We start from the raw sequence: 55,406 nt of genomic DNA on the forward strand, positions 1-55,406 counted from the left end.
CGCGCCGGCGGCGCGGCCGATGCTGCCGCCCGAGCAGGTCGTGACCGTTCTGCGCTCAAGCGGCTACTTGCCGCTTGGCCGGGTTACTCAGCGCGGCTGGATCTACACCGTTGCCGCGTTCGACCGGTATGGTGACGACGGCCGCCTGATCATCGACGCCCGCACCGGGCAGATCATACGCTTCATTCCGGCTCAGGCCGTCGATGAGCGGATCATGGGAGCCTACGGCCCGCCCGGCCCGCCGCCGACCGTTTATGCCGGCTATGAAAACCGGCGCGGATCGCTGCTGGATCTGCGAAACGCGCCGCGCCCGCCGAACGCTGTGCCGAAGACGGCGCGGCGTTCTGCGCCAAAGGCTGCCACCCAGACCGCACAACCGTCACCGGGTGGAACCGCCCCGCCACAGGCGGTAGCTCCCGCGCAGCAGGCGGCCGCGCCACCCACCGAGTCCGCAGCGCCGAAGCCTGCAGCGACGACGGTTGGGGCGGCAGGGCCGTCCACGCTGAAACTGTGGCCGACACAGGCGATGCCGGACGTTCAGCCGCTGGAGTAAGGGCTGCGCTCCGCACAAAAAAACGCCCCGGGGCACCGGGGCGTTGGTAGTTTCAGGAGGTTCGATAAGCCAATGGCTTAGGCCGCGACCTGCTCGGTCACCTGCGGTGCCGAGGTGGTGATCGGAATCTGGCGCGGCTTTTTCGCTTCGGGAATCTCGCGGACGAGATCGACGTGGAGCAGGCCGTTCTCGAGCGAGGCGTTCTTCACCTGCACGAAGTCGGCAAGCTGGAACTGGCGCTCGAAGGCGCGCGACGCGATGCCGCGATAAAGCACTTCACCGGATTGGCTGTTCTCGTTGGCGGCTTTCTCGCCCTTGATCGTCAGGGTGTTTTCCTTGGCGACGATCGAGATTTCATTCTGCGAAAAGCCGGAGACGGCGACTGAAATCCGGAAATTGTTCTCGCCGGTGCGCTCGATGTTGTAGGGCGGATAGCCCGACGAGCCGTCGCCGTTCGCTTGATCGAGCAGCGAAAACAGGCGGTCGAAACCGACGGTGGAACGATAGAAGGGGGTCAGGTCAAACGTACGCATGTTAGTCCTCCAATTGAGCGACCAGCGCGTTTCCAGGCGGGACGGACTTGATCCTGGGCCATGCTCGCGTGAGCAACGTCCACAAAACCGTCTCGCATGCACAACGCGCCACTCTTTTGCAAAGAGCAGACAACCCGCCATTGGGCCGGGTTTTCGTTCTGCGTGCAGCCTTAACTGGCCTGCACGAAACTGATATGGGAGGGGCCTCGTGACGTTCAAGAGGGTTCCCGGCCCCTCTTTTTGTCCGCAATATCCTTTCCGAATTTGATGATTCCTTTTGGCTGATCGGCCCCCCATGACGCTCGTCTCCATTCCCGCCAATCCCGTTCCCGACAATGTCGTCTCCGGCACCATCAAGACGCCCGATGGCGCCGAATTGCGCTTCGCGCGCTGGCAGCCGCCTGCCAACCGCAAGGGCACCGTCTGCGTCTTCACTGGGCGCGGCGAGAGCATCGAGAAATATTTCGAGACCGTGCGCGAACTGCGCGAGCGCGGCTTCGCGGTGGCGATGATCGACTGGCGCGGGCAGGGACATTCCTCACGGCAGTTGCGCGATCCCCGCAAGGGATACGTCCACCGGTTCTCGGACTTCGAGGTCGATGTCGAAACCTTCGTGCAGCAGGTGATGCTGCCGGACTGTCCGCCGCCGTATTATGCGCTGGCGCATTCGATGGGCGGCGCGGTGCTGTTGCGGGTGGCGCATTCGGGCAAGCGCTGGTTCGACCGCATCGTGCTGTCCGCGCCGATGATCGACCTGCCGGGCTACGCCACCAAATTGCCGACGCGCATTCTGGTGCGGACGCTGCGTTGGATGGGAATGGGCGGCAGTTACGTACCCGGCGGCAACGGCGAGCTCACCGGCACAAATAGTTTCGTCAACAATCCGCTGACGTCGGACCCGGTGCGCTATGCGCGCAACGCCGCGATCTACGAGGAAGACCCGACGCTCGGCATCGCGTCGCCGACGGTGGCCTGGGCCGACAGCGCGTTCCGGGCGATCGTTGAATTCCGCGAGGCGCGTTATCCGTCGCAGATCAGGCAGCCGATCCTGATGATGGCCGCGAGCAGCGACACGGTCGTCTCGACCGCCGCGATCGAGGAATTCGCCTACCACCTGCGCGCCGGATCGCATCTGGTGATCGCGGGCTCCAGGCACGAGATCCTGCAGGAGCAGGATCGTTACCGGCAGCAATTTTGGGCGGCGTTCGATGCCTTCGTGCCCGGCACGCCGCTGTTCAAGTAGCGGTTAGCGGAACATCACACGCGCTCGTTCGTGAACGCGAGGAACGGGAACATTTTCCTGCTCGTCGCGATCTTCTTTTTCGGCCGTGCGGTGTTAAGGTGCCCGCCAGCGGTTCAGCCGCCAAGCGCTCAACAGGTCATTCTCTTTCTGCACTTTCTGCAAACTCGCTTCCGCATGCCGTGTGGCATTGCGGGTCGACACAGGGAGGTAGTGCGATGACGATGAGGCCCGATCCGACCTTTCACGCATCACCGAAGCTTGCGATGGAAGCTCCCCCCGAAAACTTCGCTTATACGCTGCTGCTCAGCCCCGATTTCTCGAAGCCCGATGCGCTCGTGGTGATCGACGTGAAGCCTGGCTCGCCCACCTACAGTCAGGTCGTCCACACGGTGACGATGCCGAACAAGGGCGACGAGTTTCATCATTTCGGCTGGAACGCCTGCTCGTCGGCCCTGTCGCCGCTGACGGGCCACGCATTCGTCGAACGGCGCTATCTGATCATTCCCGGAATCCGGTCCTCGCGCATCTACATCGTGGATACCAAGCCCGATCCGACCAAGGCGAAGATTCACAAGATCATCGAGCCCGAAGAAATTTTCAAAAAGACAGGTTACTCGCGGCCTCACACCGTTCACTGCGGGCCGGAGGGCATCTACGTCAGCACGCTCGGCGGCGGCGGAAAGAACGGCACCAATGGGCCGCCCGGCGTTTTCATTATGGACTGCGAAACTTTTGATGTTCTCGGGCGCTGGGAGATCGATCGGGGTCCCCAGACGCTGCACTACGATTTCTGGTGGAACCTGCCGCGCGACTACATGGTCACCAGCGAGTGGGGACTGCCGCCGCAGTTCGAGAATGGAATCGTGGCTGAAGACCTTCTGTCCAACAAGTACGGCCATCGAATCCACTTCTGGGATCTGCGGGCCCGGCGCAATGTCCAGACGATCGATCTCGGCGCCAACCATCAAATGGCGCTCGAAGTCCGTCCGGCGCACGATCCGGTTCGCGAGTACGGCTTCCTTGGTGTCGTGGTCGATACCACCAACCTCGAAGGGTCGATCTGGACCTGGTGGCGCGAGGGCGGAAAGTTTCACATCGAAAAGACGGCGACGATTCCGGCTGAACCGGCGCCCAAGGAAAAGCTTCCGCCGCTGCTGCAGGGCTTTGGCGCCGTGCCGCCGTTGGTCTCGGACATCGACCTCTCGATGGATGACAGGTTTCTCTATGTGTCCTGCTGGGGAACGGGCGAGATGCGTCAGTACGATGTCAGCGAGCCGAGAAAGCCGAAGCTTGCGGGCTCCGTGCACATCGGCGGCATCGCGCGCCGCACGCCGCATCCCAACGGCAAGGTCTATGCCGGCGGCCCGCAGATGGTCGAGATCAGCCGGGACGGCAAGCGCGTGTACTGGACCAACTCGCTCTATTCGACATGGGACGATCAATTCTATCCCGACGGAATTCCGGGCGCCGAGGTGATGGCCAATGTGAAACCGGGCGGCGGTCTCGAACTCGCAAAAGATTACTGGCTGAGCTTCCCCGACGGCTACCGCGCGCATCAGATCCGGCTCGATGGCGGCGACTGTTCGACCGACTCATTCTGCTATCCGTCGGTTTAGTGGATGCGAACTTCGGATTCAGGACACGAGCTTTGAGTGCTGCTGACTGGACACCTGCTGGACTTTGGCTGGCCGTTGTCGTGAGCGGCATCTATCACGGGGCGAGCCCGGGCATGGGTTGGCCGCTGGCCGTCTCAGCCGGACTCATGGACAAGAGCGCACGCGCACTGGTCGCGGCGCTGTGGCCGCTCTCGATCGGCCATTTGTTGGCCGTGCTGTTGATCGTTCTTCCCTTTGCGCTGCTTGCTGCGCTGATCGAGTGGCAACGTCAGATCCAGATCGGCGCAAGTCTCCTGGTGATCGGGTTCGGTATTTTCCGGCTCATTAACCGGCGTCATCCGCGGGCGCTGGCGCGAATACGGCCGACGCAACTCGGGCTCTGGTCTTTCGTCGTCGCGATTGCGCACGGCGCGGGGCTGATGCTGGTTCCGATCTATCTCGGGCTCTGCCGCGTTACTGAGACCGACAGCGGCCACACAGCGACAAGCGTTCTTGTCGGTGCCAATCTCTCCACCGCAGTGCTGGTCGTCCTTGTCCACACGGCTGCGATGATTGCGGCCGGCGGATTGTGTGCATGGCTGGTCTATCGCTATCTGGGACTCAGATTCGTATCGCGGAGCTGGTTCAATCTCGATGCGGTATGGGCCGCCAGCCTCATTCTGGTGGGGGTGCTGGCGCTCGCGATCAATCTCGCGGAGTGGCACTAGCTCCGTCGCAACAGGCTGCGCACCGATGAGTCGATGGCTTAATTCGCCTTCGGCGCGACGCCGGTTGCCGGTGGCGCTGCTGCCTGTGCCGCGCGGCCGACACTGACACTCAGGAGACCCTGGCCCCAGATGCGTTTAGCGACGCGCTTGGTATCTTCCAGCGTGACCGCATCGACGATCGCGTTGCGCTTCTCAATATAGTCGATGCCGAGATCGTCGAGCTGGTACTGCAGCAGGGCGCTGGCGAACTTCGACGAAGTGTCGAGGGCGAGCATCTGTGAGCCCTTGAGATAGGACTTGGCCTCATCCAGTTCCTTCTGCGTCGGGCCTTCGTTGCCCATGCGCGCGATTTCGCTGGCGATGGTGTCGAGCGTCTCCTTCGCCTTGTCGGCGCGGGTGGCGGTGGAGCCTGCGAACAGCGACGACTTCTTCATCCAGATCAGGGATTGCGACACCGAATAGACCAGCCCGCGTTTTTCACGGACTTCCTTGTAGAGCCGCGTCGACAGCGTGCCGCCGCCGAGAATGTGATTGACGATGTAGGCAGCCATGAAGTCGGGATCGTTGCGCGCAACGCCCGGCCCGCCGAAGTTCACCGAGGTCTGCGGCACATCCACGATGGCCGTCGTCTGCTGTGGCGGCTTGGCGGCTTCCACCGCAGGGACCGGCGTCAGATTGCCCTTGGCGGGCAGCACACCGAATGTGTCGTCGAGCAGCTTGCCGAGCGCTTCCGGTGTGATGTCGCCGACAACGGCGATCTTCAGTGCGTCCCTCGCGATCACGCGCCGCGCATAATCCTTCAGGTCGGAGGACTGGATCGCCGGGAGGCTTTCGAGCGTGCCGTTCGGCGGGCGTGCATAGGGATGCGTTCCGTAGGCCTGTTCCCAGAATTTGCGGCCAGCGATCGACACCGGATTGGTGGTCTCGCGGCGCGCGCTCGACAGCATCTGCGCGCGGACGCGCTCCAGCGGCTCATTGTCGAATCGCGCGGCGGTCAGGGCCAGTTTCAGCAGGCCGAAGGCCTCGCCGCTGTTTTCCTTCAGCATGCGCATCGAGCCGCGCAGATAGTCGCGGGTCACCGAAAAGTTCATCTCAATGGCGCGCCGTTCGAGGCGCTCGTGAAAGGCTTTCGAATCCAGATCGGCGGCGCCTTCGTCGAGCATGTTGGCGGTGAACGATCCGACGCCGGGCTTGTCGGCCGGGTCCTGCGACGAGCCGCCGGCGAAGGCATATTCCATCGCGACCAGCGGGACGGTCGCATCCTGCACGAACCAGGCTTCGATGCCGCCCGGCGACACCACGCGCTGAACCTTCGCGGCGGCGGACGCAGGCGTCACAGATGCCGCAAGCGAAGTGGCGGCAGCGAGAAAAGCGGCGGCGAGAGATGGTAGTTGGCGGCGAGTGACGATCACGAACGTTTCTCCTCGCGCTTCGCGCTTGTCGCCGCCGGTTCCTTGATGAGATAGCCGGTGGCGGATCGCTTCTTGTCGAGCCATGTCTGCGCTGCCTCGCGCACCTGCTCGGCGGTGACGGCGCGGATGCGGTCGGGCCACGCCCGGACATCGTCGACGCTGAGACCGACGGTGATCGCCGCGCCGTACCAGCGCGCCAGCGTGGTCTGGCTGTCCTGCGCGTAGATTGCCTGAGCGATCATCTGGGTCTTGACGCGTTCGAGTTCTTCGGCGGGCACTGGATTTTGCGCCAGCTTGGCAATCACCTCATCGATCGCCTGCTCGACCTGCGGAAACTCCACGCCGGGTTTCGGCGAAGCCGAAATTCCGAACTGGGTCGGATCGACCCCCGTGCCCTGGTACCAGGAGCCGGCGCTGACCGCGAGCGGCTTGTCCACCACCAGCGCGCGATACAGCAGCGAATTGCTGCCGGTGCCCATCAACTGCGCCAGCACTTCGAGCGCGGCACCTTGCGCAGGCGCAGCGGTGACGGACGATGGAACGAGATAGTAGCGGCGCACGCTCGGCTGCTCGACGCGCGGATCGGCCAGCGTCACCGTGCGCGGTCCGGCAGGCGTGGGTTCCTGCGGCCTGATCCGCTGCGGCGGGATCGCGGGCTGCGGCGGAATCTTGCCGTAGGCGGCCTCGACCATCGGACGAACCTCGTCCACGCTGATATCGCCGGCGATCACAAGGGTCGCGTTGTTCGGCGCGTAGAAGCGCTTGTAGAAGGCGAGCGCGTCCTCGCGGTTGAGCTTCTCGATTTCCTGGCGCCAGCCGATCACCGGACGGCCATACGGATGGTTGAGATACAGCGCCGCCATGATCTGCTCGGTCAGACGCGCATCGGGGCTGTTGCCGACGCGCATGTTGTACTCTTCGAGCACCACGTCGCGCTCCGGCAGCACGTTCTCGTCCTTGAGAATGAGGCCGGTCATGCGGTCGGCCTCGAATTCCATCATGGTCGCGAGCTTGTCGCGCGACACGCGCTGGTAATAGGCGGTGTAGTCGTAGGAGGTGAAGGCATTCTCGTTGCCGCCGATGCGCGAGATGAGTTGAGAGAACTCGCCGGCCGGATACGCGGCGGTGCCCTTGAACATCAGGTGTTCGAGAAAATGCGCCAGGCCTGACTTGCCCGGCGTCTCGTCGGCCGAGCCGACCTTGTACCACATCATCTGCGTGACCACCGGCGTGCGGCGATCGGGGATGACCACGACGTGAAGGCCGTTGCCGAGCGTGAAGGTCGCGGGCGCCGTCGCGGTTTGCGCCATTGCGGTGTGAGCCGCGGCCGGCGCGAGCAAAAGGCCGAGCGCTGCGGCAGCGCGGACAAGGGAGAGGCGGAAAGCTGTCATGGTGTTCTACCGGATCGCAGATTTATCGCCCGGGAGACATTCAAATCCGCGAGAGGCGACGCTGCGGGACCTGAAACGATCGCCACTTGAGCGATCGTACGATGGCGGATCGCGATTATGGAGCAGCAGCCATCAGCGTGATGGCGCGGCCGGGGCTATCAATCCCAGATTTTTTCGCAACGGCCGCTGGCGGCGTCGCACTTTTCCTTTGGTGCCTTCAACTGGCCGACGCCATAGGCGTAGTTCGACGACGGGGTCTGGTAACCGCTCGGAGGCTGCGTGAGTTCGCTGCGCTCGGGCTCTGAGACGAACTTCTCGGTTTCCGTGGTCTTGCTGCCGAACGGATTGGAGAACAGCCCGCCGACGTATCCGAGCTGCGACGGCATCATCATCAGCGGCGAGTTGGAATTGTTGCTGCCCGGGGTCGATGTATCCTGCGAGCCCTTGCTCTTCGGCGTCCGCTGCGCGAGTTCGTTCGGCATCAGCGGCATGCGTTCTTCTTCAGGGGTCTTGCGCTTCTGCTTGGCCCGTTCGCGCGCGGCTGCGCGCTCGGCAACGTCAGGATCCTTCGGCCAGTTCGGCGCCAGCTTCGACTTGCCCGTCTGCGGCGGAGGAAGATCGATCTTGGAGGGCACCACCAGCGGCGAGCGCTCGCGGTACTCGATGGAGCCGTCCTCGAGCTTCTTGCCCCCGAGGCCGCTCATCAGGTTGTCCATCAGCTTTTCTTCGAACGTCTTGCCGTCGTCCTCGTCCGCATCCTGGGCGCGAACCGGGCCTGCGCCCAGCACCAGACCGACGCCAAGCAGAATGGCGGCGACCCGAAGCGCGCGCGTCGCGGTGCGCGATGAAAGGTGCAAACCTGAACCGATGCCGCCCGTCATTGCGTTCATCCTGATCCGTTGTCCAAGGACTTGGCCATATCGCCGCAAACCGTTGCGCCGCAAGCCAGATTGCCGGGAGCCAAATGGCCGAAACCAGATGGCGATAGCCAAGCGTATCCCCGTTTATCGGGGCCTTTTTGCGGCATCCGGGGTTACAAAGGAGTCATACAGGAGGGCGGCAACCCCGGCAACGATGGCCACATCGGCAAGGTTAAACACGTACCAGTTGTAGGTTTTACCGCCGATCTGGACGTGAAACAGCGCGAAATCGACCACCGCGCCGTAGGCCAGCCGGTCGATGGCGTTGCCGATGGCGCCGCCGATGATGAGCCCGAGGCCAATCACCGCAAGGCGGGTGCCGGATTTCGCCATCCAGATGCCCAGCACAATGATTGCGGCAGCCTTGAACGCCAGCAGGATGGCCTGGCCGACCGGGCCGGCATCCTGGAACCAGCCGTAGCTGATGCCGGTATTCCAGGCGAGCACCAGATCGAAGAACGGCGTCACCGGCACGCTGCCGCGCGGGCCGAGTTCGAACACGTTCAACAGCCAGAGTTTCGACGCCTGATCGAGCACAAGGGCTACGGCGGCCGCGATCAATCCGGAGCGGAGGAGGGGGGACATCGAATCTCTCGTTATCGTGGCGGAATGTCTCCTCCGTCATGCCCGGCCTTGTGCCGGGCATCCACGTCTTTCTTGTCGCGGTTACCCCAAAGACGTGGATGGCCGGGACAGGCCCGGCCATGACGATTGACGGAAGTCCGCCTGTTTACCACGGCCCTTGTTCAAGCGCCTTCCATTCCCGCAGCGCCTGTGCATCGCGGGGCGACACGTCGGGATAGTCCGGATCGTCGCCGACGGTCGGCAGGATCTTCCACGACCGCGCGCATTTGGTGCCGACGGCCTTTTCGACAACGACCGCGACGCCGGGCACATCGCCGAGCGTGAACGCCGCTGCAGGCGCGTCCTCGTTGGTGACCATGGCATTTGAGGTGATGCAGACTTCCGCCAGATCGATGTCGAACAGGGTCGCGAACACCGCCTTGTCGGAGACGTAAACCAGCGGCGAGGCTTCCAGCGACGAGCCGATGCGCTTGGCGGCGCGCTCGACTTCCAGCGCGCCGGTGACCACACGGCGGACATCGCGGATGGTCTCCCACTTTTTCGCAAGAGCTTCATTACCGAAACGGTCGAGGTCGTCGCGGAAGGTGGTGAGGTGCACCGACGGTTCGGCATCGGGACGATACATCTGCCAGGCCTCATCAGTGGTGAAGCTGATGGCGGGCGCGAGCCATTTCAGGATCGCGTCGCAGAGAATGTCCACGGTGGTCAGCGCCGCCTTGCGGGCGATCGAGGACGGAGGATCGCAATACAGCGTGTCCTTGCGGATATCGAAATAGAACGCCGACAGTTCGGTGTTCATGAAATTCGCCAGCGTCGCGATCACCGTCTTGTAGTCGAAGTTTGCGTAAGCCGGGCGGACGATGGCATCGACCTCGGACAGGCGATGCAGCATCAGCCGCTCAAGCTCCGGCATCTCGCTGTAGGTGACCGCGTCGCTGCGCTTGAAGTGATGCAGCGTGCCGAGCATCCAGCGGATCGTGTTGCGCAGCTTGCGGTAGGTCTCGATGGTGTTCTTGAGGATTTCCGGGCCGATGCGCTGGTCGTCAGCATAATCGGTGGAGCAGACCCACAGCCGCAGAATATCCGCGCCGGAATCCTTGATGACTTTCTGAGGCTCGGTGGTGTTGCCGAGCGACTTCGACATCTTGCGGCCGTTCTCGTCGAGCGTGAAGCCGTGGGTCAGCACCACGTCATAGGGCGCGCGGCCCCGGGTGCCGCAGCTTTCCAGCAGCGAAGAGTGAAACCAGCCGCGATGCTGGTCGCTTCCTTCGAGATACATGACGGTGTCTTTGCCGCCATCGACCTTGCGCTTGATGCCGGCGAGGCCTGGGAAATGCACCGGGTCTTCCAGCACGAAGGCGTGGGTCGAGCCCGAGTCGAACCAGACGTCGCAGATGTCGTCGACCTTCTTCCATTCCTCGTTGGCGCGCGATCCGAGGAAGCGCTCGCGGGCGCCATCGACGTACCAGGCGTCGGCGCCTTCCTTTTCAAACGCATCGGCGATGCGCTTGTTGACCACTTCGTCCTGGAGGATTTCGGCGGAGCCGTCGCCCTTTTCGCGCACAAAGACGGTGATGGGCACGCCCCACGCGCGCTGGCGCGAGATCACCCAGTCCGGGCGGCCCGAGATCATGCCGTTGATACGGTTCTGGCCCTGTTCGGGCACCCAGCGGGTGACGCTGATCGCCTGCAACGCGCGGGCGCGCAGCGTATCGCCGGTCTTCGCCGTGCCGTTGTCCGCGATGTCTTTGTCCATCGCGATGAACCATTGCGGCGTGTTGCGGAAGATCACCGGCTTCTTCGACCGCCACGAATGCGGATACTGATGCTTGAGGCGCGAACGCGCGAGCAGCATGCCGCGCTCGACCAGCGCCTTGATGACCGCTTCGTTGGCGTCGCCCTTCTCGCCCTTGTCGGTGATGACGCGCTTGCCGGTGAAGCCCGGGGCGTGCTCGGTCAGCGCGCCGTCGGCGTCGACGGTGTAGGGAATGACTGAGCTGATGCCGCGCGCTTCGAGTTCGCGTGCGTTGGCGGTCCAGACGTCGAAGTCCTCGCGGCCGTGGCTTGGGGCGGTGTGCACGAAGCCGGTGCCGGTGTCGTCGGTGACGTGATCGCCGGCGAGCAGGGGCACGGTGAACTCATAGCCGCCCGCAAGGCCCTTCAGCGGATGGCTGCACTCGATCGCATCGAGAATGTCGGCGGAAACGTCGCCCGCTTTCTCATACGACGTGACGCGCGCCTGCTTGAACACATCCTCAGCCAGCTTGTCGGCGAGGATCAGCAGATCGCCGGTCTTCGCCCAATTGTCGGCGGGCGCATCGGTGATCTTGTAAAGGCCATAGGAAATTTTCGGCGAGAAGCTGATGGCGCGGTTGCCGGGCAGCGTCCATGGCGTGGTGGTCCAGATCACCACCGAGGCCTTGGCGAGACGGCCGTGTGCAGCGTTGACCGGAAACTTCACCCAGACCATGTCCGAGGTGTAGTCCTCGTATTCGATTTCGGCTTCGGCCAGCGCGGTCTTCTCGACCACGCTCCACATCACCGGCTTCGAGCCGCGATAGAGCGTGCCGTTGGCCGCGAATTTCATCAGTTCGCGCGCGATCTGCGCTTCGGCCGGGAAGCTCATCGTGGTGTAGGGATGCGACCAGTCGCCGACCACGCCGAGGCGCTTGAATTCCTCGCGCTGGATGTCGACCCACTTCTGCGCGAACGCCCGGCACTCCTGCCGGAATTCGACGATCGGCACCGCGTCCTTGTTCTTGCCCTTGGCGCGGTACTGTTCCTCGATCTTCCATTCGATCGGCAGACCGTGGCAGTCCCAGCCCGGCACGTAATTGGAATCGAAGCCGAGCATCTGCTGGCTGCGCGTCACCACGTCCTTGAGAATCTTGTTGAGCGCGTGGCCGATATGGATGTTGCCGTTGGCGTAGGGCGGGCCGTCGTGCAGCACGAATTTCGCGCGGTCCTTGGCGGTTTCGCGCAGCTTCCCGTACAGGTCGATGGCGTCCCAGCGCGCCAGAATTTCCGGCTCGCGTTGGGGCAGGCCCGCGCGCATCGGGAAGTCCGTCTGCGGCAAATAGAGGGTGCTGGAGTAATCGTTGCCGTCGGCTTTGGGGGCAACGGACTTTTGAGGCTTGTCGGACATGAATGCTCTGGCTTGGCTCGAATGGCGCTGGCGCGCACGTAATGTGCAGCGATGAATCGATCCCGGTCTTGCGCCGAGCGTGGTGCTCAGACGGAAGCCGGGCCGCTAATGCCTATTGTGGTGCGCTGCGCCAACATGGGGCCTAGATAGCAGGCATGGGTGGCATCGGAAAGGCCCGCAAGCCGCTCAATCCGTGACAATTCCGAGTTTCGGGAACGCATCCGGCGCCGCCGCCAGCATGGCGCGGGCTTTTGCGCTGTCGTCGTCCATCTGGCGCACCAGCGCGTCGATGCCGTCGAATTTCAGCTCGTCGCGGATGAAGCCGATGAATGCGACATCCGGCCGCTGGCCGTAAAGGTCGCCCTTGAAGTCGAACAGGAACACTTCCAGCAGCGGCGCGCCGTTGTCGAAGGTCGGACGGCGGCCGAACGAGGCGACGCCGCCGACGCGCTTGTCGCCGATCCCGACCCGCACCGCATAGATGCCGTGCCGCAGGCCGCAGGCCGGATCGAGCCGGATGTTCGCGGTCGGATAGCCAAGATCCCGCCCCCGCTTTTCGCCGTGCACGACTTCCCCGGAAATAAACCATGGATAGCCAAGCAGCGTGCTGGCTTCATCGATCTGTCCCTGACCCAGCGCGTTGCGGATGGCGGTGGAGGACACGGCGCTGCCATCGGCGTCGATGTGGCTCTGGATGTGCACCTCGATGCCAAGCTTGGGGCCTTCGGCGGCGAGCAATGCGGGCGAGCCTGTGCGGCCCTTGCCGAAATGGAAGTCGAAGCCGACGGAGATTCCGCTGACGCCGAGCCGCTCGATCAGATCGTGGTTAATGAAATCCTGTGCCGTCGTGCCGGCGCGCCTGGCGTCGAATGTCATGACCACGGCTCCGTCGAGCCCGGTCCCCGCCAGCAGCCGCAGCTTGTCGCGCAGTTCTGTGAGCTTGAACTGGGGCGTGTTGGGGCTGAAGAAGCTGCGCGGATGCGGCTCGAACGTGACCGCATATGCCGGGGCGCCGCGCTTGCGCGCCATATCTACGGCAGCGGAAATCACGGCCCGGTGGCCGAGATGGACGCCATCGAAATTGCCGAGCGCCACCGCCGCGCCCTTGGTGATCGCGCTGGCGGGCGTGGTGTCGCGAATGACGGAAAAGCGTGTCGTCATGGGTACCGGTAGGAAGATAATGAAGAAATTGAGCCGGACCTGACCCCGGCCCGCCATCGGAGTCAAGCTGCTGAATTGGGCCTTAACGGCGCAACTTAAGATAATCCCGATGCGGTCCGATTAACGGGCTGTTTAAGCCGCCGATGCTAGGTTCGCCCCGACTGCGATGTCAGAAGACATCCGCAAAGTGGTTGATAACGCACGCCGGTTGCTGCGTTCGAGGGAGAAAATCAGCGATGGCCATGGATTTGTCGATGCCGGTTCTGGTTGTGGATGACTACAACACGATGATCCGAATTATCCGCAATCTGCTCAAGCAACTTGGTTTCGAGAACATCGATGACGCCAGCGACGGCTCCGCAGCTTTGAACAAGATGCGTGGCAAGAAGTACGGCCTCGTGATCTCCGACTGGAACATGGAGCCGATGACCGGATACGATCTGCTCAAGGAAGTGCGCAGCGACCCGAACCTCGCGACCACGCCCTTCATCATGATCACGGCTGAATCGAAGACGGAGAATGTGATCGCCGCCAAGAAGGCCGGCGTGAACAACTACATCGTCAAGCCGTTCAATGCCGCGACGCTCAAGACCAAGATCGAGGCAGTGTTCCCGGACAACGTGCCGGCGTAACGCTCGCGTCACATCTGCAGAATTTCAGTGCCCGGCCTCGCGCCGGGCATTTTGCGTTGAGGCACTGCTCAATGCGGAGCTAAAAACACGATGTCGTCCCGGCGCAGGTCGGGACCCATACTCCCTAAGCTGTCGTGGAATACGGATCGTTGAAAACTGTGGCCTGAAGTATCGCGGCGAAACGGGAACATGGTGGTTATGGGTCCCGGCCTGCGCCGGGACGACGTGGAGGGAGGCTTTCGCCTACCACTTCAAATCCCGCATCAGTGCGAGCGGTGGCTTTGCATCACCGAACAGCCGGCGCACCGAGAATTCGTCGGCGACATCGAGGCCTTCGAAGTCCACCGCATGGATGCCGCGGGTCAGAAACAGGCAATCCAGCCCCATCAGGTTCGCGCCGGTAAGATCGGTGCGCACGGAATCCCCGATCGCAAGGATGCGATTGGCCGGCGTCGTGCCGCCGCGCTTTTCCGCCGCGAGCTCAAGCGCACGGTCGTAGATCGGCCGGTGCGGCTTGCCGTAGAAGATCACCTCGCCGCCGAGGCTGCGATAGAGTTCGGCGATGGCGCCCGCGCAGGTGATCAGGCGATGACCGCGCTCGACCACCATGTCCGGGTTGGCGCAGACGAAGGTGAGATTGCGCTTGAGCGCCTCTTCCATCATGCCGCGATAATTTTCCTCGGTCTCGACCTCGTCGTCGTAAGGACCGGTGCAGACGATGTACTCGGCGTTTTCGAGCGTCGTGAACTTGACGTCGAGACCGCGGAACATCGGGTTGTCGCGCTCCGGTCCGATCTGCAGCAGCGGCTGTTCAAGTCGCGACGCCACGAAGCTGCGCGTCAGATCGCCCGACGACACGATGGCGTCGTAGGTTTCGTCTGAGATCTCCATCTTGCGCAATTGGCGCTGCACGGAGTCGGCCGGGCGCGGCGCGTTGGTGATCATGATCACCGTACCGCCTTGTGCGCGGAATGTTTGCAGCGCCTTGCACGCATCGGGAAATCCATGAACGCCGTCGTGGATCACGCCCCAGACGTCGCTGAGAATGACGTCGACGCCGCTCGTGAGGTCGCGCAAACGGTCGGCGAAACGCAAGGCTGTGACGTCAGGTAGCTTCATGGAATTGGATCACTTCTGTGCGGATGCGCGGCGAGGCCGTGATCCGGTTCTGACATTCGTACTGCGTCTTTCGCAGGCACTTTTTTACGAATGTCAGAACCAAAGGATCACGGCAATTATAATTTGCTAGTGTCCCTTCGTATCCGCCCTTCGCTCGAGAGGCGCTGCGGCGTGAGGCGAAGGGCGGATACGGGACACTAGCGCGGCATTGCCGGTGACGCGGGGAGCCTCGGCTCTCGCGTCGAATTTGGCGTCGGCTTTTTCTTCTTTCCGGGCCGGGGCGTCAACCGTTGAAGCCGCCGAAGTGGCGGGTTCCGTGGGGGTGGTTGCGCCCTCCGGCCGCAGCGGGCGTGGCGGCGCGAACAGGAAGCCCTGGCCGAAGCGGACGTCGTAATCCAGCAGATCGACCACGGCGCGCTCGCCCTCGATCCGCTCGGCGACCAGATCGATGCCGAAGCGCCCGAGCAGGTCGGACAGGTCGGCGGCGTGAATGTCGGCGGTCGAGAGTTGCTTCTGGTCGAGCAGCATCGCCGCCGGAACCTTGATGAACTTCACGCCGCGATCGGCGAGTTCGCGCGGATCGAGCCGCAGGTCGGTGACGTTGTCGATCGAGAAGCCGTAGCCGAGCCGTTGCAACGCCGCGAGATGTTCGCTCTCGACGGGGCCGAGATGGCGGAACGTGCTCTGCTTGAATTCGAGAACCAGCGACGGCGCCAGGATGCGGTTGGCTTCGAGAAAATCGAGGCACTGGCCGAACACCGACGGATTGCTCAGCGTCGCACCCGAGACGTTGCAGAACACGCCGACATCCTTCGAGCGCACCATCAGCCGCCGCAGCACCTGCACGCAGCGGAGCATTACGGTGTGATCGATCTGGCCCATCAAGCCGGCGGCTTCCGCAGTGCCGACGAAATCATTCGCGGTCAGCAACTGCTCCTTGTCGTCGCGCAGCCGCGCCACGGCCTCGTAGAACCGCACCTTGCGCTGGGGCAGCGTCACCATCGGTTGCAGGAACAGGTCGATGCGATTGGCCTCGATGGCGTTTCTCACCGCGACGAGAAGCTGGGCATTGGTGTGATGCGCAGGCGGCAGCGGTGCTTCGGCCGCAGATGTGCTGGCGATTGCCGCGGGGGCATCCATCGGGGCGTTGTCAGCAGGGGCGGACACCGGCGGTGTTTCGTTTGCCACGGCGGCCGGTTCGGCAACCTGCCGGACGATGGTCGCAGCGTTGGCGAGAACCTCGTCATGGGCCGCGACGGAGGAGGCGAGCTGCTTGACCAGCGATCCGAGTTCGCTGATTTCGCCGGCCACTGTCTGGATGCGTTCCTGTCCGTTGGCGTCGGTCGCCGAGAGGCGCGTCTCGATGGCGCTCATGCGGCGTCCGAACTCGGCGACTTGCCGCGCGAGGTCCGCGGTGCCGCGCGACAGGTCGGCGATCTGGCTGCCGACATCGGTGCGGTCGCGCAGCCGCATCGAGACTGCGTTGTAGAGGATCAGGAAGGTCAGCGCCGTTAGCGCGACGATGGCGGATTCGGAGACGCTGAGTCCCGCCAGCGAATAGAGCATCAGGCCGAGCGACGCTGCGATCAGCACCATGCAGATGGCGATGAAAATCGTCGATATGCGGATCATGAAGCCTGCCCAACCCCGAACGGAACTGAGCTTAGCATCAAGTTTGATTCGGCGCGAAGTTGTTGCTGCGCCAAATTGTAAGTCGTCATGGCCGGGCTTGTCCCGGCCATCCACGCCTTCCTTGTCGCGAGCTTTTCAAGACGTGGATGCCCGGCACAAGGCCGGGCATGACGCGGAGAGATTCTGCGCCTTACGGCATTAAGCCACCGCGCGGATCACCTTGGCGATCTTGTCCATGATCTCGCCGACCTGACTTTCCGAGATGATCAGGGGCGGGGTCAGGCAGAGGGTGTCTCCCGCCACGCGCATCATCAGTTCGTGGTCGTGGAACGCCGAGTCGAGCGCCTCGAAGCCGCGCTTACCGGGGCCGTCCTTGTGGGGCGCCAGATCGATGCCGGCGGTGATACCGACGGTGCGGATGTCCACCACGTTCGGCTCCTTGCGCAGGTCCATCACGGCATCGGCCCATTTCGGTTCCAGCGCCTTGGCCCGTTCGAACAGGCCTTCGTCGCGATAGACGTCGAGGGTGGCGAGACCGGCGGCGCAGGCCAGCGGATGCGCCGAGTAGGTGTAGCCGTGGAACAGCTCGATGACGTGGTCCGGGCCCTTCATGAAGGAATCGTAGATCGCGTCGCGGATCAGCACACCGCCCATCGGCACTGCGCCGTTGGTGACGCCCTTGGCGAAGGTGATCATGTCGGGCAGCACGCCGTAGCGCTCCGCCGCGAAGGCATAGCCGAGGCGGCCATAGCCGGTGATGACCTCATCGAAGATCAGCAGGATGCCGTGCTTGTCGCAGATCTCGCGCAGCCGCTTGAGATAGCCCTTCGGCGAGGCCAGCACGCCGGTTGATCCGGCCATCGGCTCGACGATAACGGCGGCGATGGTGCCGGGGCCGTGGATGCCGGCGATGCGCTCAAGCTCGTCGGCGAAATGCGCACCATACTCCGGCTCGCCCTTGGTGAAGGCCTGCTTCTCGCGGTCATAAGTGCTCGGCAGATGATCGACGCCGGTCAGCAGCGTGCCGAACATCTTGCGGTTGTTGACCATGCCGCCGACCGAAATGCCGCCGAAGCCGACGCCGTGATAGCCGCGCTCGCGGCCGATCAGCCGGGTGCGGCCGGCTTCACCGCGGCCGTTGTGATAGGCGAGCGCCACCTTCAGCGCGGTATCGACCGCTTCCGAACCGGAGTTGCAGAAGAACACATGCTCCAGCCCCTTCGGCGCCAGCGCGGCGATGCGGCTGGCAAGCTCGAAGGCCTGCGGATGGCCGAACTGGAACGGCGGCGCATAGTCGAGGGTCGCGGCCTGCTTCTGGATTGCACTCACGATCGGATCGCGGCTGTGGCCCGCGTTGCTGCACCACATGCCGGCGGCGCCGTCGAGAATGTTGCGGCCGTCGGTGGTGAAGTAATGCATGTCCTTGGCGCCGGCGAGCATGCGCGGGCGGGCCTTGAACGCCCGGTTGGCCGTAAACGGCATCCAGAAAGCATCGAGATCGTTCGGTGTCGCGACATTCGGGCGAGGGCGTTGAATATTCAAGGGACGTTCCTTCCGGCAAGGAGCAAGTTTCTTTGTTAGGAGCAGAGCCTATCAGCTTCCGGCCTCGTTCGGAACGCATCGCGACGCATGGTCGCCGGTACGTGAATTCACATGGCGCGGCCGGAACATAATACACCTGATAGTTGTTTTGTGAATTAGTATGCTCTTAAAAGTTGTGTGCGCAAATGCCCGTCATGAAACGGGTCTGCAAAACCACTGCCCGAAAATTTCTCGCGGCGCGCGACGGAGCCATCGCGGTCGAATTCGCGATGATCGCGCCGGTGTTCCTGATGATCGTGTTCGGGATCATCATGTACGGCTCGTATCTCGCGGTGATTCACGGCGTGCAGCAACTGGCCGCCGAAGCCGCGCGGTCGTCCGTCGCCGGACTGAGTGAAAGCGAGCGCAGCGCGCTCGCCAATAGCTACATCACCGGCAACGTCAATTCATATCCGCTGATCAATCCGGCGCATCTGACCGTCAACGCGGCGACGTCCGGTTCCGATGCCAACGTGTTCGTCGTCACGGTCAACTACGACGCCTCCGGCATGTTCATCTATTCGCTGCCGACATTCGTGCCGGCGCCGTCCCCGACCATCGTGCGCTCGGCCGCGATCCCGCGCGGGGGATATTGAGCATGACCCCGGACAAGTCGGCGTCTTCAACAAGCGTCACGCGAAGTTTGCTCCGCCGCTTCGCCGCCGACGAGCGCGGCAACATCGCGATCATGGGCGCGGCAAGTCTTCTGATGATCATCGCCTGCACGGCGCTGGGCGTCGACGTCGGCACCATCTTCGCCGACAAGCGCCGCACCCAGAGCGCCGCCGATCTTGCGGCCATCGTCGCCGCAAGCGACCTCACCAATGCGTCCCGCGCTGCTGCGGCGACCGTCGCCAAGAACAAATATCCCCCGGAGTCGCTCGTGGCTGTCGAACCCGGTGTTTACACGGCGAAGGCGTCTCTCTCGCCGCAGCAGCGCTTCGTCGCGGGTGCGACACCCGCCAATGCGGTGCGTGTGTCCCTGAAAACCAAAACGCCGCTGTATTTCGGCAAGGTGCTGACTGGCGACAGCCAGTGGGACCTGAAGGCCACCGCCATCGCCAGCACCACGCAGCTTGCGACCTTCGCCATCGGCTCGCGGCTGGTCTCGCTCAATGGCGGGCTGTTGAATGCGCTGCTCGGCGGCATGCTCGGCACCACACTCTCGCTCTCGGCGATGGACTACAATGCGTTGCTCGGTGCGAACATCGATGCGTTCGATTTCCTCCCCGCGCTGGCGACGCGCGTCAACCTGACCGGCGTGACCTACGAGGCGCTGCTGAGCAGCAACCTGAAGGTGACCGACATTGTTGCTGCGTTGCAGACTGCAGCCGCCGGCAACAGCGGCGCGATCACGGCGCTCTCCGGCATCTCATCGTCGTTATCGGGGCTGACCACGCGGATTACGCCTGCCTCGCTGATCAACGTCGGGCCTTATTCCAGTCTCACGGTCGGCCAGAAGCCGAAGGTTGGCGCGAACGTGTCGGCGCTTGATCTGCTCTCGGCCGCGGCGGCGCTGGCCAACGGCACCAACCAGATCGCGGCGAATGTGAACCTGTCGCTGCCCGGCATCGCGGGCGTGACCTTGCTGGCGACGGTGGGCGAGCGCCCGGTGGGCACGAGCTGGATCACTGTCGGCCAGGTGGGCGCCAGCGTTCACACCGCGCAGACGCGCATCCTGCTCAAGATTCAGCTGGTCGGCTCGGGCGCGGTGTCGGTGGTCAATCTTCCGGTCTATGTCGAGATCGCCGCGGGCACCGCGACGCTCAACGCGGTGTCGTGCGGCTATCCCAACGTCAACACGTCAACGGTGACGCTCGGCGTTTCGCCCGGCATCGTGGACGCGTGGATCGGCGACGTGACGCCCGCCATGATGACGAATTTCTCCACCAAGCCGAATCCGCCGGCGGCCAATATCGTCAACCTCGGGATCATCCAGGTGTCAGGCCGGGCGCATGCCACCATGGCCAACACATCGCCGACCAGCGTGAGTTTCAGCTACGCAGACATTCAGGCGCGGACCAAGAAAACGGTGAACACCACGTCGTTCACATCGTCGCTGACGGCGAGCCTGCTGGGCGATCTGCAACTCGGCGTGCAGCTTGGGCCGCTCGGGCTGCCGATCCCCGGCATCGGCGCGCTGGTGGCCAGCATCATCGGCGGCGCGACCGGCTCGATCGACACGCTGCTCAACTCGGTGTTGCAGACCCTCGGCGTCGGCCTCGGCCAGGCGGATGTCTGGGTCAACGGCGTGCGATGTGATGGCGCCGTGCTGGTGAATTAGTTCCGTCTTTGATGCACGATGGTTGAATAATCCCTCCCCCTTGTGGGGAGGGTCGGCCGAGCGAAGCGGAGGCCGGGGTGGGGCTTTCCGTCAGGCGCGTTACCCCCACCCGACGCATTGTTCGCTTCGCTCACAACGCGCCACCCTCCCCACAAGGGGGAGGGACAAGAGAGCACGGTTGCTCGCTTCCGCGTCGGCTGATAACCCGTGACCTGATATGTTGACAGTCTGCATATCGGAAAACACGAACTCATGTCCGACAAGAAACCCAAAAAACCGCAGAAACTGCGCGCGCGCTTGCCGCGCGGGCTGGTGGATCGCACGCCCGCCGAGATCGCCGCCACGCGTCAGATGGTCGAGACCATCCGCGAGGTCTATGAGCGCTACGGGTTCGAGCCGGTGGAAACCCCGGCCATGGAATACACCGATGCGCTCGGAAAATTCCTGCCCGATCAGGACCGGCCCAATGAGGGCGTGTTCTCGTTTCAGGACGATGACGAGCAGTGGATTTCGCTGCGCTACGACCTGACCGCGCCGCTGGCACGTTACGTCGCGGAGAATTTCGACACGCTGCCGAAGCCGTATCGCTCCTATCGCAACGGCTACGTATATCGCAACGAGAAGCCGGGTCCGGGCCGCTTCCGCCAGTTCATGCAGTTCGATGCCGATACGGTGGGCTCCGCTTCGCCCGCCGCCGACGCCGAGATGTGCATGATGGCGGCGGACACCATGGAAGCGCTCGGCATTCCGCGCGGCAGCTACGTGGTGAAAGTCAACAACCGCAAGGTGCTCGATGGTGTGATGGAAAGCATCGGCCTTGGCGGCGACGAGAACGCCGGTAAGCGCCTCACGGTGCTGCGCGCGATCGACAAGCTGGATCGGTTGGGCGTTGAAGGCGTGAAGCAGTTGCTCGGTGAAGGCCGCAAGGATGAAAGCGGCGACTTTACAAAGGGTGCAGGACTCAACGATTCACAATCGAATTCGATAGTTCATTTTATGAATCTAACGAACCAGGTTGCCGTGGAAATAGCTGAAGGGAAGTCTCTTCCGTCAAACGTTACCAAGAAGGATTTGGCTGACTGGTACATCATTGATGAGATGCAATCGTCATTTCATGGGAATGCGACTGTAAAGGCCGGTCTTGATGAATTGATGTCTATTTGGGAGCTCGTTCGCTTTAGCGGTTATGGAATTGATCGGATCAAGATCGATCCCTCCGTCGTGCGCGGGCTCGAATACTACACCGGACCTGTCTACGAAGTTGAACTGCTGCTCGACACCAAGGACGAGAAGGGCCGTCCCGTTCGCTTCGGTTCGGTCGGCGGCGGCGGACGTTATGATGGACTCGTGTCGCGCTTTCGCGGCGAGCCGGTCCCTGCGACCGGCTTCTCCATCGGCGTGTCGCGCCTGCAGGCGGCGCTGACGTTGCTCGGCAAGATCGACACCACGCCGGAATTCGGTCCTGTCGTGGTCGTGGTGATGGATCGCAACGAGATTGCGCAATATCAAAAATTCGTCGCGACGCTGCGCAACGCGGGCATCCGCGCCGAACTCTATCTCGGCAATCCGAAGAACAATCTCGGCGTGCAGTTCAAGTATGCCGACCGGCGCAACTCGCCGTGCGTCGTCATTCAAGGCGGCGACGAGAAGGTGAAGGGTGAGGTTCAGATCAAGGACCTGATCATCGGTGCGGAAATTGCCGGAGACACCGGTAATCGCGACGACTATCTGCAGAAGCAGGCCGAGGCGCAGTTCGCCGCGAAGGAAAGCGATCTGGTCGAAGCCGTGCGCAAGGTGCTCGCGCGTCACAACGTGAATTGGAAGTAACTAGGATTGTCATGGCCGGGCTTGTCCCGGCCATCTACGTCTTGTCTGATGGTCGAAGAAAGTCGTGGATGGCCGGATCAAGTCCGGCCATGACGAAGAACGCAGAAACACGTTGGAAGCAAACGAACGCGACGTCGTCGCAAAGAAAAAGGAAGCAACAATGCCTGAAGTTATCGTGAACATGGTCGCCGGACGCACCGACGATCAGAAGAAGGGCATGATGTTCGACATCACCCAGGCGCTGGTGAAAAACCTCGGGGTCGATGCGGAAGTCGTGACGGTGCAGATCAATGAAGCACCGCTGACCCACAAGATGAAGGGCGGCAAGACCTTCCTCGAGCGCAAGGCCGCAGCGAAATAACCCGCGCATGAACGTGCTTGAGAAAGTCACCGTCGGCATTCCCGGCGAAACGGTCGTCACTGTTGCGCATGAGATGACGGTGCAGCATTTTCTCGCGACCATGCCGGCGGTCTATGCGACCCCGGTCATGATCCTGCACATGGAAAAGGCCAGCACCGCCTCCATCGCCGACCTGTTGCCGGACGGCTATGTCAGCGTCGGCATGGAGGTGAACGTCCGGCATCTGGCGGCGACGCCGGTCGGGCGCACGGTGCGCGTGACGTCACGCGTGCGCCAGATCGATGCCAAGAGCGTGCTGTTCGATGTCGAGGCCTGGGACGGGTCCCGCAAGATCGGCGACGGCACCCATCGGCGCGGCGTGATCAATGTCGCGGCGTTCGAAAAGCGGTTCGGCGTCAGTTGATGCGGCTCGCGCCGGTCCCTTTTGAGCATTTCTGATTGTTCTGGGGCCTTGAACGGGGCTAGGTTTCCGGCCGTTCGCCAACGGAGACGTCCGATGAGACTCGTGCTGATTGCCGCCGCGGCCGTGATGCTGTCCGGACAGGTTCATGCGCAGGGCAGGGGGCGTCCCAGCGGCGATACGGGCGCTTCGCAGCCCCAGGGCGAGGACCGGCAGAAGCGCATGGCCCGGGAAGAGGCCGCCGCCAGGGCCGCCATGAAGAATGTCCCGGATTCGAAAGAGAAGTACGATCCCTGGAAGATCGGAAAGTAGATCGGGAAGTAGAGCTGCGCCTACTTCTTCGGCGCCATTCCCTGCATGGCCTGCATATCCTTGATGTTCATCTTCATGCCGCCGGGCATCACGATGTCGCCGGCCTTCTGGTCCGCCTTGCAGGCGCCAAGCCACTTCGCATCCATCATCGTAACCGACTCCGGAAGCTTGCCGTCGCCCTTGGTGGACACCTTCACCGTATAGGCTGAATTGAAGTCGCCGTTGATCTCGGTGCGTGAGACCGAGGTTGTGCCGCCGACCGTGCAGGTCGCATCGATCACGAAACCGGTCGCGGTCTTCTGCATGTCCTGTTTGGAGCACATGTCCTTCGCCATCGGGCTGAAGGAGGCGGCCATGTCCTTGTCGGTGGTGGCGTCGGTGCATTGCTGCATGGTCATCGCGGGCATCTGGGCTCCGGCGTTGACCTTGATTTCCCAAAGGCCCGGCTTGCGGTTCGGCATTTCGACCGGACCGGCCAGCGCGGGAAGGGCGAACATGCCGACACAGATCGTCAGCGCCATCACACGAGATGAAGGCGTTCGCGTCATGGGCTGCCCCTTTGATGTGGTGTCAGTAGCCGACGCGCAGCGGCCGATCGAGGTGACCCGGATGGACCCAGACGCAGGCGAAGGAAATATAGCCGCCGTACTGGGCATCGGTGCCGGTCAGTTTCACGGCCTTGCCGTAGCGGGCGCAATGATCGACCGCCATCGCCTTGATGTCCGCGCCTTCCTTGTAGAGCGAATAGGCGATGATGCCGCCGGTGTCGTTGCCCTTGAAGGGCGGCACCGTGTCGACAAACGCGTTTGCTGGCGTCAGCGCAAGGGTCCCCAAAACTGCTGTCAGGATCGCCGTTCCAGTCGCTCGCATCATGCTCTCCGTTCGATTCCACCCTCACCATAAGGCGGTCGGGCTGCCATGGAAAGAACGCCAGCGCGATTCGATGGGGGTTGGTGGCCGAGTGTTGCCGCGCTGCACTTGACCGGCTGACGGCTTCGCGGCACCTTCCGACGCAACGATCATTCGGTGGACCGCCTTCATGCGCGACCTTTTCTCGACAATCCGGAAACTGACTCTTGCCCTGGCGCTTGGCGCCATGGCCGGCCTGACGGCATTCAGCCCTGCGGTCGAAGCCGCCGGTGTTCTGGAGCGCGGCATCTGGCTGTCCGGCCCGCGTTACGACGGCGCTATACGCCCCTGCAGCGAAGCGCTCGGGACCATTTCCCAGCAGTTCGCGGAAAAAGAGAGCAAGTTCTGGAATTCGGCGCTTGTGATTACAGGCTACGCCAATGTCCACGAGGTTGCGTTCCGCGCCTGGGCCAATGACAGCATTCCACGCCGCTTCTGCACCGCCAGCGCCATGCTGAACGATGGCCGCGCACGTCAGGTGCATTTTTCGGTCATCGAGGACGGCGGCTTCGCCGGATTCGATTCGGGTGTCGAATGGTGCGTGGTCGGCCTCGACCGCAATTGGGCCTACAACCCATCCTGCAAGGCCGCACGGCCCTAAACTTCGCAAAATCGATTCGTGATTCGGGTCGCCCCGTCCGCTTCGCGGTGGACGAGGCGATTTTGTTCTTGAAATGTTCTTTTGGCCTGACTAGGCTTTGAGCATTGCGTAGTCCGCACGAGCTCCGGCGCTGGCCGGAGGATGCGGAGAGGGGTGGGGGCGTCGCCATGTTCGGTTTCAGGTCTGGTTCGTCGGCCGCTGTTTTTTCATTTGGGTTTTTCACCGACTCGTTGTTCCGCCGGTTTACCGCCCCGCTGCTCGGCCTTGTGATGGCCGGCGTCGTTGCGGGCTCCGCATCGGCGCAGGATCATCGCCAGAATGCGCCCGGCGAGTTCGACTTCTACGTGCTCGCGCTGTCGTGGTCGCCGTCGTTCTGTCAGGCCGCGAGTGAGCGCGGCAATTCCGGCCGCGGCATCCAGACCCAATGCGCTGGCCGGCCGTTTTCTTTCGTCGTGCACGGGCTGTGGCCGCAATACGATCGCGGCTTTCCGAACTATTGCCAGCGGCCGTCGCCGCGACTCGACCGCAAGGTCATGACCTCGATGCTCGATCTGATGCCGGCGCCGGGCCTGATCTACAACGAATGGGACAAGCACGGCACCTGCTCGGGACTGGGCGCCCGCGCCTATTTCGAAACCACCCGCAAGGCCCGCGCGGCGGTGAAGATTCCGGCCGAATATCTCGAACTGGCCGACACCAGATTAGTTGCGCCAGCCGACATCGAGGACGCCTTCATCAAGGTCAATCCCGGCCTCTCCAGTTCGGCCATTGCGGTGACCTGCGACAGCAAGCGTCTCAGCGAGGTGCGCATCTGCATGAGCAAGGATCTGCAGTTCCGCGCCTGCGAGGAGATCGACCGCCGCGCCTGCCGTCGCGACAAGGTGGTGATGCCGCCGGTGCGCGGGGGATAAGCTGTGCCGTCACCCTGAGGTGCCGTAGCGCAGCGGAGGCCTCGAAGGGCGACGGCACCCATCGTCCTAAGTGCATCGTCATCCTTCGAGGCTCGCAAAAGCTCGCACCTCAGGATGACGGATCTCACCCTCGTTCCGGACGTTACTTTCGTCGCGCGATGTCGTAACTGTCGCGCCATGAACTACCGTCACGCATTCCACGCTGGAAACTTCGCCGATGTCATCAAGCACATCGTGCTGGCGCGCATCCTGACCTACCTGCACGAGAAGCCGGCCGCGTTCCGCGTGATCGACACCCATGCCGGCGCCGGGCTGTACGATCTGACCGGCAGCGAAGCCGAGCGCGGCGGCGAATGGCGCACCGGCATCGCGCGGCTGATGCAGGCGCGATTGTCCGAGCCGGTCATGGCGCTGGTCGCGCCCTATCTCGACATCGTGCGCGCGTTCAATCCTCAGCGCGATCTCACCGCCTATCCGGGCTCGCCGCTGATCGCTCGCGCGCTGTTGCGGCCGCAGGACAGTCTGGTCGCCTGCGAGCTGGAGCCGGACGCACGCAAGCAACTGATTTCCGCATTGCGTCGCGACACGCAGGCGCGCGTGGTCGATCTCGACGGCTGGACCGGGCTGCCGGCATTCGTGCCGCCGAACGAGCGGCGCGGGCTGGTGCTGATCGATCCGCCGTTCGAGAGCCGCGACGAGTTCAAGCGGCTGGCGGATGGCTTCAGCGCGGCGCACGCCAAATGGCCGACCGGCATCTACATGCTCTGGTATCCGGTGAAAGAACGCCGCGCCACCGACACCCTGGCGGATCAAGTGGCGCGCGTGGCGAACGCCGGCGGCGACGCCAAATGCCTGCGCGTCGAATTCAGCGTCGCGCCGCAGACGCAGGACTCAGGTTTGGTGTCCGCCGGTCTGTTGATCGTCAATCCGCCATGGACGTTGGCTGCGGAGTTGAAGGCGATCCTGCACGAGCTTGAGAAGCCGCTCGGTCTCGGAGGCGCCGGCCGCTTCCGGGTCGAAGCCGTCAGAGCCTGATGCACTGCACGCGCAGCGCTTGATGCGTGCCTGGAGTCCGTGCGCACGAATACCCCAAATGCGGCATGGCCAATTTGCCGGGAACCGTATTATGCTACAGCCGTGAAGGTCGGCTTTTACGTCCCGCGCCCGCGAATGGCCGCGGCGGAATGACGAGAGGCCCCGGGCGCTCCCTGTTTTTGGAGGCGTTCTCCAAGGCCGCCGCTTTCCGGCAGTGAATGCCGGGCCTGGCCGACGCGCGTTGCGCGCCGGAGGTGCAATGCGGGGAGGGGTTCCCGATGGCCATGACAGGTGTCGTCAAGTTTTTCAATGCCGAGCGCGGTTACGGATTCATCAAGCCGGACGACGGCGGACGCGATGTGTTCGTACATATCACCGCAGTCGAGCGTGCGGGATTGAAGGATTTGATCGAAGGACAGCGTATTACTTTTGAAGTCGAGCCTGACAAGAAGGGCAAGGGACCGAAGGCGGTCGATCTCGTCGTTTCGCCCTGACGCATCCTCGGGATTAAACCCCGCAAATGAAAATCCCGGGCGCGAGGCCCGGGATCGATGACATGCGAATGCGTTACGCAGATCAGAAGCGGTAGTTGACGCCGAGACGGACGGTGCTGAAACTGTAGCCGTTCGGCAGGCCGGTCATCAGGAAGTTTTTCTCGCTGAGATCGACGTAAAGATACTCGACCTTGGCCGACCAGTTCTGGTTGATAGCGAATTCCGCGCCGGCGCCGATCGTCCAGCCGGCCGAGGTGCTGCTCTCGGAGATGCCGCCGGGCCGCTCGACTTTCAGCGCGCCGAACGCGAGACCGCCGGTGCCATAAAGCAGCACGTTGTTGAAAGCGTAACCCACGCGGCCGCGCACGGTGCCGAACCAGGGGTTGGAGAATTTCCACGCCGCGAATGTATCGTCCGACGAATTGAGCTGCAGATCGCCCTCGATGCCGGCCATCCACGCGCCCGACTGCCAGTTGTAACCGACCTGAAGACCGCCGAGCACGCCCGACGGCTTCGCTCCGCTGTTGGAAACGTCGCCCCAGCCGTAGCCGAGATTGCCGCCGATATACGGCCCGATCCAGCTGTTGGCGAGCGGCTGATTGACCGTGTAGGGCTGCGCATAAGGGCGGCGGCCGTAGATGTCGGCGGCGTGCGCCGATGCGGTCATACATGTCGCGGCGACAATCGCGCCGGAAATCGTCTTCTTCATCATACTCTCCTCACGCGCGCGCCGGCGTGGCCGTTGTTTGACCAACGTGGCGCGGCGGACCCCGCGTGGTTACGAAAGCCCACCTTTTCTTCGTAAAATTTATCGATAGTTTTACGTTAAACACTCGTTAAGGCGGCCCGCGGCCCCCTTCACATCCTTAAGAAAGTGTTACAAATCGGGCTGCGGTGCTGCTGGGTTCAAATCTGTCCAGGTTCCGCCATGTCTCCGCGCCTGCTGGATGAATTCATTCGCAGCTCTTAAGTTCTGGTCATGATTCACGACACCTCCGATCCTGCACAGCCGCCCGATCAGCCGGTATCGACGCCGCTTCCGCAGGACCCGTCGCCGCGGAACCTGCGCGGACAGGATGTCGATCCGGCATCGATCGCCGTCGCCGAGGACGATGAGGAAGCCCGGCTTCCGGAACAGGACGACGAATCCGCCGAGTTCGCCGGCGAAGCCACGCTCGCCATCGGCCGCGCCGCGATCGAGCGCGCGGTGAAACTCGCCCCGACTTCGCCCGGCGTCTATCGCATGCTCAATGCGGCCAACGATGTGCTCTATGTCGGCAAGGCCAAGAGCGTAAAAAAGCGGCTCGCGTCCTATGCGCGTCCCACAGGCCAGGTGGCGCGCATCGCGCGCATGATCGCGGCGACCGTCAATGTGGAGATAGTCTCCACGGCGACCGAGACCGAAGCGCTGCTACTGGAAGCCAACCTGATCAAGCAGCTTCGTCCGCGCTTCAACGTGCAACTGCGCGACGACAAGTCGTTTCCCTACATTCTGATCACCGGCGACCACTGGGCGCCGCAGATCGTCAAGCATCGCGGTGCGCAGACCCGGCCCGGCCGTTACTTCGGGCCGTTCGCGTCGGTCGGCGCGGTCAACCGCACTATCACAGCACTTCAGCGCGCGTTTCTGGTGCGCTCCTGCACGGATTCGTTTTTCGAAAGCCGGACGCGTCCGTGTCTGCTGTATCAAATCAAGCGTTGCTCCGGTCCCTGCACCGGCGAGATCGATTTTCCCGGCTATACCGAACTGGTGCGCGAGGCGAATGAGTTTCTTTCCGGCCGCTCGCGGCTGGTGAAGCAGGAACTCGCGGGCGAGATGGAGAAGGCATCGCACGAACTCGAGTTTGAAACTGCCGCGCTCTATCGCGATCGTCTCGCTGCGCTTTCCGCGATCCAGTCGCAGCAGGGCATAAATCCGCGCACCGTCGAGGAGGCGGACGTGTTCGCGATCCATCAGGAGGGCGGCTACTCCTGCGTCGAGGTGTTCTTCTTCCGCACCGGACAGAACTGGGGCAACCGCGCCTACTTCCCGCGCGCCGACAAGGCGATGCCGCCGGAGGAAGTGCTGGGCTCGTTCCTCGCGCAGTTCTACGACGACAAGCCGCCGCCGAAACTGATCCTGCTCTCCCATCGGATCGAGGATCAGCAATTGCTCTCGGATGCGCTGTGCGTGAAGGCGGGATACAAGGTCGAGGTCTCGACGCCCCAGCGCGGCGAAAAGAAGGAGTTGGTCGCGCATGCATTGACCAATGCGCGCGAGGCGCTGGGCCGCAAGCTCGCCGACACCGCGACGCAGACCCGCTTGCTGCAGGGACTGTCGACCGCGCTCGGCCTGCCGCGCGTGCCGAAGCGCATTGAGGTCTACGACAACAGCCACATCCAGGGCACCAACGCGGTCGGCGCGATGATCGTCGCGGGACCGGAGGGCTTCCTGAAGAATCAATACCGCAAGTTCAACATCAAGTCGGAGGGACTCGCGCCGGGCGACGACTACGGCATGATGCGCGAAGTGCTGGAGCGCCGCTTCAAGCGGCTGATCAACAGTGCATCCGACGGCAAGAAGCCGGACAAGGAGAGCGACGACACGGTGCCGCAATGGCCCGATCTCGTCATCATCGACGGCGGTCAAGGCCAGCTCAACGCGGTGCGCGAAATCTTCACCGCCTTGAATCTGACGGACGTGTCGCTGATCGCAGTGGCCAAGGGGCCGGACCGCGACGCCGGACGCGAGACCCTGTTCATGCCGGACCGGCCTTCCATCAAGCTGGAGCCGCGCGATCCGGTGCTGTATTTCATCCAGCGGCTGCGCGACGAGGCGCATCGTTTCGTGATCGGGTCGCACCGCAAGCTGCGCAAGAAGGACATTCGCGAGGCGGGCCTGCAGGAAATCCCCGGTATCGGCCCTTCACGCAAGCGTGCGCTGCTCCATCATTTCGGCACCCTGAAAGAGATCGAGCGGGCTTCGGTCGCCGATCTTGGCAAGGTTCCGGGCGTCAGTGCTGAAAGTGCTCGCAAAATCTTCGATTTCTTCCATCCCGGCAGCGGGTGAACCTCTCGCCACTGCCCGCATTTAGACTTGGCCGAAATGCGTTCGCTGGGCTGTTGACGCGGGCACTTTCGCAGTATTGGTAAAGCCATGACCAGTGTCGCCGCCCCGAAGCCAGCGAAACGCTCGCTGTCTTTGCCCAATATCCTGACGTACTCCCGGATCGCCGCCATCCCGGTGGTGATCGGCTGCATGTATGCGCAGTCCATCATGGGTGCACCGCTGTGGCTGCGCTGGGTTGCGCTGTTCGTGTTCATCGCCGCGGCCATCACCGATTTTCTCGATGGCTATTACGCTCGGATCTGGGACCAGCAATCGTCGCTCGGCAAGATGCTGGACCCGATCGCGGACAAGCTCCTGGTGGCGTCGTGCCTGCTGATGCTGGCGGCGGACGAAACCATTCGCGGCTGGTCGCTGTGGGCGGCCATCGTCATCCTGTGCCGCGAGATTCTGGTGTCGGGCCTGCGCGAATATCTCGCCGTCATCCGCATCAGCGTACCCGTGTCACAATTGGCGAAGTGGAAGACGACCGTGCAACTTGTTGCCATCGGCTTCCTGATCGCGGGCGAGGCAGGCGAAATGATCCTGCCGCCGACCGTCCTGATCGGCATCACGCTGTTGTGGATTTCGGCAATTCTCACCATCTACACCGGATGGGATTACCTCCGTGCAGGAATCCATCATCTGACCGAGGAAGACCGGTGAAGGTGCTCTATTTCGCTTGGGTGCGCGAACGTATCGGCAAGACCGAGGAAACGCTCGATCCGCCCGCGGATGTGCGCACCGTCGCGGACCTGATGCAGTGGCTGGTGGCGCGGGGCGAGGAATACGCCAACGCATTCGCGTCGCCGCGCACCATCCGCGCCGCGATCGACCACACGCATGTGAAGCCCGACACCGCGATCGCCGGCGCGCGCGAGATCGCGTTCTTTCCGCCGATGACCGGCGGTTAACGCGCATGATCCGGAAAAGTGGGAACCGGTTTTCCGATAAGATCATGCGCAAAACTGAAAAAGCTTTATGACGACGCCCGTCACCATCCGAATTCAGTCCGCGGACTTCGACATCGCCGCGGAAATCGCGGCGCTGACCAAGGCGCGTCACGACGTTGGCGCGGTGGTCAGTTTTTCGGGGATCTGCCGGGGCGGCGAGGGCAAGGACGCCATCGCGGCGATGACGCTCGAGCATTACCCCGGCATGGCCGAAGCCGAGATCGGGCGGCATGTGTCCGAAGCGATTGCGCGCTGGCCGCTGACCGGTGTCACGGTGATCCATCGTTATGGCCGCGTGGTGCCGGGCGACAACATCGTGCTGGTGCTGACGGCCTCGGTTCATCGCGAGGCGGCCTTTCAGGCGGCTGAATTCCTGATGGACTATCTCAAGACCAACGCGCCGTTCTGGAAATCCGAGGAACGCGCGGGCGGTGGCGACTCTCCTTCAACAAGCTGGGTCGATGCGCAGGCCCATGACGACAACGCAGCCGCGCGGTGGAAAAAATAATGGCGAAGAAAACGAAGTCCGCGGCCGCGAAGGCGTCCGCAAAACGCGTTGTAACGCGCGCAAAGCCGAAGAAACTACTGAAGCCCGCAGCGCCGCCGAAGGTCGCCCCGGGCGAGCTCGTGACGCTGCTCGACCTGATGCGCTACGGCGTCAGCCGCTTCATTGAATCCGATGTGGTGTTCGCCCACGGCACCACTGATCCTGTGGCGGAGGCGGCATTTATCGTTTGCGAGGCGCTGCATCTGCATCCGGACCAGTTCGAGATGTTCGCGGGCGCGCGGGTCACCTCGCACGAGGCGCGCAGGATTCTGGGGCTGATCGAAAAGCGCATCGCCACCCGCAAGCCTGCCGCCTATCTCGTCAACAGGATCTACATGCGCGGGCTCCCGTTCTATGTCGACGAGCGGGTGATCGTGCCGCGCTCCTTCATCGGCGAACTGCTGGATTCGCACTTCAGCGGCGAGGTCGAGGAGGAAGGTGGTTCGCTGATCGACGATCCGATCAACGTGACGCGGGTGCTCGATCTTTGCACCGGCTCGGGTTGCCTCGCGATTTTGGCGTGCCAGAGTTTCCCCAATGCAACCGTGGACGCGGTAGACATTTCACCCGATGCGCTGGCGGTGGCTGCGCGCAATGTCGCCGACTACGGCCTCGAGGATCGCGTGTCGCTGTATCAGGGCGATCTGTTCGATGCGGTGAATGATGCGCGCTACGATCTCATCATCACCAATCCGCCTTATGTCGATGCCGAGGGTATGGCGGGGCTGCCGCGCGAGTGTTTGCACGAGCCGTCGATTGCGTTCGATGGCGGCGATGACGGTCTCGACATCGTGCGCAAAATTATCGACGCGGCGAAAGATCACCTGACGCCCGATGGCGGCTTGCTGTGCGAGATCGGCCGCGGCCGCGACGTGCTGGGAGATGCTTATCCGAACCTGCCGTTATTGTGGCTCGACACCGAGGACTCCGACGGCGAGGTGTTCTGGCTTCCGGCAGAGGCGCTCTGATCCGCACTGACAGGGAGAGACTGCATGTCCGCTGAACGCTTTTTGTGTGAAGCGATCGGGCTGGCGCGCGACAACGTCCGCCGCGGTGGCCGCCCGTTCGGCGCGGTGCTGGTCAAGGACGGAAAGACGATCGCAACCGGCGTGAACGAGATCGCAGCGACTGGCGATCCCACCACACATGCGGAGTTGCAGGCGATCCGCGCCGCGAGCAGTGTGCTCGGCTCGCCGCGGCTTGATGGTTGCGCGATCTATGCCAGCGGACATCCGTGCCCGATGTGTCTGGCCGCGATGCATCTCACCGGCATCACCGAGGTGACGTACGCCTATTCCAACGAGGACGGCGAACCTTTCGGCCTTTCGACGGCGGCCATCTATGCTGAGATGGCGCGGCCGCTACCTGAGCAGTCTCTGAAGATTGCCTATCTCCCGGTTCGTCCGGACGGAGAAGAAAATCTCTACAAGATGTGGAAGTCTGCCGCCCGATAGGTTCAGTCGTGCTCGACGGGCAGGGCGGGCGAGGCCTGCGCGGCCCCGCCCGCATGACTTACTTCTTTGCGCGCTCGGCCTGATCCCAGGCGAACTGCAAACCGGCGGTACCGCCCAGTTCGATGTTGATGTCGAGGAACGCCGGTACGGTGTCGGTGCGTTTCCAGTCGCGCTGAAGTTCGCACAGCAGCTGCACGAGCGTGATCATCTTGCCGCCGGCCTGCTCGATCCGGCGCAACGCCATGTCGTGCGCGACGACCGACGTGCCGCCGACCGCATCGACCACGACATAGACTTCGTATCCTTCCTTGAGCGCGTCGAGCGCGGGGAAGGTCAGGCAGGCCTCGGTCCACAGCGCCGTCATGATCAGTTTCTTGCGGCCGGTGGCTTTCACGGCCTTGAGGAATTCGACGTCCTCCCAGGAATTGATCGTGGTGCGGTCGTATGTCGGATAATCCGCCAGCACCTTCTGGAGCTGCGAAATCGGCGGCTTGTTGAGGCCGGTCTTCACGTTGACCGTGGAGTGGACGATGGGAAGGCCATAGGCGACGGCGGTCTTCGCGGTGCCGACGATGTTCTTCACCATCGCCGGGCGATCCATCGAGGCGATCGAGTTCACCTGAACCGGCTGATAGTCGATGACGATGAACGCTGCGTTCTGCGGCGTGAGCAGATGATCCTTGACCGGATCGCGGATGGCTTCGCTGGTCATGATGGTTTTCCTTCCTTCAAATGCTCGCAAGGGTGCCGTGCGCAGGCCACGCCTCCGCCGGTCGGGCAGGGCGAGCGCTCTGCCCCGATGTGATATTCTTGAGAAAGACTCCGGCCTGGTCAGTCAGGCCGGAGTCGTATCTTTGCTTGGCTTAGGCTTGGGCTATTGCGCCGAAACGACCCGCATTGAAGTCGTCGATCGCCTGACGGATCTCCGCCTCGCTGTTCATGACGAACGGACCGTGGCCGACGATCGGCTCATCGATCGGCTCGCCTGTGAGCACCAGCACGATGGCATCGCTGCTTGCATCGATGGTAGCGTTGCTGCCGTTGCGATCAAGCAGCACCATTTCCGCTTCGCCCGCGTCCTGCGTGCCGTTGACCGTGATCCGGCCGGAGACAACGACCAGCATGGTGGTGTGGCCCTCGGGAAGATCGAGGGTAACGGCCGCGTCGCGGTTCAGCCTCACGTCCCAAAGGTTGATCGGCGTGAACGTCCGCGCCGGACCCTTGCGGCCATCGAAGGCGCCGGCAATCAACCGCACCCGCCCTGCGTCACCGGGCAGATCGACCACAGGAATGTCGCCATCAGTGATGGTCTGATAGCCCGGCTGGCTCATCTTGTCCTTCGCGGGGAGATTCACCCAAAGCTGCATCATGCGAAACGGCCCGCCGCTGCGCATGAAGCCGCGCGAGTGAAACTCCTCGTGCAGGATTCCTCCGGCCGCCGTCATCCACTGGACGTCGCCGGGGCCGATCACGCCACCCTTGCCGGTGGAGTCCCGATGCTCGACTTCGCCGTCGTAGACAATCGTCACGGTCTCGAAGCCGCGATGCGGATGCTGTCCGACGCCGCGCGGCTTGGCTGCGGGATCGAAGTAGTGCGGCCCGGCCTGGTCGAGCAGCAGAAACGGGCTCGCGTGCTGGCCGAGCGTGTCATAGGAAAACAGCGAGCGGACCGGAAAGCCGTCGCCGACCCAGTGCATGTTGGGATTGCTGTAAACGCCAAGAACCTTCTTCATCTCGGATCTCCTTGGAGCATCGGGGCGATCCCCGATTGCTGATGAGAAGGTTGTATTCTTCGGACGATACCGCAGAAAGATTGTAAATCGGCACGCTGCGTCCTATAAATGGGACGATGCAGGATCTCAACGATCTCTACTATTTCGTCCAGGTGGTGGACCGTGGCGGCTTCGCCGCCGCCGGGCGCGCGCTGGGAATGCAGAAATCAAAACTGAGCCGCAGGATCGCGCTGCTGGAAGAGCGGCTCGGTGTTCGACTGATCCAGCGCTCCACGCGGCGTTTTTCGGTCACCGAGATCGGGCAGGAATATTACGAGCGCTGCGTCGCCGTTCTGGTCGAGGCGGAGGCTGCGCAGTCGGTGATCGAGCGGGTCCGCTCTGAACCGCAGGGCGTGATCCGCGTCGCTTGTCCAACCGCGCTGCTCAACTTTCAGTTCGGCGAACTGATCGCGCGTTTCATGATCGAGAATCCGCGCGTTGAAATCCATCTTGAGAGCACCAACCGGCGTGTGGATGTGATCGGCGAAGGATTCGATATGGTGATCCGGGTCCGCTTCCCGCCGCTCGAACATTCCGAGCTGGTGATGCGGCGGCTCGACGAAAGCACGCAGTGTCTGGTGGCCAGTCCTTCATTGATTGAAGGCCGAAAGCTCCCCGAAAGCCCTGCGGATCTTCACGACTGGCCGAGTCTCGATCTGGGGCCAGCGCATCGTGAGCATAGCTGGTCGCTCGAACAGTCCGACGGCAAGACGGCCATTGTTCCGCATGCGCCCCGGCTTGTGACCGACGACATGGCCGCGCTGCGCGAGGCCGCGATCAAGGGTGTGGGCATTGTGCAGCTGCCGACAATGATGATCTGGCAGGATATCCAGGCAGGGCGGCTGACTCATGTCCTGCCGCAATGGATTCCCAAGAGCGGGATCATTCACGCGGTCTTCCCGTCACGCCGCGGACTGCTTCCGTCCGTGCGCGCGCTGGTGGACTTCATGGTGGGCGAGTGTGGCGCGCGGCGCCGCGCGATCAGTGCGTGAAGAAGGGGAGGCGGCGGAAATGATTCCGCCGCCGCCGGTTACAGGACCTTCCGGATCCAGTTGTGCGTGTCGGCCGCGCGGCCGTACTGGATGTCGACCAGCTTTTTGCGCAGTCCCATCGCGACGGGACCAGCGGCGCCGCCGTTGATGAGAAAGTCGCCGCTCGCGGAACACACCTTGCCGATCGGCGAGATGACGGCCGCGGTGCCGCAAGCGAAGGCTTCCTTGAGCTTTCCACTGGCCGCGTCGGCGCGCCACTGGTCGATGGTGTAGAGTTCTTCGCGCACGCGCGTGCCGGTTTCCTTGGCGAGCGCGATGATCGAATCCCGGGTGATGCCCGGCAGGATCGTGCCGAGCGGTGGTGTCAGCAGCGAGCCGTCGTCGAACGCAAAGAACACGTTCATGCCGCCGAGTTCCTCGATGTAGCGGCGCTCGATCGCATCGAGAAAAACCACCTGATCGCAACCGTGATCGATCGCCTCGGCCTGCGCGCGCAGGCTTGCGGCGTAGTTTCCGCCGCATTTGACGGCGCCGGTGCCGCCGATCGCAGCGCGTGTGTAGTTCTCCGACACCCAGATCGACACGGGCGCAGGTCCGCCCTTGAAGTAGGATCCGACCGGCGATGCGATGACGGCGAAGATGTATTCCGAGGACGGCTTCACGCCGAGGAAGACCTCGTTCGCGATCATGAAGGGCCGCAGATAGAGACTGCCCTCGCCACCGGGGATCCAGTCGCGGTCGATGCGCACGAGTTGCTCAACCGCTTCGATGAACACAGGCTCGGGCAGCGGCGCCATGGCCATCCGCTCAGCCGAATTCCGGAAGCGCCGGGCATTGGCGTCGGGACGGAAAAGGTTGACGCCGCCGTCGTCGCGCTTGTAGGCCTTGAGGCCTTCGAAAATCTCCTGAGCGTAATGGAGGACGGCCGTGGCCGGATCGAGCGCGAAATTCGCCCGGGATTCGACGCGCGCGCCATGCCAGCCCTTCGCCTGGCTGTAGCGAACCACAGCCATGTGATCTGTGAAAATCCGCCCGAAGCCAGGGTCAACGAGCTTTGCCGCGCGCTCCTTCTCGGGCGTCGGATTGGTCGCGGGCTGCTTTTCGAATTCCAGCAACATCGCGCCATCGATTTTATCGAACGAAACTCCCATCGCTTTCCTCCAGATCCGCCGGTCCTGTTTCAGGAGCCGGCAGGCGCTCGTTCGTTTGTCGAGAGCGGTTAAGTCCAGTATGTTTCGTGGAATGTCGACCGACAATCGCACGGCGAAAAATTCGCTTCTTTTCCGGCCGAAGTTTTCAGGAACTCCGAGAGCCCGGCCACGGCGAAATATCCGAATATTTCGTGAAGCTTGGTCTTTTTGTAATATTGAACCCAAGATATGTCAATATGCCTGACGTAAATTTCAAAACGCAGGGTGCAGGGCAGCCTTCCGCCAAGGAGGGAAGTGTCGGCGCATCGTCGCGCGGCGATCAGCGCTGGGACATCATCGAGCTGCTGTTTTTCGCCTATCGGGACTTTGTCGGCGATGCCGACCACGTGCTGGAGGAATTCGGCTTCGGCCGTGCCCATCACCGGGTGGTGCACTTCGTGACGCGCTATCCCGGCCTCAAGGTCGCTGACCTGCTGGACGTGCTGCGGATCACCAAGCAGTCGCTGGGGCGTGTCCTGAAACAGCTGCTCGACGAGGGCTATATCGTTCAGAAGGCCGGCGATAACGACCGACGTCAGCGTCTTCTTTTCGCCACCCCGAAAGGCGAGGCCCTTGTGGCGAAACTGGCCGGATTGCAGACCACGCGCATCAACCGCGCGCTTGAGGCGATCGGCCCGGAGGGGGCCGACGCCACGCGCCAGTTTCTGCTCGGCATGATCGACGATACCGATCCCGACAAGGTGCTGGAGGGAATCCTCCGAAGCGGCCGCACGACGGCGAAGGATGCAAGGTGATCGACATCGCAACACCGGAGCGAATCCGCCAGCAGCTGGCCGACGATGCGCCGCATCTGCTGCTGGTCGATGACGACCGCCGTATCCGCGATCTGCTGTCGCGGTTCCTCGGCAACGAGGGCTATCGCGTTACCACGGCCAAGAGCGCTGCCGATGCGCGCGCTAAGCTGACCGGCCTGCATTTCGATCTGTTGATTCTCGACGTGATGATGCCCGGCGAAACCGGCTTCGATCTCGCGCGCTCGATCCGCGTATCTTCCGCGGTGCCGATCATCATGCTCACCGCGCGGCATGAAGCCGAAAGCCGGATCGAGGGATTGCAGATCGGCGCCGACGATTACGTGGCCAAGCCGTTCGAGCCGCGCGAACTGGTGTTGCGCATTGCGAATATCCTGAAACGCGCCGCGCCGGTGATCGCGCCGCCGGTAGAGTCGGTCGCGTTCGGGCCCTATGTTTATCATCTCGAGCGCGGCGAACTGCGCGACGGCGACAAGATCATCCATCTCACCGACCGCGAACGTGACATGCTGCGCATTCTTAGCGCGACGCCAGGCGAAACCGTGCCACGCGGCGCGCTGACCGGCGGCGACGGAAGCGCCAACGAGCGCGCGGTGGACGTGCAGATCAACCGGCTGCGGCGCAAGATCGAGCGCGATCCCGCCAATCCGCTGTTCCTGCAGGCCGTGCGCGGCATCGGCTACCGCCTCGTGGCGTCGCCGTAAGCATGGCGGACGCTTCATTATGAGCACGCTCGACACCGGCCTCACATTTATCCGCACAGCGTCGCGGCGCGTGTCGGACGCCAGCGGATGGCTGGGCCGCTGGTTCAAGGAGCTGATGCCGAAGGGGCTCTATGCCCGGGCGCTGCTGATCATCATCGTGCCGATGGTGATCCTGCAGTCGGTGGTCGCCTTCGTGTTCATGGAGCGGCACTGGAACACGGTGACGCGGCGTCTGTCCGCCGCCGTGGTGCAGGACATCTCCGCGCTGATCGACGTCTACAGATCATTCCCGCAGGACAAGGACCGCACGCAGATCAAGCGGATCGCGCAGCAACGTCTCGGATTGGTGGTGGATTTCTTGCCCGTCAACGACATGCCGGCGCCGGGGCCGAAGCCGTTCTTCTCGCTGCTCGACCAGACATTGTCGGTGCAGCTCAGCCGCCAGATCGCGCGCCCGTTCTGGATCGACACCGTGGGCCGCTCGTCGCTGGTGGAAATCCGCATCAAGCTCGACGACACGGTGATGCGCGTCTTCGCGCAGCGCAGCGCGGCCTATGCGTCGAATTCGGAAATCTTCATCTTCTGGATGCTGGGCACGTCATCGATCCTGCTGATCGTCGCGGTGCTGTTCCTGCGCAACCAGATCAAGCCGATCCTGCGGCTTGCGGACGCCGCGGAAAGTTTCGGCAAGGGCCGCGAGGTGCCGGATTTCCGGCCGCGCGGCGCGCGCGAGGTTCGCCGCGCAGCACTCGCCTTCATGGAAATGAAATCCCGCGTCGAACGCAGCATCGAGCAGCGCACCGCGATGCTGGCCGGCGTCAGCCACGATCTGCGCACCATCCTGACGCGCTTCAAGCTGGAGATGGCGCTGATCGGCGACAGCCCGGAAGTCGAGGGCATGCGCAAGGACGTCGACGAGATGAGCGGCATGCTGGAGGCGTATCTGTCCTTCGCGCGCGGCGACAGCGGCGAACACGCGCAGCCGACCGACATGGAGAAGGCGCTGGAAGAATTGCGCAGCGACGCCGAGCGCCACGGCCATGCCGCGACAGTGGTGTTTCATGGCCTGCCGGTGGTGATCGTGAAGCCTGCGGCGTTCAAGCGCTGCCTCGCCAACCTTGTCTCGAACGCGGCGCGTCATGCCGATGCAATTGCAATCACCGGCCACCGCGATCATCGCTATCTGACGGTGACGATCGATGACGACGGCCCCGGCATTCCGCTCGACATGCGCGAGGAAGTGTTCAAGCCATTCCTGCGGCTCGACGATGCGCGCAATCAGGACGAGGGCGGCACGGGTCTCGGTCTGGCGATTGCCCGCGACATCGCGCGCTCGCACGGCGGCGACATCACGCTCGGCGACAGCCCGCTGGGTGGATTGCGGGCGACGGTGCGGGTGCCAGTCTGATTACTTCGCCAGTTCCTTCGATCGCTTGGTCGCTGCGACGATCGCGCGGGTCAGCAGCGGCTGAAAGCCGCCCGGTCCCATCAACACCTCAAGCGCCGCCGCCGTGGTGCCACCGGGTGAGGTGACATTCTTGCGCAGTGTCGCGCTGTCTTGGTCCGAGCGATGCAGTAGCTCGCCCGATCCTGCGACGGTTTCGCGCGCAAGCTTTGTCGCCAATGCTTCCGGCAATCCGGCCGCCACGCCGGCGCGGGCGAGTTCTTCGGCGAGCAGGAACACATAGGCCGGGCCTGAGCCGGACACAGCGGTGACGGCATCCATCAGCGCTTCGTCCTCGACCCATTCGACGCTGCCGGTGGCGCGCAGCAGCGCATCGGCAACGGCGCGCTGGTTTGATGCAACGCCGTTCGCCGGCACCGCCACCGTGATGCCGCGTCCGATGGCGGCGGGGGTGTTGGGCATGGCGCGGATGACCTTGCCGCCGCAGACTTCGGTGAGGGCTGCGATGGTGGTTCCGGCCATGATCGAAACCACAAGCGTGGACGCGCCGACCAGCGGCCGCAGTTGCGGTCCGGCGTCGCGAAACATCTGCGGCTTCACCGCCAGCACCAGCACATCGGCGGTGCCGATGCTCTTTGTTTCCGGATTGAGCCGCACGCCGCGCGCGATGAAGTCGCGCGTCTCGTCGGAGGGATATGGCTCGATGATCGTCACGCGCGGGGCATCGAGGCCTTGCGCGAGCCAGCCGGACAGCATCGCGCCGCCCATCTTGCCAGCGCCTGCGAGCACGAGGGAGCCTTGGAAATTCTTCAGCGCGTTGGGGGATTGAGACGAAGTCATTGGAAACACCAGCGTCGTCCCGGCGAAGGCCGGGACCCATAACCACCGACTTTCCATTGAATCGGGGATTTTGCAACATGCGGCGGCCTATTGCCGGGGGAGTATGAGTCCCCGCTTTCGCGGGGACGACATCTCACAAGTTGCGCGTGCCTAGGAGGCTTACGCCTCGCCGGCGGTATCGAACATCGCGGCGGTCATGGCCTCCGCGGCGGTCTTGCCGGCCCAGACCACGAACTGCAGCGCGGGATAGTAACGCTCGCAGGCATGCAGCGCGCCGTCCAGCATCAGTTCGCACTGCGCGGGCGACGCGGTCATGCCGCCGGGCAGGATCAGCGCCTGCCGGTACATGATCGACCCGGTCGTCAGCCAGACGTCGAAATGACCGATCCACAGTTGCTCGTTGATCGCAGCGATCAGGCGCTGCACTTCGCTGCGCCGCGCCTCCGGGATTTTTATGTCGAAGGCGCAGGCCAGATGCAGCGCGTCGATGTCGCCCATCCAGGTGAACGACAGCTGATAGTCGGTCCACTGTCCCTGCGTCAGGATCGTGATCTCGTCCTGACCGGAGCGTTCGAACGACCAGTCATTCGTTGATGCGATTTCCTCGACCACCGACAGCGGGCTGTTCCGCGAATCCGTGATGATGTCCAGATGGGACATGCTGCCTTCACCCTGAGTTGACGTGGGATGTGAAACGCTGAACGAAACGCAAAGAACGAGCGAGGACTGTCGCTGCAAGTTCTCCGTTTACGATCATGACGGTCCAAGTTTCGGATCGTGCGCCGCAACGGCAACCTTGTGTCAAGATTGATCGGTGATTTGCGGAATCTGCGCAACGCCGTGCCGAATCCCGTCCACAGGCAAAGGGTTAATTTCGCCAGTCTTCAACAGGAAGCGGCGAGAGCGACGATGGATTCCGGTTTTGCGTCGAGCCGTGAGTCAATTCGTGAGTCCGCGCATGAGCTTAGGCGAGATCGCTTCACGTTTCGGCGCTCATACGCATGAGAACAAAACGGAATCGGACTCGCCGGGCGCGAGTCGCGCGCGCTCATTGCGCGCACAGGTCGAAGAAAAAATATTTTAAAGATATGAGCCGTTCAGTCGAACAGGCTCGACACCGACTCTTCGGAAGCGGTGCGGCCGATGGCTTCGGCGATCAGGGAAGCGACCGAGAGCACGCGGATGTTCGGAGCCTTGCGCATCGCGTCAGTCGGCTGGATCGAGTCGGTGATGACCAGTTCCTTGAGCCGCGATGAGGTGATGCGCGCAACCGCGCCGCCCGACAGAACGCCATGGGTGAGATAGGCCGAGACTTCCTTGGCGCCGTATTTGAGCAGCGCGTCGGCGGCATTCACCAGCGTGCCGCCGGAATCCACGATGTCGTCGATCAGGATGCAGTCGTAGCCGGCGACATCGCCGATCACGTTCATGACTTCGGATTCGCCGGCGCGTTCGCGGCGCTTGTCGACGATTGCCAGCGGCGCGTTGATCCGCTTGGCGAGGCCGCGTGCGCGGGCCACGCCGCCGACGTCCGGTGACACCACCATCACCTTGGCAAGGTCGAACTTGTCCTTGATGTCGCGCACCATCAGCGGCGAGGCATAAAGGTTGTCGGTCGGGATATCGAAGAAGCCCTGGATCTGGCCGGCATGCAGGTCGAGCGTCATGACGCGGTCCGCACCTGCATGGGTGATCATGTTAGCGACCAGCTTGGCCGAAATCGGGGTGCGGCCGCCGGCTTTGCGGTCCTGCCGTGCGTAGCCGAAATAGGGGATCACGGCGGTGATGCGGCGCGCGGAGGCGCGGCGCAGCGCATCGGTGATGATCAGCAATTCCATCAGATGGTCGTTGGTCGGAAACGACGTCGACTGGATAATGAAAACGTCGGAGCCGCGGACGTTTTCCTGAATCTCGACGAAGATTTCCATGTCGGCGAAACGGCGCACGCTCGCCTTGGTCAGCGGCACGCCGAGGACAGAGGAAATCTCGGCGGCCAATTCGGGGTTCGAATTGCCGGCCACCAGCTTGATGGAGCCATTCTTCGCTGAAATCGCAGCCTCTCCTCGTGATGTGGGGGAAACGCTCTTCAACATATCAACTGCTGCCTATGGAACCTGGATCGTGCTCTTCGCGCGCGCGTGCGTGATAACAAGGACCGAACGAGGCTGGCAATACAAAGCCAAGGATTAGGGCGCGTTTTCCTGCAAAAACCCGTGCCGCGCAGGGCTGGCATCCCTAATGGGCGTTGAAGGCGAGGGTTTGCATTTGTCCGGGGGCCGATTCAGGCCGATTCTCGTCGATCTGCGCGATGGCGGGGCCGGATCGCGGCGCAGCCGGTGGGGCGGTTTCCGGGGCCGGACCGCTTCCGCTGATCAGACCGTTCAGGCCGTTCAGGCCGGCCAGCGCAATCCGGCGCATCAATTGCTCGTCCGCGGTGGCCCAGGCGTCACGGCCGCCCTTGCCGCCGGGTTCCTCGCCGCTGAGGCGGATGGCGCGTTCCTGATCCCGGTCATAGACGTCCCAGACCCAGGCGATGGTGGTCTTGCCGCGCCGGACCTGCGCCGACAGGTAGCTGCGGACCCGGTAGGAGGCCTGCGCTTCGCGGGAGACGATGGTGAAACTGCGGGCGGCGGATTCCGTCTCCAGTGCGCGCACCAGCCGGTCGAACACCTGCGGCGGCGGGCCGTCGACGGATTCGAAGGCGACGGTCGGCCCAAAACTCGCGGTGGTCGCTACCGGGCCGGAGCCATTGGTGGTGCAGGCCGCCGTCAGGCTCAGCACAACGAGCAACAGGGGCATCCGCGCAAACCGCAGCGCCGTCGAAGTGATTGTTCGCCCTTTGAAATTCATGTCCGCCCCGAAGTCCGTCGCCGGCGGGCGTTGTGCCCTGCACGGCGGGGTTCGGTCCAGCGATATCGTTAATGAGCGTTAACGTCTAGGGCAGGCCGTGGGCAGGGTTTGCAATCCCCGACCACGGCCGCCGGCATTTGAGCCAAATCCGGGCGAAGACCGGAGCCTCAGCCCAGATGATGCTTCATGGCGTCGATGATCCAGGTCCACTCCCGGTTGGGACTGGTCTGAGGCGACTGGCCTTTCATGATCGCGACCAATTCCCAGTAGCGTACGGCGCGGGCATCATGCGCGGCGTATCTGGTTCGCAGCCACGCCTTGTAGGCGTCATCCGGCGCGCGGCCCATCACGCGCGCGGAGGTTTCCAGCCATTCCTGCGCAAGCTCATGGGCTCTCTCCGATTCCGGTCCAAACCCTTGCGCGATGGCGTCCTTGGCTTTCGCGATGAAGGGGTCGGCGGCTGCCTGCCAGGCGGCAAGATCGAAATTGGCGCCGTCCCAGACTTCCTTGGCGTTGGCGCGCATGGTGGCGACGAATTCCGGATCATCGAGAATCGCGGAGAGTTCGATCCACGCATCGCATTGCTCAGGTGTCGGATCGTCCGGCAGTTCCGGCGTGCTGGCCTCGATCATCTGCCGCATCCATTCGGGATCGATGCGGACGTCCTTGGACACCTGGCTGTAGAAGCGTTCGATCACGTTGCGGCGTTCGGTACGGGACAGATTGGTCATGGTCCAGAATCTCCTCAGGTCTGCTTCGGTAAGTTCGGGGGAACGGAGCGCGGCGCGCAGCGCGGATGCCACGCGGCGTTGCGAGGCGATCTCCGCCTCGAGTGCGCGCAGCCGCAGCTTCAGCGCGTCGGTCAGTGACAGTTCGTGCGACAGCACTTCGCGGATGGCGTCGAGACCGACGCCGGCGTCGCGCAGGCAGCGAATGAGATCGAGACGGACAAGCTCTTCGTCAGTGAAGACGCGATAGCCGCTTTCGGTCCGTCCCGCGGGCGGCAGCAATCCCTTGTCGGAATAGAACCGCAGTCGCCGGACCGAAACGCCGCTCAGGCGGGCTGCTTCTCCAATGGTGTAGGTTCGATGGGTCATGGAAGCGTTGTGAGGCTTCCACCGGGTGGAGAGTCAAGGCCGTTCGCTGGAGATTCTAGCCGTCCAGCACGATGGCGTGGATGTTGCGGCCGTAATCCGGTTCCTTGCGATGGGTCGTGCGGCGGTAACTGAAGAACCGCTCGTCCGCATAGGTGTCGACGCCGACGTCGTCGATCATCAGGATGCCCGCGCGCTCCAGCCGAAAGCGGATATAGCCCGCGAGATCGAACATCGCATGATCCGCGCGCGTGGACGGCACGAAGAAGCGCGCATTGCCCGCATCGCCTTCCGAGAACCGCGCGACGAATTCCGCGCCGACCTCGTAGCTCTGCTGGCGGATCAGCGGACCGATCGCGGCGATGATGCCGCTGCGCGATGCGCCGAGGCCTTCCATCGCGGCAATCGTGTTCTCGAGCACGCCGCCGATCGCGCCCTTCCAGCCGGAATGCGCCGCGCCGATCACGCGCGCTTGCGGATCGATGAACAGGATAGGTCCGCAATCCGCCGCGGTGACGCCGAGTGCGAGCCCGGGCACGTTGGTGACGATGGCATCGGCGCGAGGGCGCGTCTCCGTATTCCACGGTGCGGTGGCGACCGCGACATCGGGCGAGTGAATCTGGAACACGGTGAGGAACTGCGCAGGCGCGACGCCGAGATGCTCCGCCATACGCCTACGGTTCTCGGTGACATGCGCCGGATCGTCATTTGAGCCGATGCCGCCGTTGAGGCTCTGATAGATGCCGTTCGAGACCCCGCCCTCGCGGGAAAAGAATGCGTGGCGCAGGCCGGGCACAGCCGAGAGAAGCGACGACGAGAACGTCATGATTTGCCGTCCTGATCGGACAGCGCCGCCAGCGTGTCGATCTCGGGATGCGAGATGCCGAGCACCTTGAACAGCGACCCCATGCCTTCGGGACTCGGGCCGGTGAGGCGCGCCAGTCCGGCGGCCGTGAGTTTCTGGCTGTCTTCGGTGGCGTTCTTCATCAGCGCCTGCGCGCGGGTCTCGATGCCGAGGTTTTTGAGGAACACGCCTTGCTCCACCGGACCATGGGCGCGCGCGCCGATATCCTCGGCGGCGCGGGCGAGCGCCTGAAAATCCACATGCGCGGTGAGATCGGCGAGGCCCGCATTGCGCAGCGGGTTGGTGTAGTTGTGCCGCGCCACCGCCTGGAAGGTGTCGCCGGCGTCGCTGCGCAGATGGCCGTAGTCGATGATCAGCGCCGCGCCGCCCTGATCGCGGACCCGGCGCGCCAGCGTGATGATCTCGTTGTCCGGGCGCCATTCGAAAATCGCGCCGATCGGTGCGGCGCGCGCCAGCGGCGGCAGCAGCACCTCGAAACGCGGCATCGGATTCTCGGCCGTGCCGTAAGCGAGAATGCCGTCATCGATGCCGATGGTGCGCTCGTGCCATCCGGTTTCCTTCCTCACCGCCTGATGGATCGGCAGCGCATCGAAGAATTCGTTGGCGAGAATGATCGCGGGGCCCTCGGGAATGTCCTCGATCCGGTCGTACCATTCCACATAGGCCGCGTCGGCGAGCTTGTCCCGCTGCTTGTCGCGCAGCGTCGGGCTCGCCTCGACCAGATGCACGCTGATGGCATCGTGGAAGGCGGGCAAAATCCGCACCGCGCGCAGCGCGTCGGCCATCATGGTGCCGCGGCCCGGTCCGAGCTCGATGAACTTGACTTCCTCCGGCATGCCCATCGCATTCCAGACCGACGCCGCCCACAGGCCGATCAGTTCGCCGAACATCTGGCTGACTTCCGGCGCCGTGATGAAATCGCCGTCGCGGCCGAGCGGATCGCGCTTGAGATAGTAGCCGTATTGCGGATGCGTCAGGCAGATCTGCATGTACCGCGACACCGGCATCGGCCCGCTTGCGGCGATCTGCTTCCGGATCAGGGTTTCAAGCGGGGAATAATCGGACACGGCAATCTTTCAGAACAATCGGGAATCGCGAGTTCAAATATTATCTTACGCTATTACGCCTTGCTTGGCTTTGCATCCGCCGTTCGCGGTCCCCGCCGCCATGCGGCCGCGATGAAGGCGAGGCCGGCAATGATCATCGGAACCGACAGGATCATCCCCATCGTCAATCCGCCCCAGAGAAATCCCAGTTGCGGGTCGGGCTCGCGGAAAAACTCGCTGATGATGCGCGCCACGCCATAGAGCGCGGCAAACGCGCCGATGATCAGGCCGGGACGCTTCAGCGCGCCGCCGCGGATCATCAACGCCAGGACGATAAAGAGCACCACGCCTTCGAGACCGGCCTCATAAAGCTGGCTCGGGTGGCGCGGCAGCGGCCCGCCGTTGGGGAATACCATCCGCCACGGCACGCTCGCGTCCGCGGTGCGGCCCCACAACTCGCTGTTGATGAAATTCGCCAGGCGGCCCAGCAGCAGGCCGATCGGGCCGACCGCGCAGGTGACATCGCCGAGCGATAGCACCGGGATCTTGCGCTTCCAGCCGAACAGCAGCACCGCGATGACGCAGCCCATGAACCCGCCGTGGAACGACATCCCGCCGGTCCATAGCTTGAAGATCTCGGTGGGATGCTGCGCGAAGAAACCGAAATTGTAGAACAGCACATAGCCGGCGCGGCCGCCGAGGATGATGCCGAGCGTCACCCACAGGATGAAGTCGTCGAAATCGACCACCGTGAACGGCGCCTTGCCGCCCCACAACCGCTCGCTGCGGATGATCTTACGGGCATAGAGCCAGCCCAGCACGATGCCGCCGATATAGGCCAGCGCGTACCAGCGGATCGCGATCGGCCCGATGGCGATGGCTACGGGATCGAAAACGGGGAACGCGATGGTCAGCATCATGAGTGGGGCTGTTTCCGGCGGGTGCGCATTTCTGTTCGAAGCCTTGTCGAAAGCCTTGGCGCTTCGTGCGCAAAATTGGCACCGGTTTGCGACAGGAATATGCGTTTACGATCCGGATGTTTACATCTTGCGTCCCGGCAACGCCATCACCATTGTCTGGGCAAGCCAGCTAGTGGTCTGTTTCTAACATTCGCACCCCGTTTCAGCGGGCATCCTTGCGAATGTTAGAAACAAAGGACCACTAGGAAATATAGGTCGCTAGTGGAGTTTTGGATTTGACATTCGCTTCGCTGGCGTGTGGTTAGTTGGATAGCGAATGTCAAATCCACTCCACTAGACACGGTAATCGGCCCCTCGGAGTTACATGATGACCCAGACCAGCAACCGTTTTTTTGACGAGATCGCGCGCCTGATGAATGACGCCGCGGGCGCCGCTTCGGGCGTGAAGCGCGAGGTGGAAACCGTCGTGCGCAGCCAGGCCGAGCGCATCCTGAGCGACCTCGATCTCGTCAAGCGCGAGGAATTCGAGGCGGTGAAGGATATGGCCCGTCTGGCGCGCGAGGAGAACGAGGCGTTGAAGACGCGCATCGCCGCGTTGGAGAAAAAGCTCGGTCCCATCGCGGAGACGTGAGTTTCTTCCGTCTACCGAGAGAGTGACGAAAGCAAGTGATCCGCGATCCATCACCGGGTCGTCCCCGCGAAGGCGGGGACCCATATTCCCTAAGTGTGATGTGCAGCGAACAAGTTTCCAGCTTTCGCAAAAACGAGAGTGCGGTGGTTATGGGTCCCCGCCTTCGCGGGGACGACCGTTAGGCCCTTCGTGCCGTGCTCCGCGCAATTGCAGGAGCGCAACAGTCTGCTCCCGCGCAAAGCTGACTATTTGAATCGAAAAGATTCGAGTTCGCGCCAGAGGCGTTGACCAGTGTGCGCCAGAATCACGACTTTGATTGCGTGGGAGTAGCTTGACGAGCGCTGTCGTTGCGAGGTGAGCCGTGGCTCCATTTAACCGCACAAGTATCTCCGAAGTTGAGCACGTCATAAGAGCGCCCGCATCACGGTGGGACAAGAAGATTGCCGCCGATCTGGTTTCGGAAATGGAGGCCTTCTTCGGCAAGGTGGATACAATTCCGCAGATGAAGCAGGCCCTGGCCATCGCAGGCTACCAGGGGCTTCAGCGGCAGATTGAAAAGGCTGTCGAAGGAAAAGCGCATCTGGATGCGGTTCGGGCGATGGCGCATGCGATGCGCAGCTTTGCTCTCGGCAGTCCCGGATTGGCAGTCGCGTCATTTCGCGATCCGGATGTCGATAACTCCGAGTCCCAGAAAGCGGCAGGGCAACTGGCTCAGGTCGTGCTGCATGTTTTTGGCGACGCAGGCATCAACGGCGCAGTGGCGAGGCATGCGATCCGTATCCTCAAGAGCCTTGTCCGCGGATTCGTGCTCAATGAAATGTCGGCCCCGGTGGCTCGCCCGATGGAATATCAAAAGAGCTATGTCTTCGCTGTCGAGATGTTTGTTCGCGGCTTGACTGAGCTCCGGGATGCTTCAAGCACAAAAGAAGCCTGAGCGCATCGGATGATGCGCCGCAATTGCAGATTTTCGAATTGGATCAATCCAGCTTGATGCCCGCGGTTTTGATGACCTTCTCCCATTTCGCAGTTTCCGACGCGACATAGGCCGCCATCTCCTGCGGCGTGCTTTGCAGCGGGTCGATGCCTGCGTCGATCAGCTTCTGCTTGTTCGCGGGATCGTTGACCGCCTTGAGATAAGCCTCGCGCAGCTTTGCGATGATCTCGGGCGAGACTTTCGCCGGCGCGGAAAATCCCTGCCATGCCCATGCCTCGAAGCCCGGCACCGTGGCGGCGACAGCGGGCACGCCGGGCAGCCCGTAGAATTCACCGGGCGAGCACACCGCAATGGCCTTGATCGATTTCAGATTGAGCTGTGACCGCGCGGTGGCAAAGTCGACGAACATCATTCCGATCTGTCCGCCGGCGAGATCCTGCAGCGCAGGTCCCGCGCCTTTGTAAGGCACGTGGTTGAGCTTGATGCCGGATGACTGCGCGAACAGTTCAGCCGCCAGATGGAACGGCGAACCGACGCCGGCGCTGGCATAGTCGATGGAGCCGGGCGCTTTCTTCGCCGCGTCGATCAGCGCCTGCACCGAGCCGACATTGAGCTTGTCGGTGTTCACCAGCAGCACGATGGCGAAGCGTCCGGTCAGCGAGATTGGCGCGAAGTCCTTTTGCGGATCATAAGGCAGCTTTTGATACAGGCTTCTGTTGGACGCGTAGGTCGAGGTGTCGCCGAGCAGGAAGGTGTAGCCGTCGGGCTCGGCCTTGGCCGCGGCTTCGGCGCCGATCTGCGTTCCGGCGCCGGGGCGGTTCTCCACCACGATCTGTTGGCCGAGCGTTGCGCTCATCGAGGTCGCCACCAGCCGTGCAAAGAAATCGGTGCCGCCGCCCGCTGCATAGGGAACGATGAGACGCACCGGTCGCGCCGGATAGCCGGCCTGCGCCAAGGCGGGCGCTGTCAGACCTGCGGGTGCAGCCAAACCTGTGCCGAGCGCGGCGGCGGCTGTCATGAACGAACGGCGGGTGAGTGGCGTATCGATCGGCATGGACGTTCTCCCTGCGCGGCCGATACGTGCCGGCCGGCACTTTAATTAGTTGCAGATGCATCTAATCGCGTCCCGCGGCCGAAATCAACAGGTGGCGCGGAGCCTACGTCCCGAGCGCCACCGGGCGAAAAGCCTGGCGCAGCGCGCCGTCGAGCTTGTCGCCCATCAATTCCATGATGCCGAAGGCCTGTTCCGGCGTCATCGCCGCTGTGCTGGCGTCTGGCTCGAGCAGGCTGGCGTAAGTGTCCACCAGCGTCATGATGCGGACGATGTCGCTGATCTGTTGTGCCTGAAGGCCATCGGGATAGCCGGTGCCGTCGAGCATCTCGTGATGATGCAGCACGACGTCGAGCACCTCGCCGGGAAAGCCGCGTTGCTCTTTCAGCGCGTTGTATCCGAGCCGGGTGTGCTGGGCGAGGATAGTGCTTTCGTCGTCCGTCAGTTCGCTGCGCTTGTCGAGGATCGGCAGCGGCACGAATGCCTTGCCGACATCGTGAAGCAAAGCGGCGCGCGTCAGGCGGCGCTGGTCGTCCTCGCGCATGCCGAGATGGTGGGCGAAGGCGACCGCATAGCCGGTGACGTGAAGGGTGTGGCGATAGCTCTTGTTGTGGTGCTTGTTCACCGCGATCAGCCATTGCCGCAGCGAGCAGCGCTTCAGGGCGCGCAGAATCTGCGTCTCCGCCTGCATCACGTCGTCGAGCGAGAACGGCATTCCGGCGGGGAGCCGGCGGAAGATCTTCGACATCACGACCAGCGCTGCGGTAACACCGTTGCTCAGGATACGTGCGTCGGTGGCGTGCTCGTCTTCCGGTGTTTCCGGAAACACCTGGCGAATCCGCTGCAGGATGCTTTCGGGATGGAACGGCCGCTGGATCGTGTCGGTTGCGCCAAGCGCCCAGGCCTGCGCCGATCCATGATGGAGGGCGTCGGCCAGCACGAACAGCCGGGGCAGCGGCAGATAGGCCTTGCCGGTCAGCTTGCTGCGGACGCGCTGCACCGCCGTGGCCGAGGTGAGATCGATGTCGATGACGACGCCGGCAAAATCGCTGGCGGGCTGGTCGGGCAGATCGAAAATCGAAATCGCCTCGACGCTGCCAGCGTTTCTCAGGATGCGCGCAAGCTCCTCGCTCTGGTCTTCGCAATCCGATGCGAGCAGCAGACGCCGCGTGGATTGCGGTATATCTGCCAAAGCCGGGAGTTTTGCCAAAGCGGCCATGTCCGTCCTCTGCGGGGCGTTCGGTGGTTATCTACCCCCGTAGATGTAACGAAAAACCGGTTCCCGACCCTTAACAGGTATCCTTAACGGTGAGTGGCGGCGCCGCTCACGCAACCGTGGCTTCCGCTCGTCGTACCTTTATGAAAGTTGAATCAAATCCGGAGTCCGTCCGGATGGTAACGATTGAGTAAAGCGCGCAGCTTCATGCCGAAGATCCTGTCGATTCAGTACCTGCGCGCCGCCGCCGCTCTGATGGTGGTGTATTTCCATGCCGATGGCATGGCGCAGGAATATTTCAGTTTCCGCGGACTGTCGTTCGGTGCGGCCGGTGTCGATATCTTCTTTGTGATCAGTGGTTTCATCATGTGGATCACGACCGCGTCGGATCGGATCACGCCGGCGTCGTTCGCCGTGAACCGGATCATCCGCATCGTTCCGCTGTATTGGGTGATGACGCTGCTGCTCTATGGCGGCTGGCTGATCTTCCGCGATCCGGCGACGCTGCCGTCGCTGTGGAATCTGTTGCGGTCGCTGCTGTTCATCCCGTTCGTCTCGCCACGCACCGGCGAAATCCAGCCGCTGCTGATCGCCGGATGGACGCTGAATTTCGAGATGTTCTTTTACGCGGTGTTCGCCTGCGGACTTCTGATTGCGCGGCGTCATCGCGCATTGTTCGTCTGCACGATCCTCGGCGCGCTGGTGGCGTCGCCGCTGGTGATAACTCCGTCCGGTCCGGTGGCGCTGACCTATACCAGCCCGCTGCTAATCGAGTTCATGGTCGGCTGTCTGCTCGGCATCATGTATGAGCGCAGGGCGCTGCCCCGTCCGGCTGTTGCGATGTTCCTGCTCGTCATCGGGTGTGGTCTGCTGCTGACATCCGGGATGCTGTCGGCGGCGAACATCACCGCCGTGCGTTTCTGGCACTGGGGTCTGCCAGCATTCCTGATCGTGACCGCCGCGCTCGCTCTTGAATCGAAGCTGAAGCAATGGCGCCTGCCGATGCTGCTCGGCGATGCATCATATTCGATCTATCTCGCCCACGGCGTCGCGCTCTCTGCGGTGAAGAGCGCGGTTCTGTTGTCGGGAACGGGGGCATTACCCCATGTGTCAAGCGGGTTTATTCTCGCCGGAGGCGCCGCGAGCGTCGTGGCGGGTGTGGCAGTGTATTTTCTGATCGAAAGACCGCTCGTTGCGGCTTGCAAGTCATCGCTCGGGAAACGGCGCCGCCAGTTGGCCCAGCCCGCGTAAGGCGTGGCCTGGGCTGGACGGGCTCCGGAAGCCCGGCTGTGACCGCAGCGCCGGGCTGATCGGCCGTTGGGAGGGGTTTTTGGGGCTTTTGAGACCCAAAATCGGCTACAAAACCCCCTCATTTCCTTGTCTTTCCGGCGCTTTGAGGCTAAGAACCCGCCACGTCCGCGGCCCCCGCACCCCTGGAGGCTTGTCGCGGCGTGAAACCGGGCCGCTTTGCGGCCCTTCACTTTTCAAGACTCAAGGAACTGAACAATGGCGACCGTCAAGGAATTGAAGGCGACCGCTCGTCCGAAGGCCGGCAAGGGGGCCGCTCGGGCTGAACGTCGCGCTGGCCGTATCCCGGCAGTGATCTATGGCAACAACCAGCCCCCGCTCACGATCTCGCTCGACGACGCTGAACTGCGTCTGCGCATCAATGCCGGACGTTTTCTCACCACCGTCCACGACATCGAACTGGACGGCAAGAAGCACCGCGTGATTCCGCGCGACTTCGCCCTCGATCCGGTGCGCGACTTCCCGCTGCATGTGGATTTCCTCCGCCTTGGCGAAGGCGCCAAGATCCGCGTCAGCGTTCCGCTGCACGTCCTGAATGCGGAAACCGCGCCGGGCGTGAAGCGCGGCGGCACGGTCAACATCGTGACCCACACCATCGAACTCGAAGTGCCTGCTGACAACATCCCGCAGTACCTCGAAGCCGACGTCGGCAAGCTCGATATTTCGAACTCGCTGCACATCACCGACATCAAGCTGCCCGCCAACGTCAAGCTGTTGACGCGTGACGACGCGACGCTGGTCACCATCGTTCCGCCGTCGGGCTACAACGAAGAACTGAAGGCTGCTGCTGCGGCTGCTGCCGGTGGCGCAGCTCCTGCGGCCGGTGCTGCTCCTGCGGCCGGTGCTGCGGCTCCTGCGGCTGGCGCGAAGGCGCCTGCGGCTGCCGCTGCCAAGGCGCCTGCTGGCGGCGACAAGAAGAAGTAAGCGGCCAAAACGTAGAGAACCCGCGCCATGCGCCTGTTCGTCGGACTGGGCAACCCCGGCACGAAGTATCAGGGCAACCGGCACAATATCGGGTTCATGGCTGTCGACGAGATCGCGCGGCGTCACGGATTTGGTCCGTGGCGCCGTCGCTTTCAGGGCGAGACCTCCGAGGGCCATCTCGGCTCCGGGCGAGTCATTCTGCTGAAGCCCACGACTTATATGAACGAGTCGGGCAACGCGGTCGGCGAAGCAACGAAGTTCTTCAAGATGGGCGTCGGCGACATCACGGTGTTTCACGACGAGATTGAGCTGCCGCCCGCGAAGCTGCGCGTCAAGATCGGCGGCGGTATCGCGGGGCATAACGGGTTGCGCTCGATCTCCGCACATGTCGGCAATGATTATCGCCGCGTGCGGCTCGGCGTCGGGCATCCCGGCGTCAAGGAACTGGTGCATCAGCACGTCTTGTCCGATTTCGCCAAAAGCGAAATGCCCTGGGTAAGCGCGCTGTGCGAAGCGGTTGCTGACAACGCAGCGTTTATCGTCACCGGGCAGGACGCGTCGTTTGCAAACAAGGTGCATCTTGCGATGGATGCAAAAGGATTCACATCGAAGGACGACGGCGGCGCAAGCTAGTTCGCGCATCGTCCGGAAAATTCAGGGCAGGTTATGGGTTTCAAATGCGGCATCGTCGGACTGCCCAACGTCGGCAAGTCCACACTGTTCAACGCGCTGACGGAAACGGCGGCGGCGCAGGCGGCGAACTATCCGTTCTGCACCATTGAGCCGAATGTCGGTGCGGTCGCTGTGCCTGATCCGCGGCTCGACAAGCTGTCGGCGATTGCGAAGTCGCAGCAGATCATCCCGACGCAATTGACGTTCGTGGATATCGCGGGCCTCGTGCGCGGCGCGTCCAAGGGCGAAGGCCTCGGCAACCAGTTCCTCGCCACTATCCGCGAGGTCGATGCGGTGGCGCATGTGGTGCGCTGCTTTGAGGACTCCGACATCACTCATGTCGAAGGCAAGATCGCGCCGCTGGCCGACATCGAGACCATCGAAACCGAATTGATGCTGGCCGATCTCGACAGCCTTGAGAAGCGCGTCGACAATCTGTCCAAGAAAGCCAAGGGCAACGACAAGGACGCCAAGGAGCAGCTCGAACTGGTCGATCGCGCGCTGAAGCTGCTGCGCGACGGCAAGCCGGCGCGTTTCCTCGAGCGAAAGGCGGAAGAAGAGCGCGCGTTCCGCATGCTCGGCCTGCTGACGTCGAAGCCTGTTCTATATGTCTGCAACGTCGAAGAGGGCGCTGCCGCCACCGGCAACGCATTTTCGCAAGCGGTGTTCGAGCACGCCAAGAAAGAGGGCGCGGTCGCGGTGGCGATTTCGGCCAAGATCGAATCCGAGATCGCGACGCTGTCACGGGAGGAGCGCGTCGATTTCCTCGATACGCTCGGGCTGGAAGAAGCCGGTCTCGATCGCCTGATCCGCGCC

General features: G+C 63.0%; 57 protein-coding genes (2 of these 57 cut by a window edge). 31 read left to right on the forward strand and 26 right to left on the reverse strand.

Annotated features, from left to right (window positions below; genetic code table 11):
* Positions 1 to 553: the 3' portion of a hypothetical protein gene (locus HNQ36_RS21665; protein WP_184088686.1), read on the forward strand. 308 nt of this gene lie to the left of the window's left edge; 553 of the gene's 861 nt are visible here — the last part of the coding sequence; its start codon lies off the left edge, out of view; it ends in the stop codon at positions 551 to 553.
* A gap of 77 nt (positions 554 to 630) precedes the next feature.
* Here the strand turns inward: HNQ36_RS21665 and HNQ36_RS21670 are convergent, their stop codons facing one another.
* Positions 631 to 1,086 (reverse strand): Hsp20 family protein, encoded by a 456-nt coding sequence (locus tag HNQ36_RS21670; RefSeq protein ID WP_184088689.1) that lies wholly within the window; start codon positions 1,084 to 1,086, stop codon positions 631 to 633.
* 295 nt (positions 1,087 to 1,381) lie between these two features.
* On the opposite strand from HNQ36_RS21670, the gene HNQ36_RS21675 reads away from it, so the two are divergent.
* The 3 genes from HNQ36_RS21675 to HNQ36_RS21685 all read left to right on the forward strand — a co-directional run bounded on the left by HNQ36_RS21675 (position 1,382) and on the right by HNQ36_RS21685 (position 4,652).
* On the forward strand, positions 1,382 to 2,329 hold the full coding sequence (locus HNQ36_RS21675; RefSeq protein ID WP_184088691.1) for an alpha/beta fold hydrolase: 948 nt from the start codon (positions 1,382 to 1,384) through the stop codon (positions 2,327 to 2,329).
* Between the two features lie 215 nt (positions 2,330 to 2,544).
* Positions 2,545 to 3,945, forward strand: coding sequence for a selenium-binding protein SBP56-related protein (locus HNQ36_RS21680; RefSeq protein WP_184088694.1), 1,401 nt, complete (start codon positions 2,545 to 2,547; stop codon positions 3,943 to 3,945).
* Between the two features lie 32 nt (positions 3,946 to 3,977).
* Positions 3,978 to 4,652 carry a hypothetical protein gene (locus HNQ36_RS21685; protein WP_184088697.1) on the forward strand — a complete coding sequence of 225 codons (675 nt, stop codon included), beginning with the start codon at positions 3,978 to 3,980 and terminating at the stop codon, positions 4,650 to 4,652.
* Between the two features lie 38 nt (positions 4,653 to 4,690).
* Here the strand turns inward: HNQ36_RS21685 and HNQ36_RS21690 are convergent, their stop codons facing one another.
* The 6 genes from HNQ36_RS21690 to HNQ36_RS21715 form a co-directional block, all read right to left on the reverse strand.
* Positions 4,691 to 6,064, reverse strand: coding sequence for an insulinase family protein (locus tag HNQ36_RS21690; RefSeq protein ID WP_184088700.1), 1,374 nt, complete (start codon positions 6,062 to 6,064; stop codon positions 4,691 to 4,693).
* Positions 6,061 to 7,455, reverse strand: a complete 1,395-nt coding sequence (locus HNQ36_RS21695) for a M16 family metallopeptidase (protein ID WP_184088703.1) — start codon at positions 7,453 to 7,455, stop codon at positions 6,061 to 6,063. The genes HNQ36_RS21690 and HNQ36_RS21695 overlap by 4 nt, the downstream gene beginning before the upstream one ends.
* Before the next feature lie 158 nt (positions 7,456 to 7,613).
* Positions 7,614 to 8,336, reverse strand: a complete 723-nt coding sequence (locus HNQ36_RS21700) for a hypothetical protein (protein WP_184089152.1) — start codon at positions 8,334 to 8,336, stop codon at positions 7,614 to 7,616.
* A gap of 123 nt (positions 8,337 to 8,459) precedes the next feature.
* Complete coding sequence (gene lspA / locus HNQ36_RS21705; protein WP_046827563.1) at positions 8,460 to 8,960, reverse strand: signal peptidase II; 501 nt, start codon at positions 8,958 to 8,960, stop codon at positions 8,460 to 8,462.
* A gap of 145 nt (positions 8,961 to 9,105) precedes the next feature.
* Positions 9,106 to 12,105: an isoleucine--tRNA ligase gene (gene ileS / locus HNQ36_RS21710; protein WP_184088705.1), complete on the reverse strand. Its 3,000-nt coding sequence runs from the start codon at positions 12,103 to 12,105 to the stop codon at positions 9,106 to 9,108.
* Positions 12,106 to 12,291: 186 nt separating this feature from the next.
* On the reverse strand, positions 12,292 to 13,266 hold the full coding sequence (locus HNQ36_RS21715; protein ID WP_184088708.1) for a bifunctional riboflavin kinase/FAD synthetase: 975 nt from the start codon (positions 13,264 to 13,266) through the stop codon (positions 12,292 to 12,294).
* A 236-nt stretch (positions 13,267 to 13,502) separates the two neighbouring features.
* On the opposite strand from HNQ36_RS21715, the gene HNQ36_RS21720 reads away from it, so the two are divergent.
* Positions 13,503 to 13,898: a response regulator gene (locus HNQ36_RS21720; RefSeq protein WP_002713246.1), complete on the forward strand. Its 396-nt coding sequence runs from the start codon at positions 13,503 to 13,505 to the stop codon at positions 13,896 to 13,898.
* Positions 13,899 to 14,141: 243 nt separating this feature from the next.
* Here HNQ36_RS21720 and HNQ36_RS21725 read toward each other — a convergent pair whose 3' ends face one another.
* The 3 genes from HNQ36_RS21725 to aptA all read right to left on the reverse strand — a co-directional run bounded on the left by HNQ36_RS21725 (position 14,142) and on the right by aptA (position 18,191).
* Complete coding sequence (locus tag HNQ36_RS21725) at positions 14,142 to 15,017, reverse strand: TIGR01459 family HAD-type hydrolase (protein ID WP_184088711.1); 876 nt, start codon at positions 15,015 to 15,017, stop codon at positions 14,142 to 14,144.
* 126 nt (positions 15,018 to 15,143) lie between these two features.
* The gene (locus HNQ36_RS21730) at positions 15,144 to 16,649 is read right to left on the reverse strand and encodes an EAL domain-containing protein (RefSeq protein ID WP_184088714.1); all 1,506 of its coding nucleotides are present in this window, start codon (positions 16,647 to 16,649) and stop codon (positions 15,144 to 15,146) included.
* 198 nt (positions 16,650 to 16,847) lie between these two features.
* Positions 16,848 to 18,191 (reverse strand): omega-aminotransferase AptA, encoded by a 1,344-nt coding sequence (aptA, locus tag HNQ36_RS21735; protein ID WP_184088717.1) that lies wholly within the window; start codon positions 18,189 to 18,191, stop codon positions 16,848 to 16,850.
* Between the two features lie 185 nt (positions 18,192 to 18,376).
* Here aptA and HNQ36_RS21740 point away from each other — a divergent pair, with 185 nt between their 5' ends.
* The 6 genes from HNQ36_RS21740 (at position 18,377) to HNQ36_RS21765 (ending at position 23,414) form a co-directional block, all read left to right on the forward strand.
* Positions 18,377 to 18,826, forward strand: coding sequence for a TadE/TadG family type IV pilus assembly protein (locus HNQ36_RS21740; RefSeq protein WP_430641394.1), 450 nt, complete (start codon positions 18,377 to 18,379; stop codon positions 18,824 to 18,826).
* Between the two features lie 2 nt (positions 18,827 to 18,828).
* Positions 18,829 to 20,514 carry a TadG family pilus assembly protein gene (locus HNQ36_RS21745; RefSeq protein WP_246395486.1) on the forward strand — a complete coding sequence of 562 codons (1,686 nt, stop codon included), beginning with the start codon at positions 18,829 to 18,831 and terminating at the stop codon, positions 20,512 to 20,514.
* A 252-nt stretch (positions 20,515 to 20,766) separates the two neighbouring features.
* On the forward strand, positions 20,767 to 22,341 hold the full coding sequence (gene hisS / locus HNQ36_RS21750) for a histidine--tRNA ligase (protein ID WP_184088720.1): 1,575 nt from the start codon (positions 20,767 to 20,769) through the stop codon (positions 22,339 to 22,341).
* Between the two features lie 160 nt (positions 22,342 to 22,501).
* A complete protein-coding gene (locus HNQ36_RS21755; protein ID WP_184088722.1) occupies positions 22,502 to 22,702 on the forward strand; it encodes a tautomerase family protein in 201 nt (66 codons plus the stop codon).
* A 7-nt stretch (positions 22,703 to 22,709) separates the two neighbouring features.
* Entirely contained in the window at positions 22,710 to 23,105 is a 396-nt protein-coding gene (locus tag HNQ36_RS21760; RefSeq protein ID WP_184088725.1) for a thioesterase family protein, read from the forward strand.
* Between the two features lie 93 nt (positions 23,106 to 23,198).
* Positions 23,199 to 23,414, forward strand: coding sequence for a hypothetical protein (locus HNQ36_RS21765; RefSeq protein ID WP_184088728.1), 216 nt, complete (start codon positions 23,199 to 23,201; stop codon positions 23,412 to 23,414).
* A 20-nt stretch (positions 23,415 to 23,434) separates the two neighbouring features.
* Here the strand turns inward: HNQ36_RS21765 and HNQ36_RS21770 are convergent, their stop codons facing one another.
* Together HNQ36_RS21770 and HNQ36_RS21775 are read right to left on the reverse strand one after the other, a co-directional pair.
* Complete coding sequence (locus tag HNQ36_RS21770; RefSeq protein ID WP_184088731.1) at positions 23,435 to 23,962, reverse strand: DUF3617 domain-containing protein; 528 nt, start codon at positions 23,960 to 23,962, stop codon at positions 23,435 to 23,437.
* A gap of 22 nt (positions 23,963 to 23,984) precedes the next feature.
* The gene (locus HNQ36_RS21775; protein WP_184088734.1) at positions 23,985 to 24,284 is read right to left on the reverse strand and encodes a hypothetical protein; all 300 of its coding nucleotides are present in this window, start codon (positions 24,282 to 24,284) and stop codon (positions 23,985 to 23,987) included.
* 169 nt (positions 24,285 to 24,453) lie between these two features.
* Here HNQ36_RS21775 and HNQ36_RS21780 point away from each other — a divergent pair, with 169 nt between their 5' ends.
* From HNQ36_RS21780 to HNQ36_RS21795, 4 genes are all read left to right on the forward strand, one after another.
* On the forward strand, positions 24,454 to 24,924 hold the full coding sequence (locus tag HNQ36_RS21780; protein ID WP_184088737.1) for a hypothetical protein: 471 nt from the start codon (positions 24,454 to 24,456) through the stop codon (positions 24,922 to 24,924).
* A 167-nt stretch (positions 24,925 to 25,091) separates the two neighbouring features.
* On the forward strand, positions 25,092 to 25,835 hold the full coding sequence (locus tag HNQ36_RS21785) for a ribonuclease T2 family protein (protein WP_184088740.1): 744 nt from the start codon (positions 25,092 to 25,094) through the stop codon (positions 25,833 to 25,835).
* 177 nt (positions 25,836 to 26,012) lie between these two features.
* The gene (locus HNQ36_RS21790) at positions 26,013 to 26,870 is read left to right on the forward strand and encodes a 23S rRNA (adenine(2030)-N(6))-methyltransferase RlmJ (protein ID WP_184088743.1); all 858 of its coding nucleotides are present in this window, start codon (positions 26,013 to 26,015) and stop codon (positions 26,868 to 26,870) included.
* A gap of 278 nt (positions 26,871 to 27,148) precedes the next feature.
* Positions 27,149 to 27,364, forward strand: a complete 216-nt coding sequence (locus HNQ36_RS21795) for a cold-shock protein (RefSeq protein WP_046829586.1) — start codon at positions 27,149 to 27,151, stop codon at positions 27,362 to 27,364.
* 82 nt (positions 27,365 to 27,446) lie between these two features.
* On the opposite strand, the gene HNQ36_RS21800 is transcribed toward HNQ36_RS21795, so the two are convergent.
* Positions 27,447 to 28,073: an outer membrane protein gene (locus HNQ36_RS21800; protein ID WP_184088746.1), complete on the reverse strand. Its 627-nt coding sequence runs from the start codon at positions 28,071 to 28,073 to the stop codon at positions 27,447 to 27,449.
* Positions 28,074 to 28,343: 270 nt separating this feature from the next.
* Between HNQ36_RS21800 and uvrC the strand changes: the two genes are divergently transcribed.
* From uvrC to HNQ36_RS21830, 6 genes are all read left to right on the forward strand, one after another.
* Positions 28,344 to 30,413, forward strand: a complete 2,070-nt coding sequence (gene uvrC / locus HNQ36_RS21805; RefSeq protein WP_184088750.1) for an excinuclease ABC subunit UvrC — start codon at positions 28,344 to 28,346, stop codon at positions 30,411 to 30,413.
* Positions 30,414 to 30,500: 87 nt separating this feature from the next.
* On the forward strand, positions 30,501 to 31,115 hold the full coding sequence (gene pgsA / locus HNQ36_RS21810; RefSeq protein ID WP_137325179.1) for a CDP-diacylglycerol--glycerol-3-phosphate 3-phosphatidyltransferase: 615 nt from the start codon (positions 30,501 to 30,503) through the stop codon (positions 31,113 to 31,115).
* The gene (gene moaD / locus HNQ36_RS21815) at positions 31,112 to 31,363 is read left to right on the forward strand and encodes a molybdopterin converting factor subunit 1 (RefSeq protein ID WP_046827546.1); all 252 of its coding nucleotides are present in this window, start codon (positions 31,112 to 31,114) and stop codon (positions 31,361 to 31,363) included. Before pgsA ends, moaD begins: the two co-directional genes overlap by 4 nt.
* Positions 31,364 to 31,430: 67 nt before the next feature.
* Positions 31,431 to 31,910, forward strand: coding sequence for a molybdenum cofactor biosynthesis protein MoaE (locus HNQ36_RS21820; protein ID WP_184088753.1), 480 nt, complete (start codon positions 31,431 to 31,433; stop codon positions 31,908 to 31,910).
* The gene (gene prmB, locus HNQ36_RS21825) at positions 31,910 to 32,917 is read left to right on the forward strand and encodes a 50S ribosomal protein L3 N(5)-glutamine methyltransferase (RefSeq protein ID WP_184088756.1); all 1,008 of its coding nucleotides are present in this window, start codon (positions 31,910 to 31,912) and stop codon (positions 32,915 to 32,917) included. Before HNQ36_RS21820 ends, prmB begins: the two co-directional genes overlap by 1 nt.
* A gap of 24 nt (positions 32,918 to 32,941) precedes the next feature.
* Positions 32,942 to 33,403, forward strand: a complete 462-nt coding sequence (locus HNQ36_RS21830) for a nucleoside deaminase (RefSeq protein WP_184088758.1) — start codon at positions 32,942 to 32,944, stop codon at positions 33,401 to 33,403.
* Between the two features lie 58 nt (positions 33,404 to 33,461).
* Here HNQ36_RS21830 and HNQ36_RS21835 read toward each other — a convergent pair whose 3' ends face one another.
* A complete protein-coding gene (locus tag HNQ36_RS21835; protein WP_184088762.1) occupies positions 33,462 to 34,115 on the reverse strand; it encodes a hydrolase in 654 nt (217 codons plus the stop codon).
* A gap of 151 nt (positions 34,116 to 34,266) precedes the next feature.
* On the reverse strand, positions 34,267 to 35,136 hold the full coding sequence (locus HNQ36_RS21840) for a pirin family protein (RefSeq protein WP_184088765.1): 870 nt from the start codon (positions 35,134 to 35,136) through the stop codon (positions 34,267 to 34,269).
* 116 nt (positions 35,137 to 35,252) lie between these two features.
* Here HNQ36_RS21840 and HNQ36_RS21845 point away from each other — a divergent pair, with 116 nt between their 5' ends.
* The gene (locus tag HNQ36_RS21845) at positions 35,253 to 36,167 is read left to right on the forward strand and encodes a LysR family transcriptional regulator (protein WP_184088768.1); all 915 of its coding nucleotides are present in this window, start codon (positions 35,253 to 35,255) and stop codon (positions 36,165 to 36,167) included.
* Between the two features lie 38 nt (positions 36,168 to 36,205).
* On the opposite strand, the gene HNQ36_RS21850 is transcribed toward HNQ36_RS21845, so the two are convergent.
* Positions 36,206 to 37,318 (reverse strand): branched-chain amino acid aminotransferase, encoded by a 1,113-nt coding sequence (locus tag HNQ36_RS21850; RefSeq protein WP_184088771.1) that lies wholly within the window; start codon positions 37,316 to 37,318, stop codon positions 36,206 to 36,208.
* 236 nt (positions 37,319 to 37,554) lie between these two features.
* Here HNQ36_RS21850 and HNQ36_RS21855 point away from each other — a divergent pair, with 236 nt between their 5' ends.
* The 3 genes from HNQ36_RS21855 to HNQ36_RS21865 are packed head-to-tail and all read left to right on the forward strand — an operon-like array spanning position 37,555 to position 40,242.
* Complete coding sequence (locus tag HNQ36_RS21855) at positions 37,555 to 38,112, forward strand: MarR family winged helix-turn-helix transcriptional regulator (protein WP_184088774.1); 558 nt, start codon at positions 37,555 to 37,557, stop codon at positions 38,110 to 38,112.
* Positions 38,109 to 38,834 (forward strand): response regulator, encoded by a 726-nt coding sequence (locus tag HNQ36_RS21860; RefSeq protein ID WP_184088777.1) that lies wholly within the window; start codon positions 38,109 to 38,111, stop codon positions 38,832 to 38,834. Before HNQ36_RS21855 ends, HNQ36_RS21860 begins: the two co-directional genes overlap by 4 nt.
* A gap of 19 nt (positions 38,835 to 38,853) precedes the next feature.
* Positions 38,854 to 40,242: an ATP-binding protein gene (locus HNQ36_RS21865; protein ID WP_184088779.1), complete on the forward strand. Its 1,389-nt coding sequence runs from the start codon at positions 38,854 to 38,856 to the stop codon at positions 40,240 to 40,242.
* Here the strand turns inward: HNQ36_RS21865 and proC are convergent, their stop codons facing one another.
* The 8 genes from proC to lgt all read right to left on the reverse strand — a co-directional run bounded on the left by proC (position 40,243) and on the right by lgt (position 47,854).
* A complete protein-coding gene (gene proC / locus HNQ36_RS21870; protein WP_184088782.1) occupies positions 40,243 to 41,079 on the reverse strand; it encodes a pyrroline-5-carboxylate reductase in 837 nt (278 codons plus the stop codon).
* Between the two features lie 159 nt (positions 41,080 to 41,238).
* Positions 41,239 to 41,739 carry a type III secretion system chaperone family protein gene (locus HNQ36_RS21875; RefSeq protein WP_046827535.1) on the reverse strand — a complete coding sequence of 167 codons (501 nt, stop codon included), beginning with the start codon at positions 41,737 to 41,739 and terminating at the stop codon, positions 41,239 to 41,241.
* 437 nt (positions 41,740 to 42,176) lie between these two features.
* Complete coding sequence (locus HNQ36_RS21880; protein WP_040427486.1) at positions 42,177 to 43,130, reverse strand: ribose-phosphate pyrophosphokinase; 954 nt, start codon at positions 43,128 to 43,130, stop codon at positions 42,177 to 42,179.
* Positions 43,131 to 43,314: 184 nt separating this feature from the next.
* Positions 43,315 to 43,929, reverse strand: a complete 615-nt coding sequence (locus HNQ36_RS21885; RefSeq protein ID WP_184088785.1) for a hypothetical protein — start codon at positions 43,927 to 43,929, stop codon at positions 43,315 to 43,317.
* Positions 43,930 to 44,096: 167 nt separating this feature from the next.
* The gene (locus HNQ36_RS21890) at positions 44,097 to 45,026 is read right to left on the reverse strand and encodes a MerR family transcriptional regulator (protein ID WP_184088788.1); all 930 of its coding nucleotides are present in this window, start codon (positions 45,024 to 45,026) and stop codon (positions 44,097 to 44,099) included.
* Between the two features lie 55 nt (positions 45,027 to 45,081).
* Positions 45,082 to 45,849, reverse strand: coding sequence for a peptidoglycan editing factor PgeF (gene pgeF / locus HNQ36_RS21895; protein ID WP_184088791.1), 768 nt, complete (start codon positions 45,847 to 45,849; stop codon positions 45,082 to 45,084).
* On the reverse strand, positions 45,846 to 46,955 hold the full coding sequence (locus HNQ36_RS21900; protein ID WP_184088794.1) for an SAM-dependent methyltransferase: 1,110 nt from the start codon (positions 46,953 to 46,955) through the stop codon (positions 45,846 to 45,848). Before HNQ36_RS21900 ends, pgeF begins: the two co-directional genes overlap by 4 nt.
* A gap of 53 nt (positions 46,956 to 47,008) precedes the next feature.
* Complete coding sequence (lgt, locus tag HNQ36_RS21905; RefSeq protein WP_184088797.1) at positions 47,009 to 47,854, reverse strand: prolipoprotein diacylglyceryl transferase; 846 nt, start codon at positions 47,852 to 47,854, stop codon at positions 47,009 to 47,011.
* 367 nt (positions 47,855 to 48,221) lie between these two features.
* Between lgt and HNQ36_RS21915 the strand changes: the two genes are divergently transcribed.
* The gene (locus HNQ36_RS21915) at positions 48,222 to 48,485 is read left to right on the forward strand and encodes an accessory factor UbiK family protein (RefSeq protein WP_184088802.1); all 264 of its coding nucleotides are present in this window, start codon (positions 48,222 to 48,224) and stop codon (positions 48,483 to 48,485) included.
* 463 nt (positions 48,486 to 48,948) lie between these two features.
* A complete protein-coding gene (locus HNQ36_RS21920; protein WP_246395487.1) occupies positions 48,949 to 49,419 on the forward strand; it encodes a TetR-like C-terminal domain-containing protein in 471 nt (156 codons plus the stop codon).
* Between the two features lie 43 nt (positions 49,420 to 49,462).
* Here the strand turns inward: HNQ36_RS21920 and HNQ36_RS21925 are convergent, their stop codons facing one another.
* Positions 49,463 to 50,473: a Bug family tripartite tricarboxylate transporter substrate binding protein gene (locus HNQ36_RS21925; protein WP_184088808.1), complete on the reverse strand. Its 1,011-nt coding sequence runs from the start codon at positions 50,471 to 50,473 to the stop codon at positions 49,463 to 49,465.
* 103 nt (positions 50,474 to 50,576) lie between these two features.
* A complete protein-coding gene (locus tag HNQ36_RS21930; RefSeq protein ID WP_184088811.1) occupies positions 50,577 to 51,689 on the reverse strand; it encodes an HD domain-containing phosphohydrolase in 1,113 nt (370 codons plus the stop codon).
* 183 nt (positions 51,690 to 51,872) lie between these two features.
* On the opposite strand from HNQ36_RS21930, the gene HNQ36_RS21935 reads away from it, so the two are divergent.
* The 4 genes from HNQ36_RS21935 to ychF all read left to right on the forward strand — a co-directional run.
* Complete coding sequence (locus tag HNQ36_RS21935; RefSeq protein WP_246395488.1) at positions 51,873 to 52,937, forward strand: acyltransferase family protein; 1,065 nt, start codon at positions 51,873 to 51,875, stop codon at positions 52,935 to 52,937.
* Positions 52,938 to 53,192: 255 nt separating this feature from the next.
* A complete protein-coding gene (locus HNQ36_RS21940) occupies positions 53,193 to 53,918 on the forward strand; it encodes a 50S ribosomal protein L25/general stress protein Ctc (protein ID WP_184088814.1) in 726 nt (241 codons plus the stop codon).
* Between the two features lie 27 nt (positions 53,919 to 53,945).
* A complete protein-coding gene (gene pth / locus HNQ36_RS21945; RefSeq protein ID WP_184088817.1) occupies positions 53,946 to 54,551 on the forward strand; it encodes an aminoacyl-tRNA hydrolase in 606 nt (201 codons plus the stop codon).
* Positions 54,552 to 54,584: 33 nt separating this feature from the next.
* A protein-coding gene (gene ychF, locus HNQ36_RS21950; protein ID WP_184088820.1) for a redox-regulated ATPase YchF crosses the window boundary here: on the forward strand, positions 54,585 to 55,406 show its 5' portion. The gene runs 276 nt beyond the window's last position; 822 of the gene's 1,098 nt are visible here — the first part of the coding sequence; it begins with the start codon at positions 54,585 to 54,587; its stop codon lies off the right edge, out of view.

This window comes from Afipia massiliensis (assembly GCF_014203115.1).
Classification (GTDB): Bacteria; Pseudomonadota; Alphaproteobacteria; order Rhizobiales; family Xanthobacteraceae; genus Afipia; species Afipia massiliensis.

Bases quoted from the DNA above. Each gene is read 5' to 3' on its own strand.
- pth (WP_184088817.1), top strand. From the start codon at position 53,946: ATGCGCCTGTTCGTCGGACTGGGCAACCCCGGCACGAAGTATCAGGGC.
- HNQ36_RS21795 (WP_046829586.1), top strand. From the start codon at position 27,149: ATGGCCATGACAGGTGTCGTCAAGTTTTTCAATGCCGAGCGCGGTTAC.
- HNQ36_RS21720 (WP_002713246.1), top strand. From the start codon at position 13,503: ATGGCCATGGATTTGTCGATGCCGGTTCTGGTTGTGGATGACTACAAC.
- HNQ36_RS21785 (WP_184088740.1), top strand. From the start codon at position 25,092: ATGTTCGGTTTCAGGTCTGGTTCGTCGGCCGCTGTTTTTTCATTTGGG.
- HNQ36_RS21695 (WP_184088703.1), bottom strand. From the start codon at position 7,455: ATGACAGCTTTCCGCCTCTCCCTTGTCCGCGCTGCCGCAGCGCTCGGC.
- HNQ36_RS21830 (WP_184088758.1), top strand. From the start codon at position 32,942: ATGTCCGCTGAACGCTTTTTGTGTGAAGCGATCGGGCTGGCGCGCGAC.
- HNQ36_RS21780 (WP_184088737.1), top strand. From the start codon at position 24,454: ATGCGCGACCTTTTCTCGACAATCCGGAAACTGACTCTTGCCCTGGCG.
- HNQ36_RS21675 (WP_184088691.1), top strand. From the start codon at position 1,382: ATGACGCTCGTCTCCATTCCCGCCAATCCCGTTCCCGACAATGTCGTC.
- ileS (WP_184088705.1), bottom strand. From the start codon at position 12,105: ATGTCCGACAAGCCTCAAAAGTCCGTTGCCCCCAAAGCCGACGGCAAC.
- HNQ36_RS21925 (WP_184088808.1), bottom strand. From the start codon at position 50,473: ATGCCGATCGATACGCCACTCACCCGCCGTTCGTTCATGACAGCCGCC.
- HNQ36_RS21770 (WP_184088731.1), bottom strand. From the start codon at position 23,962: ATGACGCGAACGCCTTCATCTCGTGTGATGGCGCTGACGATCTGTGTC.
- HNQ36_RS21890 (WP_184088788.1), bottom strand. From the start codon at position 45,026: ATGACCCATCGAACCTACACCATTGGAGAAGCAGCCCGCCTGAGCGGC.
- HNQ36_RS21670 (WP_184088689.1), bottom strand. From the start codon at position 1,086: ATGCGTACGTTTGACCTGACCCCCTTCTATCGTTCCACCGTCGGTTTC.
- HNQ36_RS21885 (WP_184088785.1), bottom strand. From the start codon at position 43,929: ATGAATTTCAAAGGGCGAACAATCACTTCGACGGCGCTGCGGTTTGCG.
- hisS (WP_184088720.1), top strand. From the start codon at position 20,767: ATGTCCGACAAGAAACCCAAAAAACCGCAGAAACTGCGCGCGCGCTTG.
- HNQ36_RS21915 (WP_184088802.1), top strand. From the start codon at position 48,222: ATGACCCAGACCAGCAACCGTTTTTTTGACGAGATCGCGCGCCTGATG.
- HNQ36_RS21855 (WP_184088774.1), top strand. From the start codon at position 37,555: ATGCCTGACGTAAATTTCAAAACGCAGGGTGCAGGGCAGCCTTCCGCC.
- HNQ36_RS21725 (WP_184088711.1), bottom strand. From the start codon at position 15,017: ATGAAGCTACCTGACGTCACAGCCTTGCGTTTCGCCGACCGTTTGCGC.
- HNQ36_RS21930 (WP_184088811.1), bottom strand. From the start codon at position 51,689: ATGGCCGCTTTGGCAAAACTCCCGGCTTTGGCAGATATACCGCAATCC.
- HNQ36_RS21850 (WP_184088771.1), bottom strand. From the start codon at position 37,318: ATGGGAGTTTCGTTCGATAAAATCGATGGCGCGATGTTGCTGGAATTC.
- HNQ36_RS21680 (WP_184088694.1), top strand. From the start codon at position 2,545: ATGACGATGAGGCCCGATCCGACCTTTCACGCATCACCGAAGCTTGCG.
- lspA (WP_046827563.1), bottom strand. From the start codon at position 8,960: ATGTCCCCCCTCCTCCGCTCCGGATTGATCGCGGCCGCCGTAGCCCTT.
- HNQ36_RS21835 (WP_184088762.1), bottom strand. From the start codon at position 34,115: ATGACCAGCGAAGCCATCCGCGATCCGGTCAAGGATCATCTGCTCACG.
- prmB (WP_184088756.1), top strand. From the start codon at position 31,910: ATGGCGAAGAAAACGAAGTCCGCGGCCGCGAAGGCGTCCGCAAAACGC.
- HNQ36_RS21745 (WP_246395486.1), top strand. From the start codon at position 18,829: ATGACCCCGGACAAGTCGGCGTCTTCAACAAGCGTCACGCGAAGTTTG.
- HNQ36_RS21730 (WP_184088714.1), bottom strand. From the start codon at position 16,649: ATGATCCGCATATCGACGATTTTCATCGCCATCTGCATGGTGCTGATC.
- HNQ36_RS21820 (WP_184088753.1), top strand. From the start codon at position 31,431: ATGACGACGCCCGTCACCATCCGAATTCAGTCCGCGGACTTCGACATC.
- HNQ36_RS21840 (WP_184088765.1), bottom strand. From the start codon at position 35,136: ATGAAGAAGGTTCTTGGCGTTTACAGCAATCCCAACATGCACTGGGTC.
- uvrC (WP_184088750.1), top strand. From the start codon at position 28,344: ATGATTCACGACACCTCCGATCCTGCACAGCCGCCCGATCAGCCGGTA.
- HNQ36_RS21800 (WP_184088746.1), bottom strand. From the start codon at position 28,073: ATGAAGAAGACGATTTCCGGCGCGATTGTCGCCGCGACATGTATGACC.
- HNQ36_RS21845 (WP_184088768.1), top strand. From the start codon at position 35,253: ATGCAGGATCTCAACGATCTCTACTATTTCGTCCAGGTGGTGGACCGT.
- HNQ36_RS21790 (WP_184088743.1), top strand. From the start codon at position 26,013: ATGAACTACCGTCACGCATTCCACGCTGGAAACTTCGCCGATGTCATC.
- lgt (WP_184088797.1), bottom strand. From the start codon at position 47,854: ATGATGCTGACCATCGCGTTCCCCGTTTTCGATCCCGTAGCCATCGCC.
- HNQ36_RS21940 (WP_184088814.1), top strand. From the start codon at position 53,193: ATGGCGACCGTCAAGGAATTGAAGGCGACCGCTCGTCCGAAGGCCGGC.
- HNQ36_RS21920 (WP_246395487.1), top strand. From the start codon at position 48,949: ATGGAGGCCTTCTTCGGCAAGGTGGATACAATTCCGCAGATGAAGCAG.
- HNQ36_RS21700 (WP_184089152.1), bottom strand. From the start codon at position 8,336: ATGACGGGCGGCATCGGTTCAGGTTTGCACCTTTCATCGCGCACCGCG.
- HNQ36_RS21740 (WP_430641394.1), top strand. From the start codon at position 18,377: ATGCCCGTCATGAAACGGGTCTGCAAAACCACTGCCCGAAAATTTCTC.
- HNQ36_RS21755 (WP_184088722.1), top strand. From the start codon at position 22,502: ATGCCTGAAGTTATCGTGAACATGGTCGCCGGACGCACCGACGATCAG.
- HNQ36_RS21760 (WP_184088725.1), top strand. From the start codon at position 22,710: ATGAACGTGCTTGAGAAAGTCACCGTCGGCATTCCCGGCGAAACGGTC.
- pgsA (WP_137325179.1), top strand. From the start codon at position 30,501: ATGACCAGTGTCGCCGCCCCGAAGCCAGCGAAACGCTCGCTGTCTTTG.
- HNQ36_RS21875 (WP_046827535.1), bottom strand. From the start codon at position 41,739: ATGTCCCATCTGGACATCATCACGGATTCGCGGAACAGCCCGCTGTCG.
- HNQ36_RS21765 (WP_184088728.1), top strand. From the start codon at position 23,199: ATGAGACTCGTGCTGATTGCCGCCGCGGCCGTGATGCTGTCCGGACAG.
- pgeF (WP_184088791.1), bottom strand. From the start codon at position 45,849: ATGACGTTCTCGTCGTCGCTTCTCTCGGCTGTGCCCGGCCTGCGCCAC.
- HNQ36_RS21865 (WP_184088779.1), top strand. From the start codon at position 38,854: ATGAGCACGCTCGACACCGGCCTCACATTTATCCGCACAGCGTCGCGG.
- HNQ36_RS21715 (WP_184088708.1), bottom strand. From the start codon at position 13,266: ATGACGACACGCTTTTCCGTCATTCGCGACACCACGCCCGCCAGCGCG.
- HNQ36_RS21775 (WP_184088734.1), bottom strand. From the start codon at position 24,284: ATGCGAGCGACTGGAACGGCGATCCTGACAGCAGTTTTGGGGACCCTT.
- proC (WP_184088782.1), bottom strand. From the start codon at position 41,079: ATGACTTCGTCTCAATCCCCCAACGCGCTGAAGAATTTCCAAGGCTCC.